The organism is Amycolatopsis sp. NPDC049253, assembly GCF_040678995.1.
Taxonomy (GTDB): Bacteria; Actinomycetota; Actinomycetes; order Mycobacteriales; family Pseudonocardiaceae; genus Amycolatopsis.
Genome location: NZ_JBFAQX010000002.1, coordinates 504294 through 560547, shown reverse-complemented (window position 1 = coordinate 560547; position 56254 = coordinate 504294). Strand labels below are relative to the sequence as shown.

53 protein-coding genes and 1 pseudogene (2 of these 54 only partly in view) are annotated in these 56254 nt (G+C 71.6%); 28 read left to right on the top strand and 26 right to left on the bottom strand.

Features of this window, described 5'->3' with window-relative positions:
• Together AB0K15_RS06960 and AB0K15_RS06955 are read right to left on the bottom strand one after the other, a co-directional pair.
• On the bottom strand, positions 1-107 hold the beginning of the coding sequence (locus AB0K15_RS06960; protein WP_364046423.1) for an ABC transporter permease. Its footprint begins 853 nt before the window's first position; only the first 107 of its 960 coding nucleotides appear in the window; the start codon lies at positions 105-107; the stop codon falls past the left edge of the window.
• 19 nt (positions 108-126) lie between these two features.
• On the bottom strand, positions 127-1740 hold the full coding sequence (locus tag AB0K15_RS06955; protein WP_364046421.1) for an ABC transporter substrate-binding protein: 1614 nt from the start codon (positions 1738-1740) through the stop codon (positions 127-129).
• A gap of 214 nt (positions 1741-1954) precedes the next feature.
• Between AB0K15_RS06955 and AB0K15_RS06950 the strand changes: the two genes are divergently transcribed.
• The 5 genes from AB0K15_RS06950 (at position 1955) to AB0K15_RS06930 (ending at position 6402) form a co-directional block, all read left to right on the top strand.
• Entirely contained in the window at positions 1955-2692 is a 738-nt protein-coding gene (locus tag AB0K15_RS06950) for a FadR/GntR family transcriptional regulator (RefSeq protein ID WP_364046419.1), read from the top strand.
• Between the two features lie 460 nt (positions 2693-3152).
• Positions 3153-3533, top strand: coding sequence for a GNAT family N-acetyltransferase (locus tag AB0K15_RS06945; RefSeq protein WP_364046417.1), 381 nt, complete (start codon positions 3153-3155; stop codon positions 3531-3533).
• Between the two features lie 228 nt (positions 3534-3761).
• Positions 3762-4772: a hypothetical protein gene (locus AB0K15_RS06940; protein WP_364046415.1), complete on the top strand. Its 1011-nt coding sequence runs from the start codon at positions 3762-3764 to the stop codon at positions 4770-4772.
• 38 nt (positions 4773-4810) lie between these two features.
• Positions 4811-5530: a histidine phosphatase family protein gene (locus AB0K15_RS06935; protein WP_364046413.1), complete on the top strand. Its 720-nt coding sequence runs from the start codon at positions 4811-4813 to the stop codon at positions 5528-5530.
• A gap of 77 nt (positions 5531-5607) precedes the next feature.
• Entirely contained in the window at positions 5608-6402 is a 795-nt protein-coding gene (locus AB0K15_RS06930; protein ID WP_364046411.1) for an SDR family oxidoreductase, read from the top strand.
• A gap of 8 nt (positions 6403-6410) precedes the next feature.
• Here the strand turns inward: AB0K15_RS06930 and AB0K15_RS06925 are convergent, their stop codons facing one another.
• A complete protein-coding gene (locus AB0K15_RS06925; RefSeq protein ID WP_364046409.1) occupies positions 6411-6638 on the bottom strand; it encodes a three-helix bundle dimerization domain-containing protein in 228 nt (75 codons plus the stop codon).
• A gap of 176 nt (positions 6639-6814) precedes the next feature.
• On the opposite strand from AB0K15_RS06925, the gene AB0K15_RS06920 reads away from it, so the two are divergent.
• Both AB0K15_RS06920 and AB0K15_RS06915 read left to right on the top strand, forming a co-directional pair.
• Positions 6815-7549, top strand: a complete 735-nt coding sequence (locus AB0K15_RS06920) for a TIM barrel protein (protein ID WP_364046407.1) — start codon at positions 6815-6817, stop codon at positions 7547-7549.
• On the top strand, positions 7546-8649 hold the full coding sequence (locus tag AB0K15_RS06915; protein WP_364046405.1) for a Gfo/Idh/MocA family oxidoreductase: 1104 nt from the start codon (positions 7546-7548) through the stop codon (positions 8647-8649). The genes AB0K15_RS06920 and AB0K15_RS06915 overlap by 4 nt, the downstream gene beginning before the upstream one ends.
• A 55-nt stretch (positions 8650-8704) precedes the next feature.
• On the opposite strand, the gene AB0K15_RS06910 is transcribed toward AB0K15_RS06915, so the two are convergent.
• Positions 8705-9298 (bottom strand): TetR/AcrR family transcriptional regulator, encoded by a 594-nt coding sequence (locus tag AB0K15_RS06910; protein ID WP_364046403.1) that lies wholly within the window; start codon positions 9296-9298, stop codon positions 8705-8707.
• A 722-nt stretch (positions 9299-10020) separates the two neighbouring features.
• On the opposite strand from AB0K15_RS06910, the gene AB0K15_RS06905 reads away from it, so the two are divergent.
• On the top strand, positions 10021-11217 hold the full coding sequence (locus tag AB0K15_RS06905) for an MFS transporter (RefSeq protein WP_364046401.1): 1197 nt from the start codon (positions 10021-10023) through the stop codon (positions 11215-11217).
• Between the two features lie 6 nt (positions 11218-11223).
• Here the strand turns inward: AB0K15_RS06905 and AB0K15_RS06900 are convergent, their stop codons facing one another.
• The 3 genes from AB0K15_RS06900 to AB0K15_RS06890 are packed head-to-tail and all read right to left on the bottom strand — an operon-like array spanning position 11224 to position 13819.
• The gene (locus tag AB0K15_RS06900; protein WP_364046399.1) at positions 11224-11700 is read right to left on the bottom strand and encodes a hypothetical protein; all 477 of its coding nucleotides are present in this window, start codon (positions 11698-11700) and stop codon (positions 11224-11226) included.
• On the bottom strand, positions 11697-13127 hold the full coding sequence (locus tag AB0K15_RS06895; protein ID WP_364046397.1) for a HAMP domain-containing sensor histidine kinase: 1431 nt from the start codon (positions 13125-13127) through the stop codon (positions 11697-11699). Before AB0K15_RS06895 ends, AB0K15_RS06900 begins: the two co-directional genes overlap by 4 nt.
• Positions 13124-13819 carry a response regulator transcription factor gene (locus AB0K15_RS06890; protein ID WP_364046395.1) on the bottom strand — a complete coding sequence of 232 codons (696 nt, stop codon included), beginning with the start codon at positions 13817-13819 and terminating at the stop codon, positions 13124-13126. The genes AB0K15_RS06895 and AB0K15_RS06890 overlap by 4 nt, the downstream gene beginning before the upstream one ends.
• Positions 13820-14040: 221 nt before the next feature.
• On the opposite strand from AB0K15_RS06890, the gene AB0K15_RS06885 reads away from it, so the two are divergent.
• The gene (locus AB0K15_RS06885; protein ID WP_364046393.1) at positions 14041-14586 is read left to right on the top strand and encodes a D-alanyl-D-alanine carboxypeptidase; all 546 of its coding nucleotides are present in this window, start codon (positions 14041-14043) and stop codon (positions 14584-14586) included.
• Here the strand turns inward: AB0K15_RS06885 and AB0K15_RS06880 are convergent.
• Positions 14570-15061 carry an emopamil-binding family protein gene (locus AB0K15_RS06880; protein ID WP_364046391.1) on the bottom strand — a complete coding sequence of 164 codons (492 nt, stop codon included), beginning with the start codon at positions 15059-15061 and terminating at the stop codon, positions 14570-14572. The genes AB0K15_RS06885 and AB0K15_RS06880 overlap by 17 nt on opposite strands.
• A 42-nt stretch (positions 15062-15103) precedes the next feature.
• On the opposite strand from AB0K15_RS06880, the gene AB0K15_RS06875 reads away from it, so the two are divergent.
• Positions 15104-15916, top strand: coding sequence for a DUF1295 domain-containing protein (locus tag AB0K15_RS06875; RefSeq protein WP_364046389.1), 813 nt, complete (start codon positions 15104-15106; stop codon positions 15914-15916).
• On the opposite strand, the gene AB0K15_RS06870 is transcribed toward AB0K15_RS06875, so the two are convergent.
• Both AB0K15_RS06870 and AB0K15_RS06865 read right to left on the bottom strand, forming a co-directional pair.
• The gene (locus AB0K15_RS06870; RefSeq protein WP_364046684.1) at positions 15822-16364 is read right to left on the bottom strand and encodes a pentapeptide repeat-containing protein; all 543 of its coding nucleotides are present in this window, start codon (positions 16362-16364) and stop codon (positions 15822-15824) included. The genes AB0K15_RS06875 and AB0K15_RS06870 overlap by 95 nt on opposite strands.
• Positions 16331-16507 (bottom strand): annotated as a pseudogene (locus AB0K15_RS06865) (pentapeptide repeat-containing protein); the annotation flags it as partial. The gene AB0K15_RS06870 and the pseudogene AB0K15_RS06865, both read right to left, overlap by 34 nt.
• Between AB0K15_RS06865 and AB0K15_RS06860 the strand changes: the two are divergent.
• Positions 16469-17167, top strand: a complete 699-nt coding sequence (locus AB0K15_RS06860) for a hypothetical protein (RefSeq protein WP_364046711.1) — start codon at positions 16469-16471, stop codon at positions 17165-17167. The pseudogene AB0K15_RS06865 and the gene AB0K15_RS06860 overlap by 39 nt on opposite strands.
• A 647-nt stretch (positions 17168-17814) precedes the next feature.
• On the opposite strand, the gene AB0K15_RS06855 is transcribed toward AB0K15_RS06860, so the two are convergent.
• From AB0K15_RS06855 to AB0K15_RS06845, 3 genes are all read right to left on the bottom strand, one after another.
• Positions 17815-18339 (bottom strand): DUF6069 family protein, encoded by a 525-nt coding sequence (locus AB0K15_RS06855; RefSeq protein ID WP_364046681.1) that lies wholly within the window; start codon positions 18337-18339, stop codon positions 17815-17817.
• Positions 18340-18383: 44 nt separating this feature from the next.
• Positions 18384-18974: an HdeD family acid-resistance protein gene (locus AB0K15_RS06850; protein ID WP_364046387.1), complete on the bottom strand. Its 591-nt coding sequence runs from the start codon at positions 18972-18974 to the stop codon at positions 18384-18386.
• Positions 18975-19083: 109 nt separating this feature from the next.
• Positions 19084-20220 carry a cytochrome P450 gene (locus AB0K15_RS06845; RefSeq protein WP_364046385.1) on the bottom strand — a complete coding sequence of 379 codons (1137 nt, stop codon included), beginning with the start codon at positions 20218-20220 and terminating at the stop codon, positions 19084-19086.
• Positions 20221-20311: 91 nt separating this feature from the next.
• Between AB0K15_RS06845 and AB0K15_RS06840 the strand changes: the two genes are divergently transcribed.
• Positions 20312-21364: a helix-turn-helix domain-containing protein gene (locus AB0K15_RS06840; RefSeq protein ID WP_364046383.1), complete on the top strand. Its 1053-nt coding sequence runs from the start codon at positions 20312-20314 to the stop codon at positions 21362-21364.
• Positions 21365-21415: 51 nt separating this feature from the next.
• Here the strand turns inward: AB0K15_RS06840 and AB0K15_RS06835 are convergent, their stop codons facing one another.
• A complete protein-coding gene (locus AB0K15_RS06835) occupies positions 21416-22588 on the bottom strand; it encodes an epoxide hydrolase (protein ID WP_364046381.1) in 1173 nt (390 codons plus the stop codon).
• 81 nt (positions 22589-22669) lie between these two features.
• Between AB0K15_RS06835 and AB0K15_RS06830 the strand changes: the two genes are divergently transcribed.
• Entirely contained in the window at positions 22670-23245 is a 576-nt protein-coding gene (locus tag AB0K15_RS06830) for a CGNR zinc finger domain-containing protein (protein WP_364046379.1), read from the top strand.
• A gap of 76 nt (positions 23246-23321) precedes the next feature.
• Here AB0K15_RS06830 and AB0K15_RS06825 read toward each other — a convergent pair whose 3' ends face one another.
• The 4 genes from AB0K15_RS06825 to AB0K15_RS06810 all read right to left on the bottom strand — a co-directional run bounded on the left by AB0K15_RS06825 (position 23322) and on the right by AB0K15_RS06810 (position 31221).
• Complete coding sequence (locus AB0K15_RS06825; RefSeq protein WP_364046377.1) at positions 23322-26756, bottom strand: S8 family serine peptidase; 3435 nt, start codon at positions 26754-26756, stop codon at positions 23322-23324.
• A 217-nt stretch (positions 26757-26973) separates the two neighbouring features.
• On the bottom strand, positions 26974-28194 hold the full coding sequence (locus AB0K15_RS06820) for an MFS transporter (RefSeq protein WP_364046375.1): 1221 nt from the start codon (positions 28192-28194) through the stop codon (positions 26974-26976).
• Complete coding sequence (locus AB0K15_RS06815; RefSeq protein ID WP_364046373.1) at positions 28191-28835, bottom strand: GntR family transcriptional regulator; 645 nt, start codon at positions 28833-28835, stop codon at positions 28191-28193. The genes AB0K15_RS06820 and AB0K15_RS06815 overlap by 4 nt, the downstream gene beginning before the upstream one ends.
• 55 nt (positions 28836-28890) lie before the next feature.
• Positions 28891-31221 (bottom strand): glycoside hydrolase family 2 protein, encoded by a 2331-nt coding sequence (locus AB0K15_RS06810; RefSeq protein ID WP_364046371.1) that lies wholly within the window; start codon positions 31219-31221, stop codon positions 28891-28893.
• Positions 31222-31486: 265 nt separating this feature from the next.
• On the opposite strand from AB0K15_RS06810, the gene AB0K15_RS06805 reads away from it, so the two are divergent.
• The 6 genes from AB0K15_RS06805 to AB0K15_RS06780 all read left to right on the top strand — a co-directional run bounded on the left by AB0K15_RS06805 (position 31487) and on the right by AB0K15_RS06780 (position 40145).
• Positions 31487-35542: a carboxypeptidase regulatory-like domain-containing protein gene (locus tag AB0K15_RS06805; RefSeq protein WP_364046369.1), complete on the top strand. Its 4056-nt coding sequence runs from the start codon at positions 31487-31489 to the stop codon at positions 35540-35542.
• Positions 35543-35675: 133 nt separating this feature from the next.
• The gene (locus AB0K15_RS06800; protein ID WP_364046367.1) at positions 35676-36839 is read left to right on the top strand and encodes an FAD-dependent oxidoreductase; all 1164 of its coding nucleotides are present in this window, start codon (positions 35676-35678) and stop codon (positions 36837-36839) included.
• Complete coding sequence (locus AB0K15_RS06795; protein ID WP_364046365.1) at positions 36836-37114, top strand: (2Fe-2S)-binding protein; 279 nt, start codon at positions 36836-36838, stop codon at positions 37112-37114. The genes AB0K15_RS06800 and AB0K15_RS06795 overlap by 4 nt, the downstream gene beginning before the upstream one ends.
• Positions 37098-38477: an FAD/NAD(P)-binding oxidoreductase gene (locus AB0K15_RS06790; protein WP_364046363.1), complete on the top strand. Its 1380-nt coding sequence runs from the start codon at positions 37098-37100 to the stop codon at positions 38475-38477. The genes AB0K15_RS06795 and AB0K15_RS06790 overlap by 17 nt, the downstream gene beginning before the upstream one ends.
• A complete protein-coding gene (locus tag AB0K15_RS06785) occupies positions 38470-39735 on the top strand; it encodes an aconitase X catalytic domain-containing protein (RefSeq protein WP_364046361.1) in 1266 nt (421 codons plus the stop codon). Before AB0K15_RS06790 ends, AB0K15_RS06785 begins: the two co-directional genes overlap by 8 nt.
• A complete protein-coding gene (locus AB0K15_RS06780) occupies positions 39723-40145 on the top strand; it encodes a DUF126 domain-containing protein (protein WP_364046359.1) in 423 nt (140 codons plus the stop codon). Before AB0K15_RS06785 ends, AB0K15_RS06780 begins: the two co-directional genes overlap by 13 nt.
• 93 nt (positions 40146-40238) lie before the next feature.
• Here the strand turns inward: AB0K15_RS06780 and AB0K15_RS06775 are convergent, their stop codons facing one another.
• The 4 genes from AB0K15_RS06775 to AB0K15_RS06760 form a co-directional block, all read right to left on the bottom strand.
• The gene (locus tag AB0K15_RS06775; RefSeq protein ID WP_364046357.1) at positions 40239-41084 is read right to left on the bottom strand and encodes a helix-turn-helix transcriptional regulator; all 846 of its coding nucleotides are present in this window, start codon (positions 41082-41084) and stop codon (positions 40239-40241) included.
• A 10-nt stretch (positions 41085-41094) separates the two neighbouring features.
• Positions 41095-42075 carry a zinc-binding dehydrogenase gene (locus tag AB0K15_RS06770; protein ID WP_364046355.1) on the bottom strand — a complete coding sequence of 327 codons (981 nt, stop codon included), beginning with the start codon at positions 42073-42075 and terminating at the stop codon, positions 41095-41097.
• Between the two features lie 160 nt (positions 42076-42235).
• A complete protein-coding gene (locus AB0K15_RS06765) occupies positions 42236-43462 on the bottom strand; it encodes an amidohydrolase family protein (protein WP_364046353.1) in 1227 nt (408 codons plus the stop codon).
• 28 nt (positions 43463-43490) lie between these two features.
• Positions 43491-44897, bottom strand: coding sequence for an MFS transporter (locus AB0K15_RS06760; protein WP_364046351.1), 1407 nt, complete (start codon positions 44895-44897; stop codon positions 43491-43493).
• Positions 44898-45034: 137 nt separating this feature from the next.
• Between AB0K15_RS06760 and AB0K15_RS06755 the strand changes: the two genes are divergently transcribed.
• The 4 genes from AB0K15_RS06755 to AB0K15_RS06740 are packed head-to-tail and all read left to right on the top strand — an operon-like array spanning position 45035 to position 48512.
• Positions 45035-45943 (top strand): dihydrodipicolinate synthase family protein, encoded by a 909-nt coding sequence (locus AB0K15_RS06755; RefSeq protein ID WP_364046349.1) that lies wholly within the window; start codon positions 45035-45037, stop codon positions 45941-45943.
• A 3-nt stretch (positions 45944-45946) separates the two neighbouring features.
• Entirely contained in the window at positions 45947-46948 is a 1002-nt protein-coding gene (locus tag AB0K15_RS06750; RefSeq protein ID WP_364046347.1) for a proline racemase family protein, read from the top strand.
• On the top strand, positions 46945-47841 hold the full coding sequence (locus AB0K15_RS06745; RefSeq protein WP_364046345.1) for an ornithine cyclodeaminase family protein: 897 nt from the start codon (positions 46945-46947) through the stop codon (positions 47839-47841). Before AB0K15_RS06750 ends, AB0K15_RS06745 begins: the two co-directional genes overlap by 4 nt.
• Complete coding sequence (locus tag AB0K15_RS06740; protein WP_364046343.1) at positions 47838-48512, top strand: GntR family transcriptional regulator; 675 nt, start codon at positions 47838-47840, stop codon at positions 48510-48512. Before AB0K15_RS06745 ends, AB0K15_RS06740 begins: the two co-directional genes overlap by 4 nt.
• Before the next feature lie 9 nt (positions 48513-48521).
• On the opposite strand, the gene AB0K15_RS06735 is transcribed toward AB0K15_RS06740, so the two are convergent.
• The 3 genes from AB0K15_RS06735 to AB0K15_RS06725 are packed head-to-tail and all read right to left on the bottom strand — an operon-like array spanning position 48522 to position 49547.
• The gene (locus tag AB0K15_RS06735; RefSeq protein ID WP_364046341.1) at positions 48522-48989 is read right to left on the bottom strand and encodes a GNAT family N-acetyltransferase; all 468 of its coding nucleotides are present in this window, start codon (positions 48987-48989) and stop codon (positions 48522-48524) included.
• Entirely contained in the window at positions 48943-49374 is a 432-nt protein-coding gene (locus AB0K15_RS06730) for a hypothetical protein (protein WP_364046339.1), read from the bottom strand. Before AB0K15_RS06730 ends, AB0K15_RS06735 begins: the two co-directional genes overlap by 47 nt.
• Positions 49375-49412: 38 nt before the next feature.
• Complete coding sequence (locus tag AB0K15_RS06725) at positions 49413-49547, bottom strand: hypothetical protein (protein ID WP_364046337.1); 135 nt, start codon at positions 49545-49547, stop codon at positions 49413-49415.
• 359 nt (positions 49548-49906) lie between these two features.
• Between AB0K15_RS06725 and AB0K15_RS06720 the strand changes: the two genes are divergently transcribed.
• Positions 49907-50536 (top strand): class I SAM-dependent methyltransferase, encoded by a 630-nt coding sequence (locus tag AB0K15_RS06720; RefSeq protein ID WP_364046335.1) that lies wholly within the window; start codon positions 49907-49909, stop codon positions 50534-50536.
• Here the strand turns inward: AB0K15_RS06720 and AB0K15_RS06715 are convergent, their stop codons facing one another.
• Positions 50537-51433 (bottom strand): oxaloacetate decarboxylase, encoded by an 897-nt coding sequence (locus tag AB0K15_RS06715; protein WP_364046333.1) that lies wholly within the window; start codon positions 51431-51433, stop codon positions 50537-50539.
• Positions 51434-51569: 136 nt separating this feature from the next.
• Between AB0K15_RS06715 and AB0K15_RS06710 the strand changes: the two genes are divergently transcribed.
• From AB0K15_RS06710 to AB0K15_RS06695, 4 genes are all read left to right on the top strand, one after another.
• The gene (locus tag AB0K15_RS06710) at positions 51570-52199 is read left to right on the top strand and encodes a GntR family transcriptional regulator (protein WP_364046331.1); all 630 of its coding nucleotides are present in this window, start codon (positions 51570-51572) and stop codon (positions 52197-52199) included.
• 109 nt (positions 52200-52308) lie between these two features.
• The gene (locus AB0K15_RS06705) at positions 52309-54372 is read left to right on the top strand and encodes a hydantoinase/oxoprolinase family protein (RefSeq protein WP_364046329.1); all 2064 of its coding nucleotides are present in this window, start codon (positions 52309-52311) and stop codon (positions 54370-54372) included.
• Positions 54373-54375: 3 nt separating this feature from the next.
• Positions 54376-56253: a hydantoinase B/oxoprolinase family protein gene (locus AB0K15_RS06700; protein ID WP_364046327.1), complete on the top strand. Its 1878-nt coding sequence runs from the start codon at positions 54376-54378 to the stop codon at positions 56251-56253.
• Positions 56250-56254, top strand: the start of a protein-coding gene (locus tag AB0K15_RS06695) for an isochorismatase family protein (RefSeq protein WP_364046325.1). The gene runs 610 nt beyond the window's last position; 5 of the gene's 615 nt are visible here — the first part of the coding sequence; its start codon is at positions 56250-56252; the stop codon falls past the right edge of the window. The genes AB0K15_RS06700 and AB0K15_RS06695 overlap by 4 nt, the downstream gene beginning before the upstream one ends.

The window sequence follows — 56254 nt, the reverse complement described above, 5'->3', positions numbered from 1 at the left end:
TCCACGGGGGAGAACTGCATCACGATGAACACGAACAGGATCACGCCGAGCAGCAGCGGGATCAGGGCGAGGATGCGAGAGGCCAGCATCCGCACGACGACGATCACGGTGGGTGGTCCTCCCGCGTCAGACCGGCTTGGCCTGGTTGAGGTAGATACCGGGGTAGCCCTGCGCGCGCACGCCGGTGATCGCCGTCGGGTCCCACGCCGTGCCGAGCTGGGTGAACACGATCGGGTAGATCACGGCCTGCTCGGAGATGAGGTCCAGCAGCTGCTTGTACAGCCCGTTGCGCTTGGTCTCGTCCTGCTCCTCGGCCGCCTGGTTCTGCAGCCCGAGCAGGGCCTGGGTGTCGGCGTTGTTCCAGCGCGCGTACTTCGTCATCATCAGCGACTGCGCGTCGTAGTAGTAGCGGATGAGCAGGTCGGGGTCGTTGCCGAACTGCATCGGGTTGTTCGTGGTGGACACGACCTGGAAGTCGTTGCCGTTGTCCAGTTTGGAGAACAGCGCCTTGGTGTCCTGGGAGTCCAAAGTGGTCTCGACGCCGATCGCGTCCCAGCCCTCCTTGATCACCTTCACGCAGTCGAGCACGAGCGAGGTGTTGGTGGTGGACAAGGAGATCTTCAGGTTCGAGACACCGGCCTCGGCGAGCAGCTGCTTGGCCTTCGCCGGGTCGAACTCGAAGCTCTGCGACGCCGGCTGCGACTGCGGCAGCTTCGGGTTGATGAACGACGTGCCCGCGGTGCCGGTGCCGCGCAGGCCGATCTCGATCATCTTCTTCTTGTCGATGGCGTAGTGCAGCGCCTGGCGCACGCGCTTGTCGCCGAAGGGCGCGTGGGCGGTGTTGAACATCAGGTACAGGTTGTTGCCGCCGTCGGCGAACTCGACGGTGCGCCCGGCCTTGCGCAGCTGGTCGGCGTTGGCCGCCGGGATGTTCTCGACGATCTGCGCGTCGGGCTTCGCACCGGAGATGGCGGCCACGCGCGGGGCGGAGTCCACAATGGACTTCCACAGCATCTTCTGGTACGCGGCGGGGCGGGGGCCGTTGTAGTCGGCGAACTTCTCGAACGAGGTGTGCGACAGCGGCGCCTGCTCGGTGACCTTGTACGGGCCGGAACCCACGACCTTGCCGCCCGCGGCGAGCGGCCAGTTGTTCTCGTACACGTGCTTCGGGAGGATCTTGCAGATCTGGATCCGCTGCAGCGCGTACGGGAAGGGGAACTTCAGCACGAACTCGACGGTGTGGTCGTCGACCTTCTTGACGTCCTGCAGCCACTGGGCGAAGAAGCTGTGGATCAGCACGTTCTCCTTCGGGTCCAGGGCGCGGGCGTAGGTGAACACCACGTCGTCGGCGGTCACAGGCCGGCCGTCGTGCCATTTGGCGCCGTCGCGCAGCTCGAACTTGATACTGGTGCCGCTCACATCGGCCGGCAGTGCCTTCGCGAGGCCGGGGAACGGGGCGCGCGTGACGGGGTCGCCTTCGACGAGCGATTCGTAGCTGTGCAGGATGGCAGCCATGGAGAACGCCGAGGCGGTCTGCAACGGGTCCCAGGACTGGTTGTTGCCGTAGCCGATCACTGCGGTGAGGGAGTCGGTGGAGCTGCCCGTCTTGTTCGTCGACGCGGGGCCGCCGCACGCGGCCAGCGTCGAGGAGAAGGCGGCGGTGGCGCCCACGAGGCCCGCGTAGCGCAGCAGCGTGCGCCGGTCGAACGAGGGGCCGGTCCCCATGGCGGTTCGGGACATCGGTGTCTCCTGACTGTGTGTTTCGCCCACCAGAAGTCATGAGAAGTAGGACGTGGGACGTCCTATGACTTCGCCGGAACACTAGAACTCAGCCGGGTACCGGTCAAGGGGACGTGGCTTTTTCGCCGCCGGGCCGAGATCGGTGAGGTATGACGTAGGATGTCCTCCGATGGCGACGTGCCAGCGAACGAAAGAAACATCCGGGGAGACTGTTTTGGCGCGCCCGCAACGCAGTGAAGAGATCACCAAGCGGATCATCGACCTGATCATCGACCGCGACCTCCCGCCGGGCGCGCCGATGCCCACGGAACTCAGCCTGATGGAAGACATCGGGGTGAGCCGCAACTCGATCCGGGAGGCGATCAAGGCGCTGCAGGCGCTCGGCATCGTCGAGATCCGCCACGGCTACGGCACCTTCGTCGGCTCGGCCGGCTCCGAGGCCCTGCAGACGTGGCTGCTGTTCCGCACGCGCACCCGCGGCGCCAGCGACGCCGGGCGCCTGCGCGACCTGCTCGAGGTCCGCGAGATGATCGAGACCGAGCTGACCCGGCGGGTCGCCTCGGACCACCGCCCCGAGCTGATCGCCGAGCTGGAGGCCTGCGTTGCGCGCATGCGCCGCAAGGGACCCGACGCCGCGGTCGCCGACCGGGAGTTCCACGACCTCATCTGCGCGGAAGCGGGCTTCGACCTGGCCCGCGAGCTCACGGGGCTGTTCTGGGACGTCTACCGCGCCGCCGAGGGCGAGCTCGGCGGCCCGGTGTCCTCGGCGGCGAGCACCGCGAAGCGCCACCAGGTGATCGTCGACGCCCTGGTCTCCCGCGACGGCGACGCCGCCGCCGAGGCCGTGCACCGCCACTTCGACGAGGTGCGCAAACGCGCGAAGGCCGGCCGCTACGGCGGGTTCGGCGAGGCCCGGCCGGTCGACGCGGATCCCGCGGCGGCGACCTCGTAGCGCGGCGTGCCGAGTTCGCCGGAACGGCACGTTTCCGTGCCGAATCGGCGAGGAGGTGGCCAGGCCGGGGTGGAGTCGACGGAACGTTCCCGTGGCCGCCATTCAACGTCGCGACGCGTCGCCACCGACGACCGGGAACAGCGAGGACGAAGTGCTGCGCGGGTCCCTGGACTACCTGCGCGCCTTCCGCCGGCCCGCCACCTTCCGGGCCGCGCCGAGCGACCGCGTCGCCGACGTGCCGGGAGCCGGTCGGGGGCGCCAGCGCCGTGCTCGGCGCCTGTGCCGACGTCGCCGCACCGCTTCCGGGCGCCACGGGCCGAGCGCCCACGCACCCCGGCGACGAGACCGCCCGGCACGCCGGCATCCTCCGCCGACGCGTCGACGGCGCGACCGGGCGTTGATCGGTTCGTACACTGGGCGGCCGACGAGGAAGTGTGCCCTGGACGCCGTCGAGGTCGAGATGCTGCCGCGGTCCGCAGCGGCCGACGAGGTGCTGGCTGCGGAGGTCGGCGCTCTGGTGAACGCGGTCTACGCGACCGCCGAGGCCGGCCTGTGGGCGGGCGAGGCGGACCGGACGAGTGCGGCCGAGGTGGCGGGGCTCGTCGCGGCCGGTGAGATCGCCGTGGCGCGCCGGGCGGGTCGCGTGGTCGGATGCGTGCGCGTGCGGACGGTCGCCGACGGCGTGGGCGAGTTCGGCCTGCTGGCCGCGGCGCCGGAGCTGCAGGGCGCGGGCATCGGGCGTGAGCTGGTGCGGTTCGCCGAACATCGCTGCCGGGCGCTGGGCCGGCGGCGGATGCAGCTGGAGCTGCTGGTGCCGAGGTCGTTCACGCACCCGTCGTAGGAGTTCCTCGCCGCCTGGTACACGCGGCTGGGCTACCGCCTTGAGGAGAAGTCGACGATCGAGCAGGCCTACCCGCACCTCGCCCCGCTGCTGGCCACGCCGTGCGACTTCCTCGTCTACCGCAAGGACCTCTGACCGGCGGGTCGTGACACGTCGCGTGGCCTTCCGGACACACTTCGTTACACGCGGGTACACCGGGATGTGGTGCGTGCGTAACGTCTGGTGATCATGGATCGTCGATTGCACTTCGTGGGGACGCTGCCGCAGTTCGCGGACGCGGAAGAGGCGTTTCGGTGGCAGCGCGGCGAGCTCGCGGGGCAGCTGCGCCGGATCAGCGGCGGTGAGACGGGCCGGCGCCTGCAGTGGTTCGTGCCCGTGGTCAAGGAGCTCAAGCGCTCCGGCGCGGTGCGCGTGGTCAAGGACGGCGACTGGACCGCCTACGACGACACCGACCGCCTCGCGGCCCGGCGGCTCGAACCCGGGCAGATTCCGTTGCGCATCGCCGACGACGCCCTCGCCGAATTCGAGCTCCTGCGAGCCCAGGGTGCGCCCGCGACGACGGAGCAGCCGTTGCAGGTGGGCGTGCCGGGGTACCTCGACATGGCGTTGTTCATCTTCGGTCCGCTCGGGGTTTTCAAGCACGCCCGGGCTTTCCTGGAAGCCGCGGGCGCGCAGATCGAGCGCGTGCACGCCGAGCAACGCGACCGGGTCGTGTTCCAGCTGGAGCTGCCGCTCGCGTTGATCGCCGTGACCGCGACACCACTGCCGCTGCGCCGGACGATGGCCGAGGTGATGGCGTCCCTGGTGACCCGCCAGGCGGCCCGCGCGCCGGAGGGTACGCGGTTCGGCGTGCACCTGTGCTTCGGCGACCTCGGCCACCGCGCCCTGCGACAGCCCCGCTCGGCCGCGCCGATGGTCGCCCTCGCCAACGCGGTGGTGCGGCGCTGGCCCGCCGGCCGGCCGCTCGACTACCTCCACCTCCCGATGTCCGGGGGCGAGGAGCCGCCACCCACCGGCGCCGCCTTCTACGCACCGCTGCGCCGCCTGCGTCCGGGACCGGCCGTCGTGGTCGCGGGGATCGCGCACGAGCGGCAGGACGAGCGGGCCCAGCTGCGGGTGCGCGACCACGTCGAGACGGCACTGGGCCGGCCGGTGGACCTCGCCACGTCGTGCGGCCTGGGGCGGCGCTCGCCCGCGGAGGCCGACGGCGCGGTGGCGCGGATGCGGTCGTTGCTGTGAGGGTGTGACTACCCGTCCGTCCGGGGTACTGAGGACCTGTGACGACACGACTGGACTGGGTCGGCCTGCTGCGCCACGGGCAGAGCACCGGCAACGTCGCGCGCGAGGCCGCCGAGGCCGCGGGCCACGAGGTCATCGACATCGCGGAGCGCGACGCCGATGTGCCGCTCAGCGAGCTGGGCGTGCGCCAGGCGCGGGCAGCGGGGGAGTGGCTCGCGAGTGAGCCGCCGCAGCTCGTGGTGGCCTCGCCGTACCTGCGCTCGCTGGACACCGCGCGCATCGCGCTCGCGGTCGCCGAGGAACGCGGCGTCGAGGTGCCCGGCGGGCTGTACGTGGACGAGCGGCTGCGCGACCGCGAGCTGGGGGTGCTCGACCTGCTCACGACCCACGGCGTGGCCGAACGCCGGCCCGACGAGCTGCGCCGCAAGGAGCGGCACGGCAAGTTCTACTACCGCCCACCCGGCGGCGAGTCCTGGGCCGACGTCGTGCTGCGCGTGCGGTCGCTGCTTGCGGAACTGAGCGCGGAGACGCCGGGGCTGCGCGTGCTGTTCGTGGCCCACGAGATGACGGTCTTCGCGCTGCAGTACGTGCTGGAAGCCGTGCCGGAGCGGGATCTGCTGACGACCGCGGCGCGCACCGACGTCCCCAACGCGTCCATCACGGCCTGGGAACGCGGTCTCGACGGCGGGTTCCGCATGACGCTGGCGCAGGAGACCGGGCACCTCGTGGACACACCGCCGGCCGCCCCGCTGGCGTGAGCGTCTCCGGACGTTCGGCGCGTGCGAGCCGGGCGCGCGAAGATGGCCCCGGGATCATCGCCACGGGAAGGGAAGCCATGAAGCTCGACCTCGACGGCAGGACGGCGCTCGTCACCGGTTCCACGCAGGGGATCGGCGCGGCGATCGCCGCGGGGCTCGCGAAGGCGGGCGCGCGGGTGGTGGTGAACGGGCGCGGCGAAGCGGGCGTCGCCAAGGCGATCGAGGAGCTCGAGAGCCAGGTGCCCGGCGGGGAGTTCGTGGCCGGGGCAGGCGACGTGACCACCGACGAAGGCGCGCGGCAGGTCCTCGACCGTGCAGGGCGCGTCGACGTCCTCGTGAACAACCTCGGCATCTTCGGCGCGCAGGAGCCGCTGGAGATCACCGACGACGAGTGGCGGCGCTACTTCGAGGTCAACGTGCTCGCGGCCGTCCGGCTTACGCGCCTGACGCTGCCCGCGATGACCGAGCAGGGCTGGGGCCGCGTGCTCAACATCGCGAGCGACTCGGCCGTGGTGATCCCCGCCGAAATGATCCACTACGGCATGTCGAAGACGGCCCTGCTGGGCGTCTCGCGCGGCTTCGCCAAAGCGGCGGCGGGGACCGGCGTCACGGTCAACTCCGTGATCGCCGGCCCCACGCACACCGGTGGCGTCGAAGACTTCGTCTACCAGCTCGTGGACCAGGATCTGCCGTGGGAGCAGGCGCAGCGGGAGTTCATGAAGAACCACCGCCCCCAGTCGTTGCTGCAGCGGCTGATCGAACCGGAGGAGATCGCGAACCTCGTGGTGTACCTGAGCTCACCGCTCGCCTCCGCCACCACCGGCGGCGCCATCCGGGTCGACGGCGGGTACGTCGACTCGATCCTCCCGTAAGGCCCTCGTCAGCGCCCTTGGGGCTCACCGAGCCGGTCGCGCACCTGCCGCTCGACGAGCACGGGCAGGAAGCTGCGCACCCCGGCGTCGTCGAAGTGCCGGCGCTGGGCGGTGATCGTGCGGGTGATCTCGGGTTCGCGCGCGCTGCCGTACTCGTCTACGAGCCGTGACTTCAGCGCGGAGAAGCTCTCCTCTTCGCCCTTCACCATCAAGTCGTCCATGCCTTGGTGGGTCATCGCCGTCCCTTTCCGTGGTTTCGGCCCTCGGTGACTGCTGCCCCCCGCGCGCCCTCCTCAAACGGCGGGCGAACGTGTGGACCTCTCGCAAACGCCTGGTGTCAATTTTGACCAGCTGGTAGAAATTCAGGCGACGCGGCGCTCAGAGCGCCGAACCGCGAAGCCAAGGAGCTGGAATGGGCAAGCCTTCCGTGCAGCTGTACTCGGTCCGCGACGCGTTCGCGGCCGATCCGGCGGACACCCTGCGGCGCCTCGCCGCGATCGGGTTCACCCAGGTCGAGCCGTACGGCGTCGTCGAGAACGTGGCCGCGCTCAGCGCCGGCCTGCCGGCCAACGGGCTGACCGCGCCGACGGCCCACGCGAAGCTCATCGGCGAGGACCAGCACGCGGTGTTCGCCGCGGCGAAGCAGCTCGGCATCACCGTGGTCATCGACCCGCTCGTCAAGCCCGAGCAGTGGCAGAACGCCGAGGACATCGCCGCCACCGCCGAAGCCCTCAACGCCGCGGCGAAGGTCGCCGAGGAGCACGGCGTGCGGGTCGGGTACCACAACCACTGGTGGGAGCTGGAGTCCCGGATCGACGGCCGCCACGCGTTCGAGGTGTTCGCCGACCAGCTCGACCCGGCCGTCGCGCTGGAGGTCGACGCCTACTGGGCCACGGCGGGCGGGGCGAACGCGCCGGAGCTGCTCGCCCGGCTCGGCTCCCGCGTGCACGCCATCCACGTCAAGGACGGCGCGCTCGCCACCGACGCCTCCGGCCAGGTCCCGGCGGGCCAGGGCAGCGTCCCGCTCCCCGAGGTCCTCGCCGCGGCGCCCGACGCGTTGCGCGTGGTGGAGTTCGACCGCTACGACGGCGACATCTTCGAAGGCATCGCGGCCGGCTTCGCCTATCTCACCGAGGGCGCGAAGTGACGACCGGCCCCGTCGGCGTCGGGCTGATCGGCGCGGGGGTCATCAGCGACACCTACCTCGAGAACCTCACCGGCTTCCCCGACGTGCGCGTGCTGTCCGTCGCCGACCTCGACGTCGGCCGCGCGCGGACGCAGGCGGCGAAACACGGTGTGCCGCAGGGGGAAACGGTCGCCGAGCTGCTGGCGAACCCGGAGATCGAGCTGGTCGTGAACCTCACGATCCCGGCCGCGCACGTCGAGGTCGGCCTCGCGGCGCTGGAGGCGGGCAAGAGCGTGTGGGCGGAGAAGCCGCTCGCGCTCGACCGCCAGACGGGCCGCAAACTGCTGGATCGCGCGCGGGAGAAGGGTTTGCGCGTGGCGAGCGCCCCCGACACCGTGCTCGGCGCCGGCCTGCAGACGGCCCGGCGCGCGATCGAGGCCGGCCGCATCGGCGAACCGCGCACGGCGCTCGCGCTGTTCCAGACGCCGGGTCCGGAGAGCTGGCACCCGGCGCCGGAGTTCCTGTTCCAGCACGGCGGCGGCCCCCTGCTGGACATGGGGCCGTACTACCTGACGGAGCTCGTGCAGCTGTTCGGTCCGATCCGCAAGGTGACCGGCGCCGGCGGCCGCGCCCGGGACACCCGCGTGATCGGCTCGGGTCCGCGGGCCGGCACGGAGTTCGCGGTGACCGTGCCGACCACGGTGACCGCGCTCGTCGAGTTCACCCGCGGCGGCAGCGCGCAGGTCGTGCTGAGCTTCGATTCCGCCTTGGCGCGCACGGGTTTCGTCGAGGTGTCGGGTGCGCTGGGCACCGCGGTGCTGCCGGACCCGAACCGCTTCGACGGCCCGACGAAGCTGCACCTGCTGGGTGCCGCCGAGCCGGAAGAGCTTGCGCCGCAAGGACATGCGGCCTCGCGCGGCACGGGTGCACTGGAGCTCGCCCGCGCGATCCGGGCCGGGGTGCCGGAACGCGCGTCGGGGGAGCTGGCCTACCACGTGCTCGACGCGATGCTCGCCATCGACGAGTCGATCACGCGGGGCCAGTCCGTCGAGGTGGCCAGCACCGTCGAGGTCCCGCCCGCTCTTCCGGACGGCTGGGACCCTTACGCCCGCACGCTCTAGCGTGCCGGCGGTCCGTGAAGGGCACTTCGGGGGAGGTGCCCTTCACGGACGATGGTCAGTCTTCGAGGGGCACGGTGAGCAAGGCGCGCAGGTAGAAGCGCAAGGAACCGACGAGGTCGACGTCACCGGGGGTGGTGAGCCACTGGACCTGCAACCCGTCCATGAGCGCGATGAACGTGAGCGCCGCGAAGTCCGGGTCCACGCCTTCGCGCAGCTCGCCCGTCGTGGCCAGCAGCCGGAACGAGCCGATCACGCTTTCGCGCGCCTGCCGGTAGTGCTCCTCGAAGTACGCGTGCGCCGGGTGGTCGGGCGCCACGGCCTCGGCCGCCAGCCGCGAGTACAGGTCGACGATGCCCGGGTGGCGCACGTTGTGCTCGGCCAGCGCGACGAAGTGCCGCAGCACCTCCAGCCCGGGCGGTACGGTCAGCTGCTCGCGCTCGGAGTCCTCGGCGTCCCGCCGTTCCAGCACGGCGGCCAGCAGCGCTTCCTTGGTGGGGAAGTAGTACAGCAGCCCGGCGTGGCTGATGCCGACGCGCTTGGCGATCTCCCGCAACGACGAACCGTGGTATCCGGCCTCGCCGTACACCACGGCGGCCGCGGAAATGATGTCCTCGCGGCGGATCCGGCCCTTCAGGTAACCCCCGGTCACGGGAGCCTGCTCGGTTCGGCGGCGCGCATCTGCCCATTCTGCCGCAGGCATGATGGGCAGATGGCCCGCGCCCGCGTGTTCCGCCCGCTCGCTCACCCCCGCGCGCTCACCCCTGCTCGCTCACGGCCACTGGCTGACCTCTGCTCGCACACCCATGCCCGCTTGCCCTCGCTTGCTCGCCCCTGCTCGCTCATCGCCAGTGGCCCACCGCCGCCGGCTCACTGGTGCTCGCCTGCCCGTGTCGGCTCACTGCTGTTCGCACACCGTTGCTCGTCTGCCTCTGCTGGGTCACTGCTGTTCGCACACCGTTGCTCGCCTGCCTCTGCCGGCTCACTGCTGTTCGCACACCGTTGCTCGCCTGCCTCTGCCGGCTCACTGCTGTTCGCACACCGTTGCTCGTCTGCCTCTGCTGGGTCACTGCTGTTCGCACACCGTTGCTCGTCTGCCTCTGCTGGGTCACTGCTGTTCGCACACCGTTGCTCGTCTGCCTCTGCCGGCTCACTGCTATTCGCACACCGCTGCTCGCCCGCCCGTGCTTGCTCACCGCTACTCTCCCGGCCCACCCGCGAGATCGCGCCGGCTTCCGGATCGGGCGGTGCGATCGGCCCCGGCCGATCCGACCGCCCGATCACGAAGCCGGCTCCAAGGCGATCTCGCCCGCCCCGGCGGAGCCGGGGCCGAAGACACAGCCGGGGCCAAGGACACAGGAGGATCCCACCGCGATGACCGAATCGTCCCCGCCCGCCCGGCTGCCGCGGGCCGCCCGGGTCGCGACCTGGAGCTTCTTCGCGCTCAACGGGTTCGCCGTGGGCATGTGGGTGGTGCACATCCCCGTCGTCGAGCGCGCCACGGGGATCTCGCACACGACGCTCGGCGCCCTGCTGCTGGTGCTCGGCGGTGCGGCCTTCGTCGGGATGCAGGTGTCGGGCCCGCTCGCCGATCGGTTCGGGCACCGCCGGGTGGTGCCCGCGGCCGGTGTGCTGCTGGGTCTCGCGCTTTTCCTGCCCGGGCTGGCCACCAGCTGGTGGGCGCTCGGGCTTTCGCTCCTCGTCTTCGGGTTCTTCAACGGCTCCCTCGACGTGGCCATGAACGCCCAGGCCGTGGTCGTCGAGCGCGCCTACCCGCGCCCGATCATGGCGGCGTTCCACGCGATGTGGTCGATCGGCGGCGCGCTCGCGGCTGTCGTCGGGGCGGCGGTGCTCGGCACCGGCGTTCCCACGGCCGTCACGCTCGGCGCGACGGGCGCGTTGTGCGTCGTCGCTTCGTTGGCCGCCGGACGGCTCCTGCTCGACTCCGGACGTGCCACGCCCGCTGAAACCGGCCCCGCACCGGTGGCACCGAGCCGTACCCCGTCGCGGGTGGTCTGGCTGCTCGGCGCCCTCGCGTTCGCGCTGATGCTGGCCGAGGGCGTCGCGAACGACTGGGCCGCGCTGCACCTGCAGGACGTGCTGGGTACGTCGGCGAGCACCGCCGCGCTCGCGTACGGCTCCTTCGCGGTGGCCATGACCGTCGGCCGCTTCGCCACCGACCGGGTCGCCGCGCTGGCCGGTCCTGTCGCGGTGGTGCGTTACGGCTCGGCGCTGGCCGCCGTCGGCCTCGCCACCGCGTCGCTGTCGCCCTGGGTGCCGCTAGCGCTGGCGGGCTGGGCGATCTTCGGCCTGGGCCTCGCGGGTGGCGTGCCGCAGCTGTTCACCGCGGCCGGCAACCTCGACACGCGGGCGTCGGGTGCGCTGATGGCGCGGGTGGTCGGACTCGGGTACGTCGGGCTGCTCGCCGGCCCGGCCCTCATCGGCGGGCTCACGCGGTGGATGCCGCTGAACGTCGCGTTCGCCGTGCCGTTCGCGCTCTGCGTGGCCGCGGTGGTGGCGGCTCCGGTGATCGCCCCGCGCAAGGTCGGCGAACCGGCCGAGGTGGGCTGAGGCGGCTCAGCCGCAGCGTTCGCCGCTGCGGACGTTGCCCCCGCCGACGAGCGTGAACACGCTGCCGCCCGGGGTGTCGCGCAGGCGCAGCGTGCACACGATCTGCTTCACGGCCAGGTCAGACAGCGCCTGCACGTCGGTGGCCAGCTGCACGGTGACCTGCGACGCCGAGACCGTGACCGCGGCCGGCAGGGCGGACCGCGGGACCTCGGTGGTGAGGCCGGACGCCTTCTCGGCGGACGTCGGCCCCTGTGCCAGAGCGTCGATCAGCGCGGCGTTTATCAGGTCGAGACCGGGGCGCTCGACCTGTTCGACCGCGCCGTTGTCCACCAGGTAGATCGAGCTGACCCCCGGCGTCCCGGGCGTGGTCGACTGCGGGCCGCTCGGCGCGGGGTCGCCCGAGATCGCGCCGCTCGGCTGCACGCCGCACGCGGTGGCGGCCAGCGCGACCAGCACGAGCGCCGCCGCGGCGCGCCGGATCACGCGTCACCGCCCGGGTTCAGCGGGAGCCGCAGCGTGAAGATCGCCCCGCCTTGCTGACGGTTGGCGGCGGTGAGCCGGCCGCCGTGCAGCTTGGCGTTCTCCCATGCGATCGCGAGCCCGAGGCCGCTGCCCTCGGAGCGGCTGCGTGCGGTGTCGGCCTTGTAGAAGCGGTCGAACACGTGGGGGAGCACCTCCTCCTTCAGCCCCGGGCCCTCGTCGGTGACCTCGATCATGAGCGATTCTTCCGCCACGCTCAACCGCAGCCGGACGGGCGGCGCTCCGTGGCGCAGCGCGTTGCCGACGAGGTTCGCGACGACCACGTCGAGCCGGCGCGGGTCGAGCCGCGCGCGGACACCCGCCGGCAGTTCCGTGGTCACCTCGTCGACCCAGCCGCGGGCGCGCAGGGTGGCGCCGATCGCCTCGGCGACGTCCACCTCGTCGAGCGCGAGCGACGCGGACCCGGAGTCGAAGCGGGTGACCTCGATGAGGTCGTTGACCAGCCGCGTGAGGTTGTGGGTCTCCTGGCTCACCAGCCGCACCGCGCGCCCGGCGATTTCGGGCAGGCCGGCGACCTCGGCCTCCAGCACCTCGGTGACGGCGGTCATCGCGGCGAGCGGGGTGCGCAGCTCGTGGGACACGTCGGCCACGAACCGCCGCGCGTCGGACTCCATGCGCTCCAGCTCGCCGACGTGGTGCTGCAACGACTCCGCCGTGGTGTTGAACGTCTTGCCGACCTCGGCGAGCTCGTCGGTGCCGTGGATGGTCAGGCGCGTGTCCAGGTCGCCCTCGCCGAGACGGTGGGCCGCGCGACGCAGCTCGCGCACCGGCCCGAGCACGCTGCGGGCGGCCGCGAGCGCCAGCAGCAGCGCCAGGACCACCGCGCCGGTGCCGGTCAGCCACGCGCTGCGGGCCAGCGAGGCGATGTCCGCGCTCTCGGTTTCCAGCGGCTCGAGCACGTAGATCTCGATCCCGGACGGTTCCGTCACGCGCGACTTGCTGGTCGTGAGCCGCAGCTGGGTGCCGATCAGCAGCCGGGTCTCGCCGCCGACGTCCACCCGCTGCCAGGCGATACGGCCCTGGGCCACGAACTCCTTGAGCTCATCGGAGATCACCGCCCCGTCCAGATCACCGCCGGAGACGGTGCCCGCGGTCACGAGCGCGTCGGAATCGCGGTCCGCGAGCTTGCCCGCGGCGTTCAGGAGCATGTCCTCCGACAGCCGGCCCACGGGCAGGGGGTAGAGCAGCTGGATGCGGCTGGTCAGCTCCCGCACCGCGTTGTCCTGCGTGTTCTTCAGGATGGTGTTGCGCGCGGTCCGGTAGCCGACCCCGGCGACGGCGATGGTCGTCAGCACGCTCAGCAGCACGAACGCGAGCAGCAGCCGCGTGCGCAGCCCCCAGCCGGGCGAGAGCTTCCGGAGCCCGGTCACAGGGGCCCGAAGCGGTACCCGAAACCGCGCAGGGTCTGCACGTACACCGGGGCCGCGGCGTCGTCCTCGATCTTCGCGCGCAGCCGCTGCACGCACGCGTCGACGAGCCGCGAGTCGCCGAGGTAACCCTGGTCCCACACGGATTCCAGCAGCTGCTGGCGGCTGAGCACCCGGCCCGGCGACGCGGACAGCTCCAGCAGCAGCCGCATCTCGGTGGGCGCGAGGCTGACAGGCCGGCCCTGCTTGCTCACGACGAGCCCGTCGCGGTCGATGGTGAGGTCGCCGTGGCGCTCGACCTCGGGTCTCGGCGTGCCCGCCTGTCGCTGCTCGCCGCCGGTGCGCCGCAGCACGGCCTTGATCCGGGCCTCGAGCACGCGCGGCTGGGCGGGTTTCACCACGTAGTCGTCGGCCCCGGCCTCGAGCCCGGCGACCACGTCGATGTCGTCGTTGCGCGCGGTGAGCATGATGATCGGTAGGTCGCCGGACGCCCGGATGCGCCGGCACACCTCGAACCCGTCCATCCCGGGCAGCATCAGGTCGAGCACGACGACATCGGCCGGATCCGCGCTCAGCCGCGCGAGCCCTTCCTCGCCGCTTTCCACCGCGTCGACGGTGTGACCCTGGTAGGTCAGCGCGATCTGCAGGCCGTCTCGCACGGCATGGTCGTCTTCGATCAACAGCACCCGGGGCATGTCTCCCACTATCGCAGCGCACTTCCGCGTCCGCCCGTCCGGATTCCCCGGACAGTCCACAGCGGACACCGCTCGAGGATCCGCGTCCGGTCTCATCGCAGGGTGCGCGGAATGTCATGGTTGCGTAACAGCCTCGTCCGTGCGCAGCTGTTACAGAACTGTCGGGGTCCGCGGACACGGCTTCGACCGTCGGCGCACACGGGGCCGCGACCGTGGACGCCATGACCGAACTGCTCCGCTCCCGTGCCGCGGCCTACGCGGTGGCCGCCCGGCTGCTGGCCGTGCTGCTGCTGCCGGTGGCGTTCGTGCGTTCGCCCCGCCACGCCCGCCGGCTCGCCTGCCAGTGGGCGCTCGCGCTGCGCTACCCGGCGGAGGACCTGGCGGGCCTCACGGCCGCGGCGCGCGAGGCGTTCGTGGCGGCGCGCACCGACGCGTTCTGGCGCGACGGGCAGCTGATCGGCCTCACTTCAGGCCACCGCGACGCCGCCGAACAGCACGCGATGTTCACCGCCGAGATCCGGCGCACGGGGTCGGTCCGGGCGGCCCGCCGGCTCGTGCTGCCGCCCGAGGAGTCGGCCCACGTCGGCGGCTTCGCGCTCGACGTGCGGCCCACGGAGGGCGCGGCGTGGCTGGAACGCCACGGCGCCGCGTACCACCTGCACCGCCGCTACGACAACGAGTGGTGGCACTTCGAGTACCACGCCGACACGCTCCCGATGCGCCTGCCGCACCCGGGCGCGGCCATGCTGGTCAGAACCGCCGGGTGAATGGCATCGGCTTGCGCATGCGGATCAGCAGGAGCAGGGGCACGAGGACGTACCAGATGTTGAAGGCCAGGAACTTGACCGGGTTGCCCGTGCGCATCGCCGGGTCGCCGAAGAACTCCACGCCGAACACGACCACGCCGGTGAGCGTGACGATCATCGTCGCGTAGATCACCGCGAAGAGCTGGATCCAGTTCTTGCCGGCGAGCAGGCACACGACGAGCACGACGTAGAACGGCATGTACACGAACGCCGAGAGCCCCGTGACGATCCGCATCCAGTCCGGCGGGTGCATGAAGAGGATGTCGGCGTCGTGGGCGTACCAGTAGTTGGAGTTCACGAAGAAGTTGTCCGACGGGCGCGAGAAGTCGACGCCCACGGTCGGCAGCAGGTCGCTGATGAGCGAGGTGATCGTGAACGCGGCGAACACGATCGCGAAGAAGATGTCGATCCCGCGTCGGCGCAGCGGCAGGTTCATACGATGATCCTAAGCGGACGGCCCGGGCAGTAGAGTGCGGGCATGAACGCGTTCCAGGTCTGCCTTTGCGTCTTCGCGGGCATCTGTGCCCTGTGCTGGGTGCTCTCGGTGATCACGCGCGAGTACTCGTGGGTGGACCGGATCTGGTCCCTGGTGCCCGTGGCGTACGTCGCGATCTTCGCCGCCTTCGCAGGCTTCGCCGACGCGCGCCTCGACGTGATGTTCGTCCTCGTGCTGTTCTGGGGTTCGCGCCTCACCTTCAACTTCGCCCGCAAGGGCGGCTACGCCCGCGGCGGCGAGGACTACCGCTGGGTGGTGCTGCGCGGGAAGATGGCGCCCTGGCAGTTCCAGGTCTTCAACTTCTTCTTCATCACGATCTACCAGAACGCCATTCTGCTGCTGATCACGCTGCCGGCGTGGACGGCCTTGGAGCATCGCACGCCGTTCGGCGCGGGTGATGCGATCGTGGCCGTGATCTTCGTCGCCTGCCTGGTGGGGGAGACGGTCGCGGATCAGCAGCAGTGGAACTTCCACCAGTGGAAGAAGAGCGAGCAGGCCGCCGGGCGGGTGCCTTCGCCGCGGTTCCTGCAGACTGGTCTGTTCCGCTTCTCGCGGCACCCGAACTTCTTCTTCGAGCAGGCGCAGTGGTGGCTCGTGTTCGTCTTCGGCGCCCTCGCCTTCGGCGGAATCCCTTGGACGATCGCCGGCTCGGTTCTGCTGACCCTGCTGTTCGTGGGTTCGACGATCTTCACGGAGTCGATCACCCGGGGGCGGTACCCGGAGTACGCGGAATACCAGAAGCGGACTTCGGCTGTCGTGCCTTGGGTTCCGCGGGGCCGGGTTCCGGTGGGCTGATCCTCAGCTCTCGTCGGCGAACTCGATGTCGTCCGCCTGCAACTGCGGCGGCCGATAGGGCATCCCGTCGAGCCGCGCGCCCTCGAACCGATGTCACCGTCGAACGTGGCATCGACGAACGCCGTGTAGCTGGCGAACGAGACCCCTTCGAACCACGCCCGCTCCTCGAACCTCGCGCGGTCGAAGTACGCGCTCTGCGCCGCCACGTCGTCTCGAACACCGGCGCGACCATGAATCCTGCGCGGTTGAAGTTGGCACTGCGGGCGAACATGGCGTCGCTGAACCGCACGATGCCGCGGAAGAGGGCTTTGTCGAACCGGGCGTTGTGGGCGAACTGGGCGCTGCGGAACGCCGTGGTGCCTGCGAACTCGGTGTCTTCGAAGCGGGCTTCGCCGCCGAACCGTTCTCGAACCGGGTGCTGCCCTTGAACGTGGCCCGGGTGAACCACGCGTCGCCGCCGAACGTGGCGCCGTCGAACCGGGTGGTGCCGGTGAACCGCACCTCGTGGAACCAGGCGTCCCCGGCGAACCGCGTGCCGGCGAAGCGGGCATTGTGGAGCTCACAGCCGTTGAGCGGGAAATCGATGAGCACCGCACCGGAGAGATCGAGCTCGATGCCCGCCCAGAACCGGTCGTCCTCGTCGGCCGGCACGAGGTGCCGCACGAGCAGGCGCTGCGCGGTCAGCCGCACTTCGCGCTCCTGCAATTGGTCGCGGTCGCCGGGGTGTCCGGCGCCGGGCAGCTCGTACGGCATCCGCAGGTAGGCGCTGATCACATCGGCGATCGTCTGGCGCAGCTGGGCGTTGTCCTGCGCCAGGCGGTCCAGCGCGTACAGGCCGGCGAGCCGGACCGGTGCCTTCTCCGAACCCAGCTGTTCCACGGCTTTCAGGTAGAGCTCGTTGATGCGCCGTTCGGTGGCGTCGTGCCGGGCGGCCCGGTCGGCCTGTTCCCGGAGCCGCAGTTCGGCGCGCTTCGTCGCCAGGTCGTGCTAAGCGGTCTGCTGCCGCCTCGCCGCGAGCACCAGCGCCAGGGCGCCGCCGGTGCCGACCACGATCGTCCCGACGGTGCGGATGCCGCCGAGCCGAGCGCGGTCGGCGTCGGTGCCGTGGCCGTACAAGGTGAGCAGGACCCAGCAGGCCGCCGTCGCGATCGCCACCATCAGTACGCCGCACAGTGCGATCGTCCGGTTGGACAGCGTCCGGCCCGGGTGCGGTCGAATCCCTGCGCCGGCGAGCGGTTCCGGGGTGGTTGAAGGGATTTCGGCCACGACTTCCATGATCGCAGTTCCCGGACGCGGGAAAAGGTGCAATCGGGTGGTGAATCCGTTCCCTGCGTGGCGTCGCGACGAGTGTCCTCAATAGACACTCACTCCGCGCCCCAACCCGCCAACCCGCCACCCCCCCCGTTTGCGGCGCACCCACCGGGCGCACCGTCACCTGTGACCGGTCGCGGTCGGGAGCCGGGCGGGGCGGAGCGGAAGGACGGGACGAAGCGGCGGAGTGACCGAAGAAGGCGGCGTCCCCGTGACCGTGAACGTCGCGGTGGCCACGCGGCCGTCGGAGCAGGGGAAGGTGGCCGTGTAGGTGCCGGGGCGGGTGGTGGCGGTGCCGGTGCCCCCGGTGCGGCCCCCGTTGCCGCCGGTGGACCAGCGGAGGGGGGCGGCGAAGCCGGGCGAGGTGACGGGGCCGGAGGGGTTGCAGCCGTTGCCTTGAGCGGCATAGGTTTCCGCGTGAATTTCGCCGCCGCGCGCGACTTCCGAGGGCCACAGGGACCAGCCGACGTCACCTGGTGCCGTGAGCGATGCGCCCAACAAGGCCGCGCCCGTGAGAAATTCCGTGAACATGGTGTCCTCCCCGAGACTGTGCGCGGAACACGTCCGGGGAGGACGAGCGGTTGCCTCTAGCGGTCGTAGAAGTTCGACGGTGGTTCGTTCCACTGCTGGGTCGGCGCGTCGGGACGCGTGGAGCGCTTGCGCCGGTGCAGTGTGCGCGCGTTGGCCGCCATGCTGTTCACCACGATGGCGATCACCAGGCCGATCACGAGGTTGATCGCGGCCGTCGCGTATTTGGCGCTGGTCTCGACCGTCAGCGTGAGCGGCAGGACCACCGCGATGAGCGTCACGAGCACCATGATCCAGCCGAAGAACTGGCTGGGCGCGGGCGTCGCGACGCTCAGCAGGTGCATGAGGCCCGTGGCGAGCAGCGCGGCGGCCGCGGCGGCGAGGGCGTACGTGGTGGTGCTGGCGCTGCCCCACGCGCCCTCGCCCTTCGGGGCGAGCACGGGGACGTCGAAGATGCCGCGGGCGATGAGCAGCCCGACGATGGCGACGAGCGCCGCCACCACCGCCGTGGCGACGCCGCCCGCCCACAGCCGCGCCGCGTCGATGCCGGGTCGGGCGTCCTGGTCGTACGGGTTCTGCGCCATCACGGATCCCTCCGTCAACGAAGCTGTCCCCCTCGATTGTCGTCCTAAGCGGGCTCGTTCGCCTGCTCGAGTTTTGCGACGCGCCGCAAGCGGAACGACAGGACGACGAGCATGATCCCGTACAGCAGCGCGTAGATGCCCACGAGCAAGGCGATTCCGTACGCTCCCGCGATAGGGTGGAAAAGCACCAGCACCCCCGCGATGACGGACACCGCGCCGGCCAGGATGAGGAACGCCTCGCCCGTGATCTGCTTGCGCAGGCGGATCGCGGCGACGATCTCGGCGATGCCCGTGACCACCGCCCACGCGCCGATGAGCGTCGCCAGCACGAGGATGGTCGCGCCGGGCCACACCAGCGCGATCACCCCCGCGGCGAGCCCGAGCACGCCCAGCAACACGTACGCGAACCGGTGCGCACCGTCGCCCGGACGGAACGCCTGCATGAACGCACCGATCGCGTCGGCGAGCGCGTAGATGCCGAACACCAACGCCAGAGCCAGCACGGTGCCGCCCGGCCAGATCAGCGCGATCACGCCGAACACCACCGCCAGCACACCGCGCACGAGCACCAGCGGCCACGTCTGCCGCGGGTCCATCACGAGACCACCGACCCCAGCGGAGATGTGTGCGGACATGCTTGCCTCCCGAGCACGATGCTGACCTGGGAAAACGTTAGCAGCGCAGGAAGATCGAAGCACCGCTTCGTTGTTCACCCGATCGGTGACGAAGTGTCCGAAGAGGACGTCAGAAGCTCACCGGCAGCCCCGCGAGCCGCCACGTGCCGGGGTCGGGCGCGCGCCGCACGTCGCCCAGGCGCAGCGCGGGAAAGCGCTCCAGCAAACCCCGCAACGCCACTTCCGCCTCCACCCGCGCGAGCGCCGCGCCCAGGCAGAAGTGCGGTCCGTACGCGAATCCGAGGTGCCCGCCCTCGGTGCGGCGCACGTCGAGGCGGTCGGGATCGGTGAACACGCGCGGGTCGCGGTTCGCCGACGCGATCGCGGCCGACACGGGCTCGCCCGCCCGGATCGTCACGCCGTGCAGCGAAAGGTCCTCGGTGGCCTGCCGCGGAATCGTCAGCAGCTGAGGTCCGCACCACCGCATCAGCTCCTCGACCGCCGTCGGCCACCGCTCGGGTTCCGCGCGCAGCACGGCGAGCTGGTCCGGATGAGTGAGCAGGGCCTCGACGGCGTTGGCGACGAAGTTCGCCGGCGTCTGCCCCGCGAGCACGAGCTGCCAGACGAGGGTGACGAGCTCGGGTTCGGACAACCCGTCCGTGCCGGCGAGCAGAGCGAGGAACTCGCTCGCCGGCGGCGTGGTGAGCCCGCGCGCGCCGTCGATGATGCCGGGCACCGCGGCGGCGAAGCTCTCGCCCGAGCCGGCCACCACGTTCCGGCCGTACTCGTGCCAGCGCGGCCGATCCGCCTCGGGCACGCCGACCAGCTCGCAGATCACTTCCATCGGCAACGGCTGGGCGAACCCGGCCAGCAGGTCGGCGCCGTCGGCGGGGAGCCCGTCGAGCAGCTTGCCGACGATCGGCTCGATCCGCGGCCGGAAGTCCGCCGCGCGGCGCGCCGTGAACGCGGGGGAGACGAGGCCGCGCAGCCGCCGGTGTTCCGCGCCTTCCATCTCCTGCATGGTCCGCAGGTACGGCCGGCAGTGCTCGGGCACGTCGAGCGCCTGGTAGCTGCCGGGGCCGAGCGCGAAGCGCGGGTCGGTCAGCATCGCGCGCGCGTCGTCGAGGCGGGTGAGCACCCACAGGGGGCCGAAACCGGGGCCGACGAGCTTGGCCACGGGGCCGTGCTCGCGGGCGGCGCCGTAGACGGCGAACGGCTCGCGGTGGACGGCTGGGTCGGTCAGGTCGATCTCGGGTACGTCGGTCACGGACGCTCCTCATTCTGGATGACAAAATCAGATGGTCTCATCATATGTACGCGGGCGCTATCCTGACCAGCACGGGAGCACGAGGAGGACGATGGCCCGGCTGACCAGAGCGGAGGCTCAGGAGCTCAACCGCGCGAAGGTGCTCGCCGCCGCGCGCGACGAGTTCACCGAACGCGGCTTCCGCGAGGCGAAGATCGACGTGATCGCCGAACGCGCCGAGCTCACCCGCGGCGCCGTCTACTCGAACTTCCCCGGCAAACGAGCGCTGTACTTCGCCGTGCTCGCGGAGGAGGCCGAGCGCGTGGCCGCCGAGCCCCCGGCTTCGGACCCCGGCCTCACCGCCGCGGAGGCACTGGGCGCCCTCGCCCGCGCCTGGGTCGCCCGCCTGCCGCTCGCCACCGACCCCGGCTCACGCCTCGGCGTGGACCTCGGGCCGGAGATCCTCGCCGACGAGCTCACCCACCGCCCGTACGCCCAGCTGTTGCGCTTCGAAGCCGTCGTCCTCGGACTGGCCCTCGAGCGGCTCGCCCCGTCCGCCGGCCGCCTCGTGCGCGTCGCCGAACTCGCGCTGACCACATTGCACGGTGCCACCGACCTTGCCGGCGCCGCACCGGGTTTCGGGGAACCGTTCAACGTCGTGCGCGCCTGCGAAGCCCTGCCGGCGCTGGGGCTGGCCGACACGTGGCCCGCGGTGCCGCCGATCGTGGCGCACGCGCAGTCCGTGGACGAGCCTTGGGTGCCGCCCGCCGCGTTCGACTCGCTGCGGGCGCGGCCGGCCGAGCTCTCCGGCGACGGCGTGGTCGCGATTCTCGGGCTGCACCGGCTTTCCGCCGCGGAGGAGGCCGTGCGAGCCGCACCTTCGGCCGCCACGGTGACGGTCGCCGTGGTCACCGGTTCGGCGCCGGAGCTGGCGCCGTTGACGCATCTCGCGCTCGCCCGGCTGCGCGGTCACCTGCGCCGGGCTTTCCCGGCTTCGGCCTGGCCGCGGCTGCAGGTACTGCGCGACGACACCGGCGCGGTCGCGTCGGCAGCCGGCGTCTCGGCGGTGAGCGACGCGACGGAGACGGCCGTGCGCATCACTTCCGGGCGTGTGGTGCGCCGCGCGGAGGGGTTCGGCGCCTGCCACGCCGCGGCCACGGGCTGATCGAAGGGCCGGCGGAAAGCAACCGCTGCGAGTGCCGGCACCCGGCCTCGTTCACCGAGCGGCGGCCAGCACTGCCGCGAGGCCCTCTTGGACGTCTTTGACGAAATATCCGGGAACTTCCAGTGACGGGAAATGTCCCCCGGCTTCGGGCGAGCGCCATCGGACGATCTGCCGGTACCGTTCCTGTGCCCAGGCGCGCGGACACTTCTCGATGTCGCGGGGATACATGCTGATCGCCGACGGGACGTCGACCCGGAGCTCGGGGTCCAGCGAGTTGTGGCTTTCGTAGTAGATGCGAGCCGCCGACGCGCCGGTCCGCGTCAGCCAGTACAGGGTGACGTCGTCGAGAACGCGGTCTCGGGAAATCGTCTCGAACGGGCTGTCTTCGGTGTCCGACCACTCGGCGAACTTGTCGAGGATCCAGGCGAGAAGCCCGACCGGTGAGTCGACGAGCGAGTAGCCGATGGTCTGCGGCCGGGTCGCCTGCTGCTTCGCGTAGGCCGCGCGGTGGCGCCAGAAATGGCGGGTTTCCTCGGCCCACCGGCGCTCGACCGCCGTCAGTCCGTCCGTGGTCAGCCCGGGCGGCCCCTCCGCGAACGTCGTGTGGATGCCGAGAACGTGCGCCGGGAACCTGCCGCCGAGCACCGTGGTGATGTTGCCTCCCCAGTCGCCGCCCTGGGCGGCGAACCTGGGGTAGCCGAGCCGTCCCATCAATTCCACCCAGGCGGCCGCGATCTTTTCGGTTCCCCACCCGATGTCGGCCGGCTTGTCGCTGTAACCGAAGCCCGGCAGCGAGGGGACCACGACGTGGAACGCCGGCGCGTCGGCGTCCGGTGGATCGGCCAGTTCGTCCACGACGTCGACGAACTCGGCGATGCTGCCGGGCCAGCCGTGCGTCAAGACCAGGGGAGTGGCATCCGCGCGCGTGGATCGGCGGTGCAGGAAGTGGATGCCCAGACCGTCGATGGTCGTGCGGAACTGGCCGATCCGGTCGAGACGCTCTTCGAACGACCGCCAGTCGTACCCGGTGCGCCAGTAGTCGACGACGTCGACGAGATCGGCGAGGGGAACACCCTGGTCCCAGCGGCGAGGGCCGGGCGCGGCGCGATGGACCGTCTCGGCCTCCGGTAGCCGCGCCGCGGCCAGCCGCGCGCGCAGATCGTCGAGTTCGGCGTCCGTTGCGCGGGCTTCGAATGCTTGCACGTCGCTCGTGGGACGGGGCATGAGACCTCCTGCCATCGCGGAACCGGCTTAGATGGTTCTAGCAGCCCTCGGTGCCCAGACGCAACCTGCTAAGGTGGTTCCATGCGTGCCGAGTACCCCGACTTTCGCCTCGGTACCGTGCTGGCGACCAGCTTCACGGGGACTCTCACGGAGCGTCGTGGCGACGCCGTGGAGCGCATTCCCACGCCGCAGCGGCTCGTCGACTGGCTGGCGGTGAACGGCCTCGCCGTGGACTCCTGCACCACCGCCCAGCTCGCACTCGCCCGGGAGCTGAGGGAGTCGATCCACGCCGCCGCGACAGCGGCCGCGATCCAGGACACTCTCCCCGCGTCGGCTGTCCAGGTCATCAACGACCGCAGTGCTCAGGGCCGGGCCGCGGCCGTCCTCACCCTCGACGGTGAGCGGCGCTGGCGGCTCGGCTCGGCTTCCTCCGTGGAAGATGCCCTCAGCGTGATCGCCGCCGACGCGATCAGCATCATCTCGGGTGAACGAGACGGAAAACTGGCCTTGTGCGCGTCGCCGACCTGCCAAGCGGCCTTCTTCGACACCAGTCAGAGCCGCACCCGCAGGTGGTGTGACATGAACACGTGCGGGAATCGTCAGAAGAAGGCGCGCTTCAACGCCAACCGGCGCAGAGCCGCGGAATCGGCGGAGTGATCTTTCCCCTGCGAGCAAAGAAAACCGGGCCGTCAGTCCGGAAAGGACTGACGGCCCGGTTGTCCTACTGCGACACTCAGCCGATCTTGTAGCTGTAGGGCAGCGTCGCGATCACTTCACCGGTGCCGACCTGCGGGAGGCCCGTCGCGCCGGTCGGGAGGGTCGGCACGGTCACCAGGTTGAGGTGGCCGGTCACCGACGCGCCGCGCTTGCCCGACGGCGTGATCGTCACGTCGACGGTCACCGTCTGGCCCGGCTGGACGAGTAGCGGCGTACCGCCCGTGCCGTTGGGGTCCACGGACTGGTCGTACGGGTCGCCGGTGGACGACGTCACCGCGGAGTCGAAGCCCGCGGTCTTGATCGACGCCGTGTAGGAGGCGTGGCCGGTCGGGGCACCCGACGGGCCGAACGGACCGATCTCCTGCACGTCGGCGAACCAGATGCCCTTGGTGACGTAGCCCTGCTTCTCGCCGATCGTCGCGACGGACACGGTGCTGCCGGCCTGCGCGGCCTTCAGGTCACCGAGCACGTCGATGCCCGCGGCGGAACCCTGCAGCTCCACCTGAGCCGGCACCGAAGACGACGTCGCGACGGTGAACTTGCTCGTGTCCGGCGGGATCGAGTAGACCGGCGCGTTGGCGCCGAGCTCGGGCAGGTCGACCTCGGCCGAGCCCTGGACGGGCTGCGGCTGCAGGGTCTGCTGCGCGTTCGTCCGCGCGTCCACGCCGATCGCGATCGGCTCGACACCGGTGTTGCGCACCGTCACCGGCACCTTGACGGCCTGGCCGGCGGCCAGCTTCTTCGAGGCCGAGTTCGGCAGCGCCGGAGCGCTCACCACGACCTGGTCGAAGCCCACCGTGCCGGTGAACGGCTGCTCGATCTGCTTGCCCGTCACCGGGTTCTGCACCACGACCACGAAGTGCCAGCGGCCCGCCAGCGGGTTCGCGTCCGTGAGCTGCAGCGTGGTGCCCTGCGACAGCTGGGCCGCGGAGCTGAGGAACACGTTGCTGTTCACATCGGCGAGCTCACCGTTCGGGTCCACGAGCACACCGTCGACGACGGTGCCCGGGTCCTGCAGCTTCACCGCGACGTCGAGGTCCTTCTTGCCCTTGGGCACGTCGAACTCGTAGCTGAACGTCTGCGCCGGCGAGACCGCCCGCGCGTTGCCGCCCGTGATCGTGCCGCCGAAGGAACCCGTGCCGTTCTTGGTCGGGATCAGGGCGCGCAGCACGGCGGACACGGTGGTCTGGTGGCCGTCGGAGCTGCCGAACGTGATCGAGTAGTCCGCGTCGCCCCCGGTCGCCGGGGTCTGCAGCGACACCTTGACCGGCTTGGTCTGGCCCGGCTTCAGCGACAGCACGGCCGGGGAGACCTGGCCGTACGGGATCGCCCGCTGCGTCGACGTGGCGAGCTGGATGTTCCCGGTGTAGCCGGTCGGGCCACCCGCCGAGTACAGCACCGCGGTCCACGTGCCCGCGACCGGGCGCGTGACGTCCACATTGGCGTAGTTCGCCGTTGCCGCGCCACCCTGCGGGCGGCTGTTGGCGACGAACGTGCCGTCCGGCGCCAGCAGCGACACGCGCACGACCGGCGTCACCGACTGGCCGTTCACGGTCTTCGCGCTGCCCTGCCAGGCCATCCGCGCGAGCAGGCGCTGCGCACCGGCCGGCACGGAGAAGGTGACCTTCTTGTACGCCCAGTCCGTGCCGTTGTAGTACGGGAACGTGGGCAGCTTCGTCGAATCGAACGCGGTGGTCTGCGTCTGCGCCGAAAGCGGCGCGAACGAGCGCGTGCCCGCCGTGACCGTCAGCGGCTTGGTGCCGACGTTGGTCACGTTGACCGTGGCCTTCTGCGTGCTGCCCGGCGCGCCTTCCAGCGTGAGCTGGTCGGCCGACAGGGCGATGTTCGACGAGACACCCGCCGGGGCACCGGAAGTGCCGGGCGAGGTCAGCGCCGCCTCCACGGCCGCGTGCGCGTCGAGCAGGCCGGAGCCCTGCTCGTCGGCGGGCAGGCCGAGGTCGCGCGTGGTGCCGGTGATGAACTGCTTCACCTGCGCGGGCGTCGGCGAAGCGCCGTGGTGGGTGCCGCGGTAGGCCTGGATCACCAGCGCCGCGACACCCGCGGTCAGCGGGGCCGCTTCACTGGTGCCACCGAAGGACTCGAGGTCCGTCGGCTGCGGCACGGTCTTGAAGTCGCGGCATTCCGCGTACGCGGGCGCGCAGTCGGCCCAGTTGCCCTCGCCCGGGGCCACCAGGTCGATGGTGCGCCCGTTCTGCGTGATGCCGGACGACGACAGCGCGGAGATGTTGTCGCTCGTCCACTTCCCGTTGGAGAACGGGAAAGCCGCGTAGGTGGTCTGCGCGTAGAGCCGGTTGTCCGTGGTCGCGCCGGCGGAGATCACCAGCGGGTCGGTGGCCGGGCTGCCGATGGTCGAGGTGATGCCCGCGTCGCCGCTGGAGGCGGTGACGGTGACGCCCGCGGCCACGGCCTCGTCGTTGAACACCTGGAACAGGTTGCGCGAGCTCGCGTCCGGGTACTGGTTCAGGCCCAGCGACTCGTTGATCACGTCGACGTGGTCGACGGTCACCGCGTAGTCGATCGCCTGCAGCACCGCGGAGTTCGTGGCGGTGGAGCCGAACACGTTGAGCCCCACCAGGCTCGCGCCCGGCGAAACGCCCTTCACCACGATGTTGCAGCCCGCGGGCAGCGGGTGCTTCTCGTTCACGAACTTCGACAGGTCGTGCACCACCACGCCCTGCGCGGCGATGGACGACGCGTCACCGAAGGCCTCGGCGCCGGCGTCGGTCGTGCTGGGACCGTCACCGGAGAAGTCCTGGTAGTCGGAGAAGACGTGGGATCCGTCGGGACGGATGAAGTCCGCGTAGTTCGGGTCCATGTTGTCCGCGAGGAACGCGACCTTCACGCCCGAGCCGTCGGCGAGGTCCGAAGCGGCCTTGGACCCGTCGGTGCTGTACGCGTGGATCGAGGTCAGCGCCTCGGGCTCCAGCAACGGCTTCGCCGGGTCGGTCGGGCAGATCGCGTTCGGGTCCTGGTTCTGCGCCGTGCCGCCACCGGCCTGGGGCGCGCCGGCGTCGGCGTTCTTCCCCGAGGGGTTGGTGTCGGGCAGCGTGACCTTGCTGTCCGGCAGCACCTGCGCCACGGCCGGGTCGGCCGCCAGCTGCGCCACCTGGTCCGGCGTCACCGTGGCGGAGAACGCGTTGCCCAGCGCGAAGTGCTTGACCTTGGCCGGCGCCGTGCCGGCCAGCTTGGCCAGCACCGACTCCTGCTGCTGGGTCGCCTTCGCCCGCCGGGTGCCCGAAGCCGCCTTGGTGGCCGGCGCGTCGGGCAGCTGGTCCTTGAGGACCACGATCACCGATTGCGGTGCGGTGCTCGCCTGAGCGGTGGGCGCGGCGACGGCGGCCTGACTGCCGAGCTGGGTGACCCCGGCCAGTGCCAGACCGCCTGTCGCGGCTATGACTAGCGCGCGAACGGATCGCGAGGAACGCCGCATGTGCAGCTCCCACTTCCTTCTCGAAGGGTTCGAAAGTTACTGGCCCCGACAAAATCGGGCACGGTCGTGCCGGCCCGATTTCCCATGCCGGAGAACTATTTCGCGCACCTCGACGATCCACAAGCGACAATAGTGGTGAAGATATCCACGCAAATGGGACACCATTTCCGGAATGCCCGGAATCGGCGTCCCATTTGTCGGTGAAGCGAATTCTCGCTCAGGTCACGGGAAGGTGACTACGGGAGTTTCGGGCAACTGTCAGTGTCCCCGCGAACGCCACCACGGCGAGGCAGCCGAGCAACATCGGGTAGCTCGCGAACCCGCTGAGCGCCGCGAGCAGCGACGGCAGCAGGAACCCGATGTAGGCCAGCGCGTAGTAGACCCCGGTCAGCTGGGCGATTTCCGCGGGTCGCGCGAGCCGTTGCAGCTCCAGCAGTCCGGATACCACGACGATGCCGTACGCGGTGCCGAGCACCACGGCCGTGAGCAGCGCGAGCCACGGCGAACGCAGGTCCGCGGCCACGGCGGCGAGGACCAGACCAGTGCACATCACGGCCATTCCGGTGAGCACCGCGCGGGCGCTGGTGGTCCGGTCCACGCGTTTGGCGATCGGCTGGATCCCGACGCCCGCGCCGATCGCGCACACCGTCAGCAGCGTTGAGTAGGCGAGTGACCACGAACCGAGTTTGTCCTGCACCAGCTGCGGCATGATCGCGTACGCGACACCGCACGAGCCGAAGATCCACGGCGCCATCGGCAGGATGATCCGGCGGAACCGCGGGTGCCGGGTCGTCACGGGCAGCCGGCTCAGTGCCGGTTTGCGGCTTTCGACGCCGAGCGTCTCCGGGCTGCGCGGGATGAACGGCAGGGCGAGCAGGGCCAGTCCGATGTGGACGGCGAAGGGCAGTACCATCGGCCACGGCCCCCACTGCGCGAGCACCCCCGCGGCACCGGGTCCGATGCCGAGCCCGAGGGTGAGGCACAGGGCCGCGCGCCGGGTGCCGAGGTCGGCCGCGCCACGCGGGTCGGCGTCGGCGAGCTCCTTGATCCACGTGGAGCCCACCGCCATCGCGACCGACACGGCCACGCCGGTGAGGAACCGGCCCGCGGCGATCCAGCCGGCGCCTTCCGGGCCGAGCGCGATCAGCACGCTCGCGAGCAGCGACAGCACGGTGCCGGCGAGCATCACAGGCCGGCGACCGTAGCGATTGGACAGTCCACCCGAGAGCAGCAGACCGGGCACCAGCCCGATCACGTATGCGCCCAGCAGCGCGTCGACGGTGAAGGTGGAGTAGCCGGCTTCCTTGTACATCACCAGCAGCGGCGTGAACTGGTTGCCGCCCCAGCCGACGACGAACACCGCGGCGGCGGCGCCGAACCAGGCCGGGCGCGCGGTGGCTTCGCGGGGGAGCGGGGTGCTTTCGGCGGTGGCGGTCATCGGCGGTGCACCAGGTCGAGGTGGGCGCGCAGCGCCGGGCCGAACGCGTCGCCGTCGGCGCGCTCGATGATGCCGAGCAGGTCTTCGTGTTCGCGCAGCACCACGGGCAGCACGTCCGGGATCGGGCGCAGCGCGTGCACGTTCATTCGGCGCTGCCGGTCGGCGAGCGTGGCGTAGAAGTCGAGCAGCAACGCGTTGCCGCCGGCCGCGACGATGGTGCGGTGGAACAGTTCGTCGGCCTCGGCGAAGCCGTGCAGATCACCGGAGCCCGCGTGGCCGCGCTGGATGTCTAGCACCCCGCGCAGCTGCTCCAGCGCGTCCGGGATGAGGTCGGGCCGGCGCACGAGGCGACGCACGGCCGCGCCCTCCACGGCCTCCCGCGCGTCGAGCACGTCCTCGGCCTCACCCGGCGGCACGGGCACCACCACGGCGCCGCGCTTCGGGATCAGGTTGAGGAACCCCTCGACCTGCAGGCGCAGGAACGCCTCGCGCACGGGCGTGCGGCTCACCCCGAGCCGCTCGGCGATCTCCCCTTCGCTGAACAGGTGCCCACCGGGGAGCTCGCCCGTGAGGACGAGCTCCTTCGTGAGCCGGTACGCGCGGTCGGCAGCGCCGGGCGCGGTGTACTTGGCAGGTGTCACGCCTGCGAAGCTAGCATGCGTCCAAGCTTGTATCTAAGGCCTTGTGACCTGCGGCTCACTCAACCCAGCGCAGCACGGGAGCCGACGTCAGCGCACCCGGCTGGAGCGTGGCCCCGGTCTCGACGGTGAACGTCGCGGACTCGCCGGGCAGCAGGGTCACGAGGGCGAAGTCCACGGTCGCGTCGGGGGCGAGGCGGTCGGGGAACAGGCAGATGTCGCGCATGAGGGTGTCGGCGACGACCGTGACCTCGTAGCCGCCGTCGAAGCCCGTGACGGACTGCGTGAACTCGGCCTGGGGGTAGGCGATGTCCTTGTCCTCGGCGAAGAACCAGAACGCGCGCTCGTCGCCGGCGTCGGCCACGAGGAACTCGCGCGCCGGGTCGCCGGCCGCGAACTCGGGACCCAGCGCGGTGCCGGGCGCGACCGAGGCCGACGCCAGCTCCTCGCCGGTCACGGACATCCGCCGCACGTCGACCGTCTCCGGGGCGAAGCCGAGCGCGAAGACGGTGAGGCCTTCGGGGCGCGGCTGGATCGTGAGCAGCTCGTCGGCGTAGACCTCGCGCAGCGTGTACCACAGCGGCTTCGGCCGCCCGGCGCCGTCGACCGCGGCCCACGACGTGACGGGCCAGCAGTCGTTGAGCTGCCACACGATCGCGCCCATGCAGCGCGGCGCGTGCGAGCGGTAGTGCTCCACGGCCAGCCGGATCGCGCGTGCCTGGTTGACCTGGTTGAGGAAGTGCCAGTCGTCGAACGTCTCCGGCTCGGCGAAGTGCGGGGCGAGGCCGCGGGCGAGCTTTCCGTTGCCGTCGAAGGCTTTCTGGTGGTGCAGCACGCCGGGGGAGTCGGCGGCGAGCGGCTCGTCGTGCACGGCCTCGGTGAGCGTCGCGAACGCCGGCGGTGCCTGCCAGCCGAACTCGGACACGAACCGCGGCACGGTGTCGCGGTAGCCGAGGTAGTCGCGCTCGTTCCACATGTCCCACACGTGCTGGCAGCCGTGGTCGGGGTCCAGCGCGTCGCGCTCCGGCGAGAGCGCCCACGGGCTGCCCGGCACGTACGGCCGCGTCGGGTCCAGCTCGCCGACGACCGCGGGCAGCAGCTTCTCGTAGAACGTGGCGCCCCAGGGCTGCCCGGCCAGGCGCTCCTGCCAGTCCCAGTGGAACCAGCCGAGGTAGTTCTCGTTGTTGCCGCACCACAGCACCAGCGACGGGTGCGGCGCGAGCCGGACCACGTTCTCGCGCGCCTCGGCCTCGACCTCGTCGGCCAGCACGTCCTCGGGGTAGGGCAGGCAGGCGAACAGGAAGTCCTGCCACACCAGCACGCCCTCGCGGTCGCACTCGGCGTAGAACTCGTCGCTCTCGAAGATCCCGCCGCCCCACACGCGCAGGAGGTCGATGTTCACGTCCTTGGCCTGCTCGATGCGCCGGGCGTAGCGCCGCGCGTCGACGCGGTGGGGGAAGCAGTCGTCGGGGATCCAGTTGGCGCCGCGGACGAACAGGGGGGTGCCGTTGACCGACAGGGTGAACGCGCCGTCGGTGGTGTCGAGCGCGACGGTGCGGAAGCCGATCTCGCGGGTCCAGGTGTCGAGCACGGTGCCGTCGGCGGCCTCGAGCGTCACCTCCAGTGGGTACAGCGGCTGCTCGCCGAGCGTGTGCGGCCACCACAGCTCGGGCGACGGCACGCGCGCGGTGTCGCCGGTCGCCTCGACGCCGGCCACGCGGATGCGCACGGTGCCTTCGCCCTCGACCTCGGTGTGGACAGTGACCACGCCGTCGGTGCCGTCGACGGTGATCACCGGGCGGACCGACGCGAGCCGGCCCGTGGTGACCTCCAGGCGCGCCGGGCGCCAGAGACCGGCGGTGACGAGCGACGGGCCCCAGTCCCAGCCGAAGTTGCAGGCCATCTTGCGGATGAAGTTCGACGGCTCGCCGTCGTTGGTGCGCGGCAGCGGGTGGGCCTCGGCGCGGGCGCGGGCGTAGCGCACGGCGGAGGTGAAGGTGACCGACAGCTCGTTGCCCTCGGGCCGCAGCTCGCCGGTCGGGAAGCGGTAGGAGCGGTGCATGTTCTCGGTCTCGCCGAGCACGCGGCCGTTGAGCTCGATCTCCGCGACGGTGTCGAGGCCGTCGAACGCGAGCGCGGCCACGCCGGGGGCGTCCGGGCGGTCGAACTCGGTCTCGTAGCGCCAGTCCGTGAGCCCGATCCACTGCACGAGGTCCTCGTTGCGGTCGAGGTACGGGTCCGGGATCAGGCCGGCGGCAAGCAGGTCGGTGTGCACCGAGCCGGGCACGGTCGCCGGCACCCCGGCGCGCAGCGTGTCCACGAGCTCGGCGGGCACCTCGCCCAGGTCGCCGGTCGCCCGCACCGTCCACCGCGTCAGGTCCATCCGCATGCCTCGCCGTCCTCTCTCCGGGCCCGTCCGCGCGATCATGCCTTGTCTCGTCGTTGTCCACCGTCACGAGGGAGCGCGAACGCGCTGCCCTCAATGGTCTGAACCATTGCTCTGTTCGCCGCGCGGAGGTCCCGGACAGCGGGAAAACCCTGATCCTGTCCGGCTTTCTGTCCGTTCGGGCGTGATCGCTCACGGGATGGCGCTGCCAGAATTCCGCGACGTCGGGTGAGCAGCCGACCGCGGTTCGTCAGCGAAAGGGACGCGCATGTCGTTCGCCAAAGCGGCACTGAAGATCCTCCTCACGTTCCTCCTGGCGGTGGTCGCGTTCGCGGTGGTGCCGGCCGCGGCCCAGGCCGCGCCGGCCGCCACCGGAGCCCCGGCGGCGCCGGTGGTCGGGCGCAAGGCGTGCCCCGAGCAGCCGAAACCCGGTGAGGTCACGTGCTTCGCGCTGTTCCGCGGCGACGCGCACGGGATGCAGCGCGCCGCGGCCCCGCAGGGCTACGGCCCGGCGGACCTCGCCGGCGCGTACGAGCTCCCGACCGCCACGGGCGGCGACGGGATGACGGTCGCGATCGTCGACGCCTACGACACCCCCGACGCGGAAGCCGAGATGGGCGTGTACCGCGCGCAGTTCGGCCTGCCCCCGTGCACGGTCGCGAACGGCTGCTTCACGCGCGTGGACCAGCGCGGCGGCCAGGACTTCCCGGCGGGGAACACGGGCTGGCAGCAGGAGACGATGCTCGACCTGGACATGGTCTCGGCCGTCTGCCCGCGCTGCCACATCCTGCTCGTCGAGGCCGACGACTCACTGGTGCCGAACATGGGCGCCGCGGTGAACCAGGCCGTCGCCATGGGGGCGAAGTTCGTGTCCAACAGCTACGGCGCCGACGAGGACCCGGCCGAGCTCGACCTCGACGAGGCCTACTACGACCACCCCGGCGTCGTGGTCACCGCGAGCTCCGGCGACTACGGCTACGGCCCGCAGTTCCCGGCCGCCTCGCCGCACGTGACGTCCGTCGGCGGCACCTCGCTCTACCGTGACGCGAACGCCCGCGGCTGGCGCGAGACGGTGTGGTCCGGCACCGGCAGCGGCTGTTCCGCGTACGAGCCGAAGCCCCCGGTGCAGACGGATTCCGGCTGTGCCAACCGGACCATCGCCGATGTCTCGGCGGTCGCGGACCTCGCCACCGGTGTCGCCGTGTTCGTGCACGGCGCGTGGGGCCTCGCGGGTGGCACGAGCGCGTCGTCGCCGATCGTCGCGGCGGCCTACGCGCTGGCGGGCGCGCCGGCAGCGGGCACCTACCCGAACGCGCTGCCGTACCGCTCCGGCGCGACCTTCAACGACGTCACCGAAGGCGCCAACGGCACCTGCGCCCCGGCGTACCTCTGCACCGCCGGCCCCGGCTTCGACGGGCCGACGGGGCTGGGCACCCCGCGGGGGATCTCGGCCTTCACGCCCGGCGCGACCGGCCTCGTCTCCGGCACGGTCCTCGACTCCGCGGGCGCGCCGCTGGCCGGAGCGCAGGTGAAGGCGGGTGACCTCACCACCACGGTGGACGCCGAAGGCCACTACACCTTGGGCGTCCCCGTCGGCACCTACGCCGTGACCGCGAGCAAGTTCTCCTACCGCGACAGCACTGTCGGCAGTGTGACCGTCGAAGCCGGCCAGACCGCGACCGCAGACTTCACATTGGCCTCCGTGCCTTCGGTTCAGCTCAGCGGGACCGTGCGCGACGGCAGCGGCCACGGCTGGCCGGTGGCCGCGCACGTCCAGGTCGCCGGGCAGCCGACCACGGCCGTGCGGACGGATCCGCTCACCGGGCGGTACTCGATGACCGTGCCCGAGGGCGCGACCTACAGCGTGCAGGTCGACCCGGACTACCCCGGTTACCTGCCCGGCTCCGCGTCCGTGCCGGTCGGCGACACCGCCGCCACGCACGACGCTTCGGTCACGATCGATCCCGTGACCTGCGGTGCGCCCGGCTACGCCAACCGCTTCACGGGCGACACGCAGGACTTCGAGGCGCCCTCGACGTGGCAAGTGGTGAACAACCTCGGCGACGGCGCGGCCACCTGGGCGTTCGACAACCCCGCCGGCCGCGACAACTACACCGGCGGCACGGGCGCGTTCGCCACCGTGGACAGCAACTCGATCGGCGGTGACCAGGACACGTCGCTGGTCAGCCCGGTCGTCGACCTGAGCGGCACGGCGAACCCGACCGTGCGGTTCGCGAGCGACTACCAGGGCACGCAGGGCCAGCAGGTGGCCGTGGACTTCACGACCGACGGCGGTGCCACCTGGACCACCGTGTGGCAGCACGGCAGCGACACCGTCGCCGGCCCGTCGACGCAGGTCGTGCCGCTGCCGGGCGCGGCGGGCAAGAAGGCCGTGCAGGTGCGTTTCCACTACCGCGACCAGCTGTTCGGCTTCTGGTGGCAGGTCGACGACGTGCTGATCGGCGACCACGGGTGCGACGTCGTGCCCGGCGGGCTCGTCACCGGCACGGTGCACGACCACGTGACCGGAGCCGCGCTCGGCGGGGCGTCGGTGGACAGCGTCGACCGGCCCGGCGAGGGCGCGACGACGCAGGCAGACGGCTCGTACTGGTTCTTCTCCAGCGCCACCGGCAGCCACCTGGTGACCGCGTCGGCCACGAACTTCGTGCCGGGCACGCAGAAGACCGTGGTGGCGCCCGACGCCGCGACCCCGGCCGACTTCCTGCTCGACGCCGGCCAGCTCGAGGTGACGACCGCGCCGGTGACCAAAACCGTGGCGTGGCAAGGGCAGGCGACCGCGAACGTCAAGGTGCGCAACACGGGCACGGCACCAGTGGACGTGCGGCTGAACCCGTCGTCCGGCGCGTTCACCCCGGCCGTGGCGCACTCGGCGCCGCTGCAGCGGATCAAGGGCGACTTCAGCACGGGACCGTTGCTGGGGCACGTGAAGCAGGCCGCGCCCGCGGAGACCTCGGCGGCCGGCGACGCGTGGCAGACCGTGGCCGACTACCCGACGAAGGTCATGGACAACGGCGTGGCGAGCGTGAACGGGAAGGTGTACTCCTTCACCGGCTTCAACGGCGCGGAGCTGACGACCAAGAACTTCGTCTACGACCCGGGCACGCTCGCGTGGACCCCGATCGCCGACCTCGCGACGCCGCGGGAAAACCCGGCGGTGGCGGCCGTCGGCACGAAGATCTACGTGACCGGCGGCTGGGCCGACGGCAGCATCCCCGTGGCGAACACCGACATCTACGACACCGTCACCGACACGTGGACCACCGGCGCGCCGATGCCCACGGCCACCTCCGCGATGGGGGTCGCCGTGGCCGGCGGGCGGATCTACACGGTCGGCGGCTGCGACGGCGGCAACTGCGGGGTCACGCGGGTGCAGGTCTACGACCCGGCGGTGGACAAGTGGTCGGCGGGCCCGGCGCTGCCCGCGCCGGTCGGCTGGACCAACTGCGGCACCATCGCCGGTTCGATCTACTGTGCCGGTGGAGTCAGCGGCCTGGACAACCTGAAGACCGCGTACCAGCTCGACGTCGAAAAGGGCACGTGGTCGCGCGTCGCCGACCTGCCGGTGCGGATGTGGGGCTCGGCCTCGACCGTCGCGAATGGACAGTTGCTGCTCTCGGGCGGCATCGCCGACGGTGAGCTCACGAACGCCGGCTACGCGTACGACCCGGCGTCCAACCAGTGGTCGGCGCTGCCGAACTCGAACGAGACGCTGTTCCGCGGCGGCAGCACCTGCGGCTTCTACCGCATCGGCGGCTCGGCGAACGCGAGCTTCAACCCGACCAGCCACGACCTGCTGCTGCCGGGCTACGGCGAATGCGGGGAGTACGTGTCGATCCCGTGGCTGTCGACCACGCCGTCGGTGACCACGATCGCGCCGGGCAAGACGGCGACGTTCACGGTGACGCTCGACGCGAACGTCGCGGCGATCACGCAGCCGGGCACCTACACGGCGCAGCTGGTCGTCGGGGCGCAGGTGCCGAAGGCGGTGGCCGCGATCCCCGTGTCGTTCACGGTGAAGCCGCCCGCGACGTGGAGCAAGCTGACCGGCACCGTCACCGGCGCCCGCTGCGGGGCGACGGCGGGTCCGCTCGCCGCGGTGACCGTGCAGGTCGACAGCTGGGCGGCGAGCTACACGCTCAAGACCGACGCCGCGGGCCACTACACGCTGTGGCTCGACCGCCGGAACAACCCGCTCACGCTCATCGCGGCCCGCGACGGCTGGCAGCCCCAGACGCGCAGCGTCAAACTGGTCAAGGGTCAGGCGGTGACGGCCGACTTCGTCCTCAAGCCGGCCGGCTGCTGAGCCGGAGCTTCGAGCGCCCCGATGCGGCGTTCGGTGCGATGAGTGCACCGAATGCCACATCGGGGTCCGGTGCGGTTGACGGGTGTGGGGAACCGCACGTCCCGGCATTGTGCAATGTGACATACTACTGGCCATGGTGGCGACGGGAAGCTCCCCCGACGTGGTCGTCGTGGGCGCCGGAGTGGTCGGGGCGGCGTGCGCGTACTACTGCGCGGCCGCGGGCCTGCGCGTCGCGGTGCTCGACCGCGGCGGCGTCGCCGGCGGGACGACGAGCGGCGGCGAGGGCAACATCCTCGTGTCGGACAAGGAGCTCGGGCCGGAGCTCGACCTGGCGCTGCTGTCGATCCGGCTGTGGGCGCGGCTGGGGGAAGAGTTCGGGCCCACTTCCCTGGAGCTGGAGCACAAGGGCGGCGTGGTCGTGGCGCAGTCCGCCGGCGCCGCCCGGGGTTTGGCGGAGCTGGCGGCGGAGCAACGCGCACGCGGCGTCGAGGTCGAAGACCTGACGCCGGCCGAGGTGGCGGAGCTGGAGCCGAACCTGACGCCGGACGTCGCTTCCGGTGCGTACTACCCGCAGGACAAGCAGGTGCAGCCGATGCTCGCGGCCGCTTCGCTCCTGCGGCAAGCGCGCCGGCTGGGAGCCGAGCTGCACACCGGAACCGAGGTGCGGGCGTTCCGGCGCCGCGCCGACGGTGCGGTCGGCGGAGTGCTCACGTCGGCCGGCGAGTTCTCCGCGCCGTGGGTGGTGAACGCCGCGGGCACGTGGGGCGGCGAGGTCTCGAAGCTCGCCGGAGCGCCGATCCCGGTGCTGCCGCGGCGCGGCTTCGTGCTGGTCACCGAACCGCTGCCGCGCGTGATCCGGCACAAGGTCTACACGGCCGACTACGTCGCCAACGTCTCGAGCGGCGACGCCGGGCTCGAAACGTCGGTGGTCGTCGAGGGCACGCGGGCCGGCACGGTGCTCATCGGCGCGAGCCGCGAACGCGTGGGCTTCGACCGGCAGTTCTCGCTGCCCGTGGTGCGCAAGCTGGCGGCCCAGGCGATCGGCGTTTTCCCGTTCCTCGCCGACGTTTCCCTGCTGCGCAGCTACCTCGGCTTCCGGCCGTACTGCCCGGACCACCTCCCGGTCGTCGGCGAGGACCCGCGGCTGCCGGGGTTGGTGCACGCGTGCGGTCACGAAGGGGCGGGCATCGGGCTGGCCGCGGCGACGGGACACCTGATCGCGCAGGTGGCGACGGGGGTGAAGCCGGAGCTGGACCTGACGCCGTTCCGGGCGGACCGGTTCGAGGAGGTCGCGTGAGCGAGCGCGTGAGGTTTTCCTTCCGGGGCCAGGAGATCGTGGCGGAAGCCGGGCAGAGCGTGGGTGCCGCGCTGATCGCCGCCGGGCACCGGTCGTGGCGGACGACGCGCCACGAGGGCGCGCCCCGCGGGGTGTTCTGCGGCATCGGCGTGTGTTTCGACTGCCTGGTCGTGGTGAACGGCAAGCCGGGGCGACGGGCGTGCCTGACCGAGGTGCGGCCGGGTGACGTCATCGAGCCGCAGGAAGGAGCGGGCCGTGGTGAGCTTTCCTGCTGAAGCGGCGGAGATCGCGGTCCTGGGGGCCGGCCCGGCCGGGCTCGCCGCGGCGGTGACGGCCGCGTCGGCCGGGGCGCGGGTGACGTTGATCGACGCCGGCGCGCGCGTGGGCGGGCAGTTCTGGCGTCACCGCGAAGGTGACGACGGCGTGGGCCACCACGACTGGCCCACGCTCGTGCGGCTGCGCGCGGGACTGTCCCGGGTGGACGTTCGGACGCGGCACGCGATCTGGCACGTCGAGCGCACGGAAAGTGGCTTCACGGTAAACACCGACCGCGGTGCGGTCTCCTGCCGCACGGTGATCGTGGCGACGGGTGCCTACGACCGGCAGGTGCCGTTCCCCGGCTGGACACTGCCGGGCGTCTACACCGCCGGCGGCGTGCAGTCGCTGCTCAAGGGCCACGGTGTGCGGGCCGGAAACCGGGTCGTGGTGTCGGGGACGGGGCCGTTCCTGCTGCCCGTCGCCGCCGGGCTGGTCGAGGCGGGGGCCGAGGTGGCGGGGGTGTTCGAGGCCGGTTCGCCCGCCGGGTTCGCCCGGTCGCCGCTGGCCGTGCTGGCCAACGCCGGCAAGCTCGCCGAAGGCGCCGGTTACCTGAAAACGCTGCTGCGCCAACGGGTCCCGTACCGCACACGCACCGCGGTCGTCGCCGCGCAGGGCACCGACGGGGTCGAGAGCGTGACGGTCGCGTCGCTCGATCGGCAGTGGCGGATCGTGCCGGGCAGCGAGCGGACGGTCGCGTGTGACACCGTCGCCGTCGGCTACGGCTTCACACCCCAGCTGGAGCTCCCGGTGCAGCTGGGCTGCGAAACCCGGCTCGGCGCGGACGGCAGCCTCGTCGCCGTGGCCGACGACCGGCAGCGCGCCACCACGCCGGGTGTGTACCTCGCCGGTGAGGTCTGCGGGGTCGGCGGCTCCGCGCTGTCGCTGGTGGAGGGTGAGCTGGCCGGTCTGCACGCGGCACTCACCACGGTGGGCGCCGAGCCGAACCGGGACACCGTCGCGCGCTTGCTGCGGCAGCGAAAGTCGTTGCGCGCCTTCGCGAACGCGATGCACGCGGCCCACCCGGTGCGACCGGGCTGGCAGACGTGGCTCGACGACGGCACACAGGTCTGCCGGTGTGAAGAGGTGTCCGCCGGCACGGTTCGCAGCGCGGTGAAGGACCTGGGTGCCACGGACGCGCGGACGGCGAAACTGCTCGCCCGTCCGGGGATGGGCCTGTGCCAGGGCCGGGTGTGCGGCTACGCGACCGCGTGCCTGGTCGCCGCCGAATGCGGCCGTGAACCGACAGCCGCCGACCTCGCCGGGGTCGCGGCGCGGCCGATCGCGCAGCCCGTGACGCTCGGGGACCTCGCGCGTGGCTGACCTCCAACTGTCCGAAGAGGACGAAGCCATGCTCGCCGGCGAGTACGGCGCGGCGGCGGAACTGTGCCTGCGCATGGTCGTCGCGCTCGCGCGGGTGCGCGGAGCCACGCGGCTGCTGACGGTCGAGTCCGCCCACGTCGACGGCTGCCTCTACCACGGACAGGCCGGCCTGGACTTCGTCGAACGCCTGGGCGCGCTCGGCGGCCGCGTCGCCGTGCCCACCACGCTCAACGTCGGCTCCCTCGACCTGCGCCACCCCGACCTGGTGCACGCCGACGCCGAAACGACCGCGAACGCGCGCCGCCTGATGGCGGGGTACACCGCGCTGGGCTGCAAGCCGACGTGGACGTGCGCGCCCTACCAGCTCACGCACCGGCCGGCGTTCGGCACACACGTGGCGTGGGCCGAGTCCAACGCGATCGTGTTCGCCAACTCCGTGCTCGGCGCCCGCACCGACCGCTACGGCGACTTCCTCGACATCGGCGCCGCCATCACCGGCCGTGTGCCCGACGCGGGCCTGCACCGCGACGCCGACCGCCGCGCGACGATCCGGCTCGACTGCGCGGGCCTGTCCCGGCGATTGCTCGGCGAGGACGCGGCGTGGGGCGTGCTCGGTCACCTCGCGGGCCGGCTCGCGGGCAGCGGGGTGCCGGTGCTGACGGGCGTGCCCGTGACCGTGACGGAGGACCAGCTGAAGGCCTTCGGCGCCGCCGCCGCGTCGAGCGGGGGAGTCGGCCTGTTCCACGTCGTCGGCGTGACGCCGGAGGCGCCGGAGCTGGCAGCAATCGCGGCGCCGGACGTCGTGACCCACGTGGTGGATGCCGACCAGGTGCGCGCCGTCCGCGACGAGCTGACCACCGCCCACGGCCCGGACCTCGACGCGCTGTGCCTGGGCACGCCGCACTTCTCGCTCACGGAGTTCGAGCGCCTGGCCGGTCTGCTCACCGACGGCGGGCCGTTCCACCACGACGTGAGCGCCTACGTGACCACGAGCCGCGCCGTGCTCGCGGAGGCCGACCGGCTCGGTTACGCGGAAACCGTGCGCTCCGCCGGGGCCCGGATCGTCGTCGACACCTGCACCTACATCACGCCGATCCTCGACGCCGGCCTGCGTACGGCGATGACGAACTCCGGCAAATGGGCGTGGTACGCGCCCGGCAACATCGGCGTGGACGTGGCCCTCGGCTCGCTCGCCGAATGCGTCGCGTCCGCGCGGGCCGGCCGGATCGTGCGGGACGAGGCGCTGTGGGCGAGCTGACCGGCCGCACCGTGTTCCCCGGCGAGGCGACGGGGGAACCACTCGTGCTCGACGCGCCGCTGTCGTTCTGGGGCGGCACCGACCTGTCCGGCCGCATCGTCGACGAACACCACCCCCAGCGCGGCGCCACCCTCACCGGGCGCGTTCTCGTGCTGCCGCAGGCGCGCGGCTCCAGCTCCTCGTCGTCGGTCCTGGCCGAGCAGATCCGCAGCGGCACCGCGCCCGCCGCCCTCGTCCTCACCGAACCGGACGCCATCCTCATGCTCGGCGCCTGGGTCGCGGCCGAGCTGTACGACCTGCGGCTGCCGATCGTGGTTCTCACCCGGCCCGACTACGCCCGGCTCGCGGCCTGCCGCGGTGCGGTGGACGTCAGCGCGGGTCCGGAAACGGCGAGGATCCGGCTCGGCTGACGGCTGGGCCGGACGCGTTCACCGAGGCGGACGCGGCTTGCGTCCGGGGCGATCGCGACGCCGTTCCCGAGGGCGATCACCGTGCGGTCCGGTTCAGGCATCCGCGACGGACGCCGCGCCGAGGAGGCGCGCCGCGGCCTCCGAGGGCGAGCCCGGTTCCGCCGTGTAGAGCGTGAGGAACTGGTCCGCGTCGTCCAGCACGCCGAGCAGCTCGAACGCCAGGGTGAACCGGCCCGCCACCGGATGGTGGAACTCCTTCGCTCCGTAGGTGTGCTGGTGCACGTCGTGGTCGGCCCACCGGCGGCGGAAGTCCTCACTCGCGGCCGACAGGTCCGCGACCAGGTCCGCCAGCAGCGGGTCGGCGGGGTTGCGGCCCTGGTAAAGGCGCAGGTGCGCGACGGCCTCGGTCGCGCTGCCCGCCCAGTCCACCAGCACGCTGCGCGCCGCCGGGTCGGTGAAGAGGAACCGCACCATGTTGCGGGACGGTCCGGGCAGGGCTTCCCAGTCCGTGTACAGCGCGCGGGCCGGCCGGTTCGCGGCGAGCACGTCCATCCGGCGGCCGAGGACCATCGCCGGGAGCGGCTCGTGGGCCTCGAGGATCCGGTGCACCGCCGGCCGCACCCGCTGAGGCGGGACCGAGCGCCGCGCCGGGCGGGTGCTCCCCGGGCGCGCCAGTGCGAACAGGTGCGCCCGCTCCGTGGCGTTCAGCCGCAGCGCGCGGGCCACGGCGTCGAGCACCGAATCGGACGGGTTGATCCGCCGGCCGCGCTCCAGCCGCACGTAGTAGTCCACGTTCACCCCGGCCAGCCGCGCGACTTCCTCGCGCCGCAGGCCGGGGACACGGCGAACGCCGGCGCCCGGACCCAGCCCGGCCTCGGCCGGGGTGACCCGGGCGCGGCGCGAGCGCAGGAACTCGCTCAGCTCGTCGTCCCGCTCCATGCGCCCGAGCCTAGAGCGAAACGAGAACCAGCCGCCCGGTCCCCTCCCGGGCGTCGATCCGCCGGTGCGCTTCGCGGACCTCGGTGAACGGCAGCGTCGTCACGGGCAGGCGGATCTTCCCCTCGGCGAACAGGGGCAGCACCGCCCGCACCGCGGGCACGGCCGGCGAGGTGCCGGCGGCCAGGTAGCCGCCCACGTTGAACCCGACGACGCCGATGTTGCCGCCCCACACCGCGTTCAAGTCGAGCGCCGCGCCGTGCTCGCCGCCCGCGTTGCCGACCGCGAGCAGCCGGCCCATCGGAGCGAGCACGCCCACCGAGGCCCGCCGCACGTCGCCGCCCACCGGATCGACGATCACGGTGAACCGCTCGTCTCCCAGCGCCTCGGTGAACTCACCGGAGAGGACGACCCGGTCGAACCCGAGCGCGAGTGCCGCGTCGACTTGCCCGGCCCGGCGCACGGTGCCGACCACCTCTTTGGCCCCGAGCAGCCGCGCCACCTCGGGGTAGACCGACGACAGGCCGCCGAGCGCGCCGTGCACCAGCACCCGGCCGCCGACCGGCGGGCGCACCGCCTCGGTGAGGGACAGGTACGCCGTGACCGTGTTCGCGAACCCCGCGACGGCCTGTTCGCGGCTCACGCCCGTGCCCGCCAGCGGCACCACCAGGTCGGCGGGCGCGACGGTGACCTCCGCGTATCCGCCCATCCGCGGCAGCGTCAGCGTCGCCACCTCGTCGCCGACGGCGAATCCGTCGACGCCCGGGCCGACGGCGCGCACGGTGCCCGCCACCTCGAGCCCGGGCACCACCGGAGGGCGTGGCGCGTAGTCGTAGTCGGCCAGTTCGCCGCGGCGGATGATCGCGTCGACCAGCCCGACGGCCGAATGGGACACGGTGATGCTGAGTTCACCAGGCCCCGGGACGGGCTCGGGGACCTCGGCCGCCTCGATGACGCCGGGGTCGCCGTACGCGGTGATGAACATGGCCTTCATGGTGCGTTCCTCCTGGTGTGGCTGCGATCCACGACCGAGGCTAACGACGCGCGAGGGCCCGTCCGGCGGTCAGAGGGGACCTGTCAGGCCCCCTCTGACCCGGAATTTCACGGCGCCGAGGTGATCACCGTGGTGGTCGGATGTTCGATTCACCCGACGGTCAGCGCCGGACGCGCACCACCCCGTCCTGCACCACGGCCGCGAGCCCGGTCGACGGGTTCGCCAGCACGTCGAGGTTCTCCAACGGGTTCGCCCGCGCGAGCACGACGTCACCCCGGGCGCCGGGGGCCAGGGCCCCCACGGTGCCCACCTGCCGCAGCAGCTTGGCCGCGACCGTGGTGGCCGACCGCAGCACCGCGGCCGGCTTCTGCACCTTGGCGCGCAACGAGAACTCCTCCGACTGCCGCGCCTGCATCGCGCCCAGCAGGTCGCTGCCGTAGGCGATGCGGACGCCGGCCGAGTCGGCGAGCTGCAGTGCCTGGTAGCCGTTTTCCGTCACCCGCACGACCTTTTCGTACTGCTCCGCGGTGAACCCCAGCTCGCGGCTCTGCTCCAGCAAGGCCTGGTAGGTGATCAGCGTGGGCACGTAGAACGCGTCGTGCGAGAGGAACAGGTCGATCGACGTCGCGTCGAGGAGGTTGCCGTGTTCGATCGTGCGGACGCCGAGGCGCAGCCCGCGGTTCACGGCGTCGGCGGTGTAGGCGTGCCCCGCCGTGTAGAGGTTCGCCGCGGCCGCCTCCTCGACGATCGCGGTCACCTCCTCGTCGGAGAACTGCAGGGAATCCACGCGGTCGGTCGGGCTCGCGCAGCCACCGGACAGCATGATCTTCAGGTGGTACGCTCCGCGGCGGATCTCGTCGCGCGCGGCCCGGCGCACCTCGTCGACGCCGTCGCAGACGCGGCCGAGCACGGGGATCGCGTAGTGCTGGTCGTGCACGTCGCGCCCCGCCGGCCGCAGGTCGCCGTGCCCGCCGGTCTGCGAAAGGGCCTTGCCGCCGAAGAAGATCCGCGGGCCCGTGAACAGGCCTTCGGCCACGGCGGCGGCGATGCCGAAGTCCGCGCCTCCGACGTCGCGGACGCTCGTGAAGCCGCGCGCCAGCATGTCCTTCAGCAGCTGAGACGCCTGCGCGGCCACATACGCGGGCGACTCGTCGGCCACCGTGCCGAGCGCCGCGCTCACGGCGTTCACGTGCACGTGGCAGTCGATGAGCCCCGGCACGGCGAACAGCCCTGTGCCGTCCAGCTCTCCGGCCCCGACCGGACCGCCGGGATCGGCTTCGACGGCCGTGATCCGGCCGCCACTGATGCGCACGACCCGGTCGGCGGTGACCTGCTCGGACTCGGGATCGACGACATGGGCGTGCCGGACGTTGAGGTCGGCGGGCATGCGGGCACCTCCAGAGGGTTCGCGGGGTTCAGCCACGTCCGATCGTCTCCTGCCCGATCGTTTCGAGCGAGCGGCCGGTGGTGCGCTGGCCGAACACGGCCACCACCCCGGCACCGATGACGAGCAGGACCAGCAGCATGGTGAACACGCCGCCGAACCCGACGTTGCTGTAGGAGAAACCGATCACGATCGGCGCGATGATGCCGCCGATCCGCCCGACCGCCGACGCGACGCCGAGGCCGGTGGTGCGGATCATCGTCGGGTAGATCTCGGACGTGTAGGAGTACTCGAGCGCCGCGTTGCCGTTCATGAAGAACGACAGCACGATGCCCCAGATCAGGATCTGCGTGCTGTTTCCCGCGAAGGCGAGCCCCAGCGCGCCGAGCGCACCGCCCGCCAGGTAGATCACGATCGTCCACTTGCGCTCGATGCGCTCGCTCACGAACGCGGCGGAGTAGTAGCCGGGGATCTGCGCGAGGTAGATGACGATGGAGAACAGGAAGCTCTTCGAGATGTCGAAGCCCTGCTTCACCAGCAGTGACGGGATCCAGGTGAAGAAGCCGTAGTAGGTGAAGATGGCGACGAACCAGTAGACCCACGACGTGATCGTGGTCTTGCGCAGCCCGGACGACACCAGCGCGCGCAGGTTCGACAGGATCGTGCCCGAGGACACCTGCACATCGTGGTCCTGTGTGGACGGTTGCGGCGCCGGCAGCGGGCCGACGCGGGCGCTGACCTGGCGCTCGATGTCGGCGACCACCAGCTCGGCCTCGGCGGCCCGGCCGTGGACGTGCAGGAACCGCGGCGACTCCGGCAGCGAGCGGCGCCACCACAGCAGCATCACGATCGGCACGGCCGTGAGCACCTGGACCCAGCGCCAGCCGTGGGGCACGTCGCTGACCACGAAGTAGCCGAGCAGGCTCGCGAACACGTAGCCGAACGCGAAGAACCCGGCCAGGGAACCGATGTAGCGCCCGCGCACGCGCGAGGGCACGAACTCCGACAGGTAGGGCGCGATGATCGCGCTCTCCGCGCCGGTGCCCATGCCCGCCACGACACGCGCGACGAACAGCACCGCGAAGTTCGGCGCGACGGCCGCGACGAGGCTCGCGGCCGCGTAGAGGATGAGCGCGCTGACCATGACCGCGCGCCGGCCGATCCTGTCGCCGAGCACCCCGGCGCCGAACGCGCCGAAGAGGAAGCCGATCAGCAGGCTGCTGCCCAGGATGCCGGTGGCTCCGCTGGACAGGCCCCATTCGGCGGTGACGGAGGGGAGGATGAAGGCGACGATCGCGCCGTCCATCGCGTCGAAGGTGTACCCGAGGCCGCCCGCGAAGAGCAGCTTGTAGTGGAACCGGGAGATCGGCAGGCGTTCGAGCCGCGCCGCCAGCACGTGCGACGTGAGCTTCGGGCGCGCGCCGGTCGTTTCTGACATGGAGCCTCCCACGATGGGGGACGAGGTCAGGCCACTGTACAATGTCACATGACACATGGCACGATGAATCTCCGACCGATTTTCGGACTCGGCTCCGGCCGACGGCGCTGAGTAACATCGACTTCGTGGAGGGCTTGATGACCGGGCGCGAAAAGCCGTGGCACGGCGTACTGGTGGCGGCCGCGCTCCCCTTGCGGGAGACCGGCCCGGGTGCGCTGACCGTCGATTTCGACGCGTACGCCGAGCATGTCGCGTGGCTGGCCGAAAGCGGTTGTGACGGGGTCACGCCCAACGGTTCGCTGGGGGAGTACCAGACGCTGAGCGTCGAGGAGCGCACGCGCGTGGTGCGCACCGCCTTGGAAGCCGCCCCCGAGGGCTTCACGGTGATGCCGGGTGTCGCGGCGTACGGGGCGACGGAAGCGCGGCGCTGGGCCGAGAGCGCGGCGGAGGCCGGCTGCCCCGCCGTGATGCTGCTGCCGCCCAACTCCTACCGGGCCGACGAGCGCGCGGTGGTCGAGCACTACCGCGAGGTCGCGAAGGCGGGTGTGCCGATCGTCGCGTACAACAACCCGTTCGACACCAAGGTCGACCTCGTGCCGGAGCTGCTGGCCGAGCTGCACGCCGAGGGCTTGATCGTGGGTGTCAAGGAATTCTCGGGCGATGTGCGCCGGCCGTATCGGATCGCCGAGCTGGCACCGGAGCTCGACGTGCTGTGCGGTGCCGACGACGTGCTGCTGGAGCTGGCCATCGCCGGCGCGCCCGGCTGGGTCGCGGGCTACCCCAACGCGTTCCCCAAGGCCACCAGCGAGCTGTGGGCCGCGGCGTCGGCCGGCGACCTGGAGAAGGCCGTGCCGCTCTACCGGCTGCTGCACCCGTTGCTGCGCTGGGACTCGCTCACGGAGTTCGTGCAGGCGATCAAGCTGAGCATGGACATCGCGGGCCGCTACGGCGGGCCGTGCCGGCCGCCGCGGGTGCCGCTCACGCCCGAGCAGGAGAAGGCCGTTCGCCAGGCCACCGAACGAGCGCTCGAGGAAGGGCTTTCCTAGACCATGCGCGCCAAGCGGCTGTTCCACGCGGTCGACTCCCACACCGAGGGGATGCCGACCCGCGTGATCACGGGTGGGGTCGGCGTCGTGCCGGGTGCCACGATGTTCGAGCGCCGGCAGTACTTCGTCGAGCACCTCGACCACATCCGGCAGCTGCTGATGAACGAGCCACGCGGGCATTCGGCCATGAGCGGGGCGATCCTGCAGCCGCCGACACGGCCCGATGCCGACTGGGGCGTGCTGTTCATCGAGGTGTCGGGCTGCCTGCCGATGTGCGGGCACGGCACCATCGGCGTCGCGACGGTCCTGGTCGAGACGGGCATGGTCGAGGTCGACGAGCCGGTCACCACGATCCGGCTCGACACCCCGGCGGGGCTCGTCATCGCCGAGGTGGCGGTGCGAGACGGCGCGGCGCGGTCGGTGACGATCCGCAACGTGCCGTCGTTCTCGGTGGGTCTCGACCGCAAGGTGGCCGTGCCGGGGCTCGGCCAGGTGCGCTACGACCTGGCCTTCGGCGGCAACTTCTACGCGATCGTCGAGCTGGAGGAGCTCGGGCTTCCGTTCGACCGCGCGGAAAAGCAGCGGCTGCTCGACGCGGGTCTGTCCATCATGGACGCGATCAACTCCCAGGACCTGCCCGTGCACCCGGAGAACCCCGCGATTTCCGGGTGCCACCACGTGTACCTCGCCGCACCGGGTTCCGACGCGCGGGTTTCGCGCCACGCCATGGCCATCCACCCGGGCTGGTTCGACCGTTCGCCGTGCGGCACGGGCACGAGCGCGCGGATGGCGCAGCTGCACGCGCGTGGCGAACTGGCGCTGCACACCGATTTCCGCAACGAGTCGTTCATCGGCACGCACTTCATCGGCCGGCTGGTGGAGGAGACGACGGTGGGCACGGTGCCCGCCGTCGTCCCGACCATCACCGGCCGTGCGTGGCTGACCGGCACGGCGCAGTACTTCCTCGACCCCGACGACCCGTTCCCGGCGGGGTTCGAGCTGTGATCGAGGTGCTGGCCGCGCGGCCGTCGACGACCGCGGCGATCGCGGCGTTGCGGGCCGCGCTGGCCGACGGGCTCGACCCCGCGGCGGACCCGGCGCGGGCCGTCGTCCCGGTGCCGAGCGGGCAGTTCCTGCTGATGCCGGCCTTCTGGGGGGCGTTCGCCGGGGTGAAGGTGGCGACGGTCGCGCCCGGCAATCCCGCCCGCGACCTGCCGCGGATCCAGGGTGAGTACCTCCTGCTGGACGGGGCGACGTTGACCCCGCTGGCCTTGCTCGACGGGGTCGCGGTGACGTCCGTGCGGACGGCGGCGGTGTCGGCGCTGGCCGTGGACTGCCTGGCGGCGCCGGACGCGTCGCGGCTGGTGGTGTTCGGGACCGGGCCGCAGGCGGCGAGCCACGTCGAGGCGCTGCGGGAAGTCCGGCCGGTGCGCGACGTCGTGGTGGTGGGGCGTTCCGCTTCGCGGACCGAGGCGTTCGCGTCGGCCTGGGGCGCCCGGGTCGGCACCGCGGCGGACGTGGCTTCGGCGGACCTGGTGGCGTGCTGCACCACTTCGCCGACGCCGTTGTTCGACGGCGCCCTGGTTCAAGACGGGGCGACGGTGGTGGCGGTCGGTTCCCACGAACCGCACGTGCGTGAGGTCGACTCTGCGTTGGTCGGCCGCGCCACGGTGGTCGTCGAAGCGGTGGACACCGCCCTGCGCGAGGCCGGCGACGTCGTGCTGGCGGTTTCCGAAGGGGCACTGACGCCGGACGCGCTGGTGCCGCTGTCCGATGTGGTCCGCGGGGCGGTGCTGCCCGCGTCGGGGCCCCGGCTGTTCAAGAGCGTGGGGATGGCGTGGGAGGATCTGGTGGTCGCCGCCACCACCTACGAGGCCGCCCGGGGAGAGGCACGTTGACCAGCCAGGAGCACCTCACGCTGACGTTGCCCACCTTCGGCGTCCAGCGGAACCTGCGCGACCAGATCACGCAGACGCTGCGCGCCGCCGTCATCGCCGGCGAGCTGCGCCCCGGCGTGGTGTACTCGGCGCCCAGCCTCGCCACGCAGTTCGGTGTCTCCGCGACGCCCGTGCGCGAGGCCATGCTCGACCTCGTCAAAGAAGGCTTGATCGACACGGTGCGGAACAAGGGTTTCCGCGTCACCGAACCGTCCGAAAAGGACCTCGACGACCTCAGCGAGCTCCGCGCCCTCATCGAGGTGCCCACCGTCCGCCGCCTCGCCGAGACGGGCGTCGACCCGGCCGTGATCGCCGAGCTGCGCCCGCTGGCCACCGGCATCGAACACGCGGCCGCCGAGCACGACCTCATCGCCCACGTCGCCACGGACATGCAGTTCCACCTGCGCCTGCTCGAACAGGCGGGCAACCCGCACCTCGTCGAGACCGTTCGCTCCCTGCGCTCCCGCTCCCGCATCTACGGCCTCCGCGGCCTCGCCGACCGCGACGAGCTCATCCCCTCCTCCCACGAACACGCGGTGCTCCTGGACCTCATCGAAGCCCGCGATGCCGACGGCGCGGAAGCCTTGATGACCCGCCACATCCGGCACGTGCGGGGGATCTGGGCCGAGTAACGCCCGGCACTAGGACCGGACGAACAGCCGCCTGCGCCATTTCCCGGCTTTCGCGCCGCTGCGCTCGAGGGCCGCGATCATGGGCCGGTTCTCGGTGTCCACGTACGCGTGAACCGCGGCCAGACCGCGCCGACGGGCCGCTCGGTAGCCTGCGTAGACAAGCTGCTCACCCAGCCGCCGGCCGCGATACTCGGGCACCACGCAGAGATAACAGAGAACGGCAGAGTCGCCGGTGGCGCTGATTCCGACTACCCCGACCGACTCGCCCTCTGGTGAGTCGGCGAGCCGCCAGGACCTCTCGTCCGCAGGCCGCACATCGTGACGGAGAAAACTGTCGGCCCAGTCCCGTGGGTCCTGCCGGATCATGCGGAGGCGATCGCCACGGTCGAGAGTAGTCGTCGCTGCGCCCGCCATCACCTCTGCCAGCCGCTCACGGCCGACTTCGGCCAGAGTCCGAAACCTGAGGTCGTCGGACACGATCAACGGCTGCTCGCTGTCGGTCCACACCAGCCGATGCCTTTCCATGGCCGGCTCGAAGCCGGGCCTCTCGTGCGATCGTGCATCGGTCGTCGGCGTCCTCGTGGGCCGAGTCGTTGATGTCGAGATAGAGCGGCGCGCCACGCAGCGCGGGATTCGCGCCCGCGGTGAGCACGACAGCCCCGGCGGCGAGGTCGCCGGCCGGGAAGGACCACCGGGCCAGGGTGTACGCCAAAGGCTGCCGCTCGAGCACTTCCGCCCGGCCGAGCGTCACTCCCGCCATGGTGTCGCCGTCCCGTTGCAGCTCGAACCGGACGATCGGCCGGAGCGTCGAGCCCGGCCGGACGTCCGTCTCGCTCAGGTCGTGCCGAATCAACCGTTCCATTCACGTCCTCCCGCACCCTGACTGACCACCCTGCCCGATCAGGACAACTGGTACCGCCAGGCGATCGCGTCCCCGCAGTTCGGGTAGCCCGCTTTGGCCGCGCCGGCGCCGAGGGAGGTTTTGGCTTCGTCGACGACGGCCTCGAAACCGGAGAGGTTCAGAGCGGCAATCATGTCGCTGGCGGGGCTCGGCCGGGCGTCGGTGCCCGTCGAGGAGTTTCGCCAGGCCTCGCGGTCGTCGCGCAGCGTTTTGGTCAGGTGCTGCCAGGCCGTGCGGAAGGCGGCGTGCGTGTCGGCGTCGGCTTGGTCCGCTTTGGCCGCGGCGTCGATCTGCCGGTCGAGCAGCGTCGTTCGTCCTGTCCTGCGGGGAAGCGCAGCCGGTCAGGCCCAGCACCAGCGCCAGAGCCGCGCCGCCCGCCGTGACGCATCGCCTCACTCCGGTTCGGACCGGTCCCGAAGCGAGCCGAGACGCGGAATTCGCGCCCACGTTGTGCGAGGGTGGACCCCGAACGCCGCACGAGGGGAATCCGGGAATGGGCGAGGAAGCGACTACGGCGCAGGAGTTGTTCGACGCCATCGGCGCCGGTTACGAAGAGGCGTTCGGGCGCCCGCCGATGGTCGAGGCCGCGGTGCGGGAGCTGGTCGCCGTGCTGCCGCCGGGTGCGCGGGTGCTCGACGTCGGCAGCGGCACCGGCCGTCCGGTTGCCGAGGACCTGACGCGAGCCGGGCACCGCGTCACCGGACTCGACGTGTCACGCGAGATGGTCCGCATCGCGCGGGAGCAGGTGCCGGCCGCGGAGTTCCGGCACGTCGACGTGCGGGAGTGGGAATCGGAAGCGGAGAGCTGGGACGCGGTCTGCGCGTTCTTCCCGTTCCTGCAGATGACCCGCGCTGAGACGGAGTCCGTGCTGGGCAAGATCGCGGGCTGGCTGAAGACGGGCGGGCGGTTCGCGCTCATCACCGTGCCGAAGGACATCGAAGACGTGCCGCTCGATTTCCTCGGCCACGCGGTGCGCCTCACCAGTTTCGCGTCCGGCGACCTCGTCGAGCGGGTCCGGGCCGCCGGGCTCGAGGTGACCGGGACGAGGTCCCAGGTCTTCGAGCCCGGCAAACCCGGCGCGGAGCCGGAAGAGCACTTCCTGATCACCGCGCGGAAACCCTGATCACTCCCCGGAAAACCGCTGTTCCAGCTCACTCACCTCGGGCAGCCCGATCAGCGTCGTGAACTCGTCGAACGTCGGGACGCCCGGCAGGGCGGCCGCGGGCGTGCCGTCGCGGCGGATGACGTCGAGCAGGGAGCGGATGCCGGCCGTCGCGGCGAGCAGGGTGCCGATGGGGTACAGCACGAGCGAGAAGCCGAGGTCCGCGATGCGCGACAGCGGCAGCGGCGGGGTCCGGCCGCCTTCGGCCCAGTTGAACACCAGGGGCGCGACGCCGCGAAGCTCGGTGGCCACGCGCTCGATGCTCTCCTCGCTCGTCGGTGCTTCCACGAACAGCACGTCCGCGCCCGCGTCGGCGTAGGCCTTGGCGCGGCCGAGGGCGTCGTCGAGGCCGTGGACGGCCGCGGCGTCCGTGCGGGCGATCAGCACGAAGTCCGGGTCGCGCCGGGCGGCGGCGGCCGCGGCGATCTTGCCGACCATCTCCTCGCGCGAGATCACGGCCTTGCCCGACATGTGGCCGCACTTCTTGGGCATCACCTGGTCTTCGAGGTGGATCGCCGCGACGCCGGCCTGTTCGTACGCGCGCACGGTGCGCACCACGTTGATCGCATTGCCGTATCCGGTGTCGGCGTCGGCGATCACGGGCACGTCGACGGCCGAGACGATGCGCGTGGCGTTGTCGATCATCTCCGCGCCCGAGAGCAGGCCCACGTCCGGGCGCCCGATCAGGGACGCGGTGGTGCCGAAGCCCGTCATGTACACGACGTCGAACCCGGCCTGCTCCACCAGCCGGGCCGAAAGCGCGTCGTACGCCCCGGGCGCGACCAGCGGCGGGCCCGCGGTCAGCAGCTCGCGCAGGCGTTTGCGCGGGGTTCCGGCCGTACCGAGCAGATTTCCCACGGAATTCCTCCTTGTATACATCCATGGCAAAACTACGCCGAACGCCTTGCGTCGGACAAGACTCCGGCCTAGATTGCACACAATCTGCGAGACGAGGTGACGGGTGACACAGGCAGCGACTTCATCGGGACGCGCGGTGGACGCATTGCGCGAGCTGATCCTGAAGGGCGAGTTCCCGGCGGGCGCCCGGCTCGGCGAGGTCGAGCTGGCCGACCGGCTCGGCGTGAGCCGGACCCCGGTCCGCGAGGCGCTGACCCGCCTCGCGGCCGAGGGCCTCGTGGAGATCGTCCCGAACCGCGGGGCCCGGGTCAGCCGGTGGACCGTCGCCGAGCTGGAAGGCGTGTTCGAGCTGCGCACGCTGCTGGAACCCCAGCTCACCGCGCTCGCCGTGCCCCACGCGACCGAGGCCGACCTGGCCGCGCTCGACGAGCTCGCCGGGCGCATGGTCGAGGTCGGACGTCCCGGACCGGGACAGGACCTCGACGCGCTGGTGCCGATGAACCGCGAGTTCCACGCCAAGCTCGTGGAGCTCGCCCGGCACCCGGCGCTGGCCGGCTCGCTTGCGAGCGCCATCCACGCGCCGATCGTGCTGCGCAACTTCCACACCTACGACGAACAGTCCCTGCGGCGCAGCCTCGCCCACCACGTCGAGATCGTCGCCGCCCTGCGCGCCGGCGACCCCGACTGGGCACACGCCGTGATGACCGCCCACATCCGCAACGCCCGAGCCGTGATGGTTCGCGCGGCCCAGGAGCAGAGCCCATGACTCATCTCCTCAGCCACACCGTCACGGCGGGCCGCACTCTCTCCAACGGCAACAACAGCGCGAGATCGCGCGCCCTGGCGGAGCCGGGGCCGACAACACAGGAGAACAGATGACCTATCGGCTCGGTGTCGACGTCGGCGGCACCTTCACCGACGTGCTGCTGGTCGAGGAGACGACCGGCGGCACCTGGCGGGCGAAGACCCCGTCCACCCCGGCCGACCAGTCGGTCGGCGTCCGCAACGGCATCGCGAAGGTGTGCGCCGACGCGGGCATCGCGCTGAGCGAGGTCGCGCAGGTGCTGCACGGCACGACCGTGGCCACCAACGCCATCCTCGAAGGCAAGGGCGCCCGCGTGGGGCTCGTGACCACGCGCGGGTTCCGCCAGGTACTGCAGATCGCGCGCTCCTACGTCCCGGGCGGGCTCGCCGGCTGGATCATCTGGCCGAAGCCGGAACCCCTGGCGGCGCTGGAGAACACCGTCGAGGTCGACGAGCGCATCGCCAGCGATGGCGCGGTGATCCGCGAGCTCGACGAGGCCGACGTGCGGGCCCAGCTGGAGAAGCTGCGCGGGCGCGACATCCAGGCGCTCGCCGTGTCGCTGATCAACTCGTTCGCCGACTCCGCGCACGAGCGCCGCGTGGGCGAGATCGCCGCCGAGGTGCTGCCCGGTGTGCCCGTGTCGCTGTCGTCCGACGTGCTGCCGGAGCTGCGCGAATACGAGCGCACGGTCACCACCGTCGCCAACGGCTACGTGCAGCCGCAGGTCAAGAAGTACGTGGAGACGCTCGCGAGTGAGCTCGCCGGCAGCGGCGTGGCCGGTGAGCTGGCCATCCTGCGCAGCGACGGCGGCCTGTCGGCGGCCGAAGCCGCCGTGGCCGCCCCCGTGACGATGCTGCTGTCCGGCCCCGCCGGTGGCGTGACCGGTGCGGTGTGGGTGGCCGAGCAGTGCGGCCACCGCGACCTGATCACGTTCGACATGGGCGGCACGTCCACCGACGTCGCGCTCGTACAGGACCTCAACCCGCGCATCGGCCGCGAGACCCAGGTCGGTGATCTCACCGTGCGGGCGTCCAGTGTGGACGTTCGCACGGTCGGCGCAGGCGGTGGTTCCATCGCCCATGTGCCGGAACTGACCAAGGCCTTGCGCGTCGGCCCGCAGTCGGCGGGTGCCGACCCCGGCCCCGCCGCGTACGGCAAGGGCGGCACCGAGCCGACGGTGACCGACGCCAACGTGGTCCTCGGCTACCTGCCCGCGCAGCTGGCCGGCGGTGAGATCACGCTCGACGTCGAGGCCGCCCGCACGGCCGTCGCCAAGGTGGCCGACGCGATGGGCCTGCCGAGCGTCGAGGCCGCGGCGGCGGGGATCATCGACATCGTCAACGAGAACATGCTCGGCGGGCTGCGGCTCGTCTCGGTGCAGCAGGGCTTCGACCCACGTGACTTCGCGCTCGTCGCGTTCGGTGGTGCGGGTCCCTTGCATGCCAACGCCCTCGGCAAGCTCACCGGCGCGTGGCCCGTGATCGTGCCCCCGTCACCCGGCGTGCTGTGCGCGCTGGGCGACGCGACCACGAGCCTGCGCGACGTGTCGGCCCGCACCGTGCTGCGCCGCTTCGGCGACCTCACCGGCGCCGAGCTGGTGCAGATCCTGCGCGAACTCGGCGACGAAGCCGGCGGCCGGCTCGTGGAGCAGGGGCTCGACCGCGCCGACCAGACACTCGGGTTCCAGGTCGACGTGCGCTACCACGGCCAGGGGTTCGAGATCCCGGTCGAGGTCGACCCCGCGTCGCTGGAGGCGCCCGGCACCGCGCTCGACCTGCTGGCCAAGCACTTCGACGCCGAGCACGACCGGCTGTTCTCGTTCCTGCTCGACGTCGACCACGAGCTGGTCAACGCCCGCGCGACCGTCACCGGCCCGCGCCCGTCGGTGGCGCCGGTGACGCTGCCCGAGGGCACCGGTGATCCGGCCGCCGCGCTGGTGGACACGCACCCGATCCACGTGTCGGGCAAGCAGCTCGACGCGAAGGTCTACGACCGCGCGAAGCTCCTGGCCGGTGACGTCGTCGCCGGGCCCGCGATCGTGACCGAAATGGACTCCACGACCCTCGTGCTGCCCGAGCACGCTGCCACCGTGCACGCGTCCGGCAGCCTGCTGATCACCCCGCTGGAGGGCTGAACCTTGGCTGAGATCATCGAGACCGCCACCGGCGCGATCACCAAGTCCGAAGTGGACCCGGTCACCCTCGACCTGATCGAGAACGGGCTGCGCAACGCCCGTTACGAGATGGACGAGGTGCTCTTCCGCACCGCGCTCTCGCCCGGCATCCGCGAGCAGCACGACGAGTTCCCGCTCGTCGGCGACCCGAGCGGCAAGATGGTCGTCGGCCAGTTCGGACTGTCCATCCCGGACTTCCTCGAGGGCTTCGACGACACCATCGAAGAGGGCGACGTGCTCATGACGTCGGACCCGTACGCGTGCGGCGCGGCGATCAGCCACGCCAACGACTGGCTGATCGTGATGCCGATCTACCACGAGGGCCGGCTCGTCGGCTGGGCCTCGATGTTCGGGCACATGTCCGACGTCGGCGGCAAGACCCCGTCGTCGATGCCCACCGACGCGCGCACGATCTACGAAGAGGGCGTGGTCGTCCCGCCGTTCAAGCTCTACAGCAAGGGAAAGCTGAACGAGGACGCCCTGCGGATCATTCTCAACCAGGTTCGCATGCCCGACTGGAACCGCGCCGACCTCAACGGGCTGGTCGCCGCCTGCCGCACGGCGTCGCGCCGCGTGGTGGAGATGTGCGACCGGTTCGGCACCGCGACCTACCTGTCCGCTTTGGACGCCCTGCTGCAGCGCAACTACGACGCCATGAAGATCCTGCTGCAGACGGTGTTCGAAGACGGCAAGACGATCAGCTTCACCGACTACATCTGCGACGACGGCGTGGGTTTCGGCCCCTACGAGCTGAAACTCTCGCTCACCCGAACCGGCGAGAAGGTGCACCTGGACTTCACCGGCAGCTCGCCGCAGGCCGCCGGTCCGATCAACTACTACATCAACGAGAACCTGACCCGGATGTTCTTCGGGATCTACATGATCACCGTGGCCGACCCGCAGATCCTGTGGAACGACGGGTTCTACCCGCTGGTCGACGTGACCATTCCGGACGGTTCCTACTGGAAGCCGAAGCACCCGGCGTCGCTCAACGGCCGCAACCACGGCATCGGCCGCGTGTTCGACCTCTTCGGCGGCCTGCTCGGCCAGACGAACCCGGCGCTGCTCAACGCGGCGGGCTTTTCGTCCAGCCCGCACTTCATGTACTCCGGGCACTATTCCTCGGGAGAGCGCAAGGGCGAGTGGTTCCAGCTGTACTCGATCGGCTTCGGCGGCATCCCCGGCCGGCCGCTGGGCGACGGGCCGGACGGGCACTCGCTGTGGCCGAGTTTCGTCAACATCCCTTGTGAGTACCTGGAGTCCTACTATCCGTTGCGCATCGAACGCTGGGAGACCGTCGCCGACACCGGCGGTGCGGGCCTGCACCGCGGCGGCAACGGCGTGGACGTGACCTACGTCTTCGAAGAGCCGGGCACGATCGCGATCCACGACGACCGCTGGCTCACCTACCCGTGGGGCGTCAACGGCGGCGCGCCCGGTGCCCGCGGGATCAAGTGGATCGACCGCGCGGACGGCACGAAGGAAGTCCTGCCCAGCAAGTGCCACGACGTCCCGGTGCACACCGGCGACGTGCTGCACTTCGTCACCTGGGGTGGCGGTGGCTGGGGCGATCCGCTCGAGCGCGACCCCGCGCTGGTGGGCCTGGAGGTCGAACGCGGTCTCGTGACGCCGGACGGCGCGCGCGGCTACGGCGTGGTCGTCGCGGCGGACGGCACCGTGGACACCGGCGCCACGAAGACGTTGCGCGATCAGCTGCGCGCGTCGCGGCCCGCGGAGCTGCCCGTGTTCGACATGGGTCCGCCGATCGAGGAGCTGCTGGCCCGCTGCGAGGCGGAGACCGGCCTGCCGGCACCACAGCGCCCGGTCTGGTCGGCGACGTGAG

Excerpts from the sequence above, each read along its gene's own strand:
- AB0K15_RS06770 (WP_364046355.1), bottom strand. The coding sequence starts at position 42,075 with ATGAAGGCCATGTTCATCACCGCGTACGGCGACCCCGGCGTCATCGAG.
- AB0K15_RS06890 (WP_364046395.1), bottom strand. The coding sequence starts at position 13,819 with ATGCCCCGGGTGCTGTTGATCGAAGACGACCATGCCGTGCGAGACGGC.
- AB0K15_RS06725 (WP_364046337.1), bottom strand. The coding sequence starts at position 49,547 with ATGATTGCCGCTCTGAACCTCTCCGGTTTCGAGGCCGTCGTCGACGAA.
- AB0K15_RS06835 (WP_364046381.1), bottom strand. The coding sequence starts at position 22,588 with ATGCCCCGTCCCACGAGCGACGTGCAAGCATTCGAAGCCCGCGCAACG.
- AB0K15_RS06825 (WP_364046377.1), bottom strand. The coding sequence starts at position 26,756 with ATGCGGCGTTCCTCGCGATCCGTTCGCGCGCTAGTCATAGCCGCGACA.
- AB0K15_RS06880 (WP_364046391.1), bottom strand. The coding sequence starts at position 15,061 with ATGAACCTGCCGCTGCGCCGACGCGGGATCGACATCTTCTTCGCGATC.
- AB0K15_RS06875 (WP_364046389.1), top strand. The coding sequence starts at position 15,104 with ATGAACGCGTTCCAGGTCTGCCTTTGCGTCTTCGCGGGCATCTGTGCC.
- AB0K15_RS06830 (WP_364046379.1), top strand. The coding sequence starts at position 22,670 with ATGCGTGCCGAGTACCCCGACTTTCGCCTCGGTACCGTGCTGGCGACC.
- AB0K15_RS06940 (WP_364046415.1), top strand. The coding sequence starts at position 3,762 with ATGGATCGTCGATTGCACTTCGTGGGGACGCTGCCGCAGTTCGCGGAC.
- AB0K15_RS06705 (WP_364046329.1), top strand. The coding sequence starts at position 52,309 with ATGACCTATCGGCTCGGTGTCGACGTCGGCGGCACCTTCACCGACGTG.
- AB0K15_RS06850 (WP_364046387.1), bottom strand. The coding sequence starts at position 18,974 with ATGTCCGCACACATCTCCGCTGGGGTCGGTGGTCTCGTGATGGACCCG.
- AB0K15_RS06765 (WP_364046353.1), bottom strand. The coding sequence starts at position 43,462 with ATGCCCGCCGACCTCAACGTCCGGCACGCCCATGTCGTCGATCCCGAG.
- AB0K15_RS06810 (WP_364046371.1), bottom strand. The coding sequence starts at position 31,221 with ATGCGGATGGACCTGACGCGGTGGACGGTGCGGGCGACCGGCGACCTG.
- AB0K15_RS06925 (WP_364046409.1), bottom strand. The coding sequence starts at position 6,638 with ATGACCCACCAAGGCATGGACGACTTGATGGTGAAGGGCGAAGAGGAG.
- AB0K15_RS06820 (WP_364046375.1), bottom strand. The coding sequence starts at position 28,194 with ATGACCGCCACCGCCGAAAGCACCCCGCTCCCCCGCGAAGCCACCGCG.
- AB0K15_RS06930 (WP_364046411.1), top strand. The coding sequence starts at position 5,608 with ATGAAGCTCGACCTCGACGGCAGGACGGCGCTCGTCACCGGTTCCACG.
- AB0K15_RS06760 (WP_364046351.1), bottom strand. The coding sequence starts at position 44,897 with ATGTCAGAAACGACCGGCGCGCGCCCGAAGCTCACGTCGCACGTGCTG.
- AB0K15_RS06730 (WP_364046339.1), bottom strand. The coding sequence starts at position 49,374 with ATGGAACGGTTGATTCGGCACGACCTGAGCGAGACGGACGTCCGGCCG.
- AB0K15_RS06905 (WP_364046401.1), top strand. The coding sequence starts at position 10,021 with ATGACCGAATCGTCCCCGCCCGCCCGGCTGCCGCGGGCCGCCCGGGTC.
- AB0K15_RS06755 (WP_364046349.1), top strand. The coding sequence starts at position 45,035 with ATGACCGGGCGCGAAAAGCCGTGGCACGGCGTACTGGTGGCGGCCGCG.
- AB0K15_RS06720 (WP_364046335.1), top strand. The coding sequence starts at position 49,907 with ATGGGCGAGGAAGCGACTACGGCGCAGGAGTTGTTCGACGCCATCGGC.
- AB0K15_RS06840 (WP_364046383.1), top strand. The coding sequence starts at position 20,312 with ATGGCCCGGCTGACCAGAGCGGAGGCTCAGGAGCTCAACCGCGCGAAG.
- AB0K15_RS06855 (WP_364046681.1), bottom strand. The coding sequence starts at position 18,339 with ATGGCGCAGAACCCGTACGACCAGGACGCCCGACCCGGCATCGACGCG.
- AB0K15_RS06800 (WP_364046367.1), top strand. The coding sequence starts at position 35,676 with ATGGTGGCGACGGGAAGCTCCCCCGACGTGGTCGTCGTGGGCGCCGGA.
- AB0K15_RS06945 (WP_364046417.1), top strand. The coding sequence starts at position 3,153 with ATGCTGCCGCGGTCCGCAGCGGCCGACGAGGTGCTGGCTGCGGAGGTC.
- AB0K15_RS06955 (WP_364046421.1), bottom strand. The coding sequence starts at position 1,740 with ATGTCCCGAACCGCCATGGGGACCGGCCCCTCGTTCGACCGGCGCACG.
- AB0K15_RS06805 (WP_364046369.1), top strand. The coding sequence starts at position 31,487 with ATGTCGTTCGCCAAAGCGGCACTGAAGATCCTCCTCACGTTCCTCCTG.
- AB0K15_RS06750 (WP_364046347.1), top strand. The coding sequence starts at position 45,947 with ATGCGCGCCAAGCGGCTGTTCCACGCGGTCGACTCCCACACCGAGGGG.
- AB0K15_RS06920 (WP_364046407.1), top strand. The coding sequence starts at position 6,815 with ATGGGCAAGCCTTCCGTGCAGCTGTACTCGGTCCGCGACGCGTTCGCG.
- AB0K15_RS06885 (WP_364046393.1), top strand. The coding sequence starts at position 14,041 with ATGACCGAACTGCTCCGCTCCCGTGCCGCGGCCTACGCGGTGGCCGCC.
- AB0K15_RS06775 (WP_364046357.1), bottom strand. The coding sequence starts at position 41,084 with ATGGAGCGGGACGACGAGCTGAGCGAGTTCCTGCGCTCGCGCCGCGCC.